Here is a 56,920-nt window from a genome sequence, read left to right as displayed (position 1 = left end):
CGCCGCGCGCGAATTTGCGCCGCTTTTCGTGTATCCTTTGCCTGTTTTCCACAACGAGTTTTCGCCATGAAAGAGCAAGAAAAAGCCGAGATTAAACGTCTGAGCGATCAGCTGGACGCCCTGAATCGTAAAGAGCCGCAGCTGCTGGAAGCGGGCGACGCCGAGAAGCTGGGCGCGCTGCTGAAAGAAAAAGAGAAACTGGTTACCGAGATTGAACGTCTGCGCGACAAGCGTGACGACAAGCTGAGCAAAGAAGCGCAAAAGCTGATGGATCTGCCGTTCAGCCGCGAGATCACCAAAAAAGAGCAGGCTGATATGGGCACGCTGAAGAAAAGCGTGCGCGGTCTGGTGGTCGTGCATCCGATGACCGCGCTGGGCCGCGAAATGGGCCTGAAGGTCATGACCGGCTTCGCGAAGAAGCCGTTCTGAGTTCGGGATCAGGCGGCCGCCTGATCCTCTCCGCGCTGGCCGATGGCAGCTGACACCTGCTGCGCCAGCGCATCCAGCAGTTCATAACGTCGCCGATACTCGGCGCGCTTCTTACTGGCGATCTCCTCCAGCGCCTTACGCGGCAGGCTGAGCGGCAGCTGATAGAGTCCGTCTTTGCACGCTTCGCCGCCCAGCGATGTCCAGAACTCGCTGTAGCTGGCGAAAAAGTAATCACTTTTGCTGTGACGATAGCGCAGGCTGCGGAACACATGCGTGGTATCGCCGACGGCGATAATCTTCTCCGCCGCGCAGCGCTGCGCCAGCATACAGACCACCTCCATAACAAGGCGTTTGGGAAACAACCCGTGCGCCGCTTTCGTCGCCTCGCGGATCACGTCGTTGGAGACATGTTTGCGCGGCCCCTGCAGGCCACCGATCAGCAGAGTACGCAGCCCCGCTTCCTTGATCAGCGAAAACGAGAGCGAAGCGATAGCCTCATTCTGATAGCGCAGCACCAGCGTAATTTCCCCTTCGCGATCGAAACGCCCTGGGCAGGAGAAGAGCTCGAACGTCTCGCCGTTTTTCCCGCTCAGCGTCGCCAGTAAATTATCGCCGGGGCTTTGCAGCAGCTGGCGCAGCCGGCCGTTTTGCAATGCGGCGACCAGCTGATAGTGATCAAGGATCGCCTGAGCGCGCGCCGCCACGCTCAACCCCGCGCGCAAATAGGGGCGATGCGGCTTCGCGGGTAACAGCCCCTGCACGCTCATCACCTGATGCAAATCGGGCAGGTGCGACAGCTGGTGTAAATAACGCAGCGTCGTCACGGGAAACGCCACCGTTCGCAGCGCGAACTTCAGGCGGAATTGTTTACTCAACCACAGTTTATTCGGGATATATTTTCCGCTGATTAACTGAAAAAACAGCGAAGCCGACGACTCGGCGGTCGGCGCAGGCGTAGTTATAATGGACATGATGTAACATTCTCTGGTGGAATGTTATTTAGCCTACCCGCGTGAAATTCAACGGAAGGTTAATGTCCTGAAAGGTTAAAAGCCTACTGTGCGCATGTTTAGCTGCGGTTTACTTAGCGCTGTTTCAGCCAGAAAAAAACCGGCGAATCGCTTCGCCGGTTTTGGCTTTTTTAACGGGTGAACTTATTTTGCAGAGGCGAAACGCGCTGCTGCTTCGTCCCAGTTCACCACGTTCCAGAACGCCTTGATGTAGTCAGGACGTTTGTTCTGATACTTCAGGTAGTAAGCGTGCTCCCAGACGTCCAGGCCCAGAATCGGGTAGCCTGATGCGCCGGAGATCGCTTCGCCCATCAGCGGGTTGTCCTGGTTAGCGGTAGAGACCACGGCCAGTTTGTCGCCTTTTTTCACCAGCCACGCCCAGCCTGAACCAAAGCGGGTAGCGGCGGCTTTCTCAAACTCTTCCTGGAATTTTTCAACGCTGCCGAAATCTTTTTCGATAGCCGCTTTCAGGTCGCCCTGCAGCGTGGTGCCGGTTTTCAGGCCTTTCCAGAACAGGCTGTGGTTAGCGTGGCCGCCAGCGTTGTTGCGCAGCACGGTTTTTTTGTCTGCCGGAACCTGATCCAGTTTGGTGATCAGCTCGTCAACCGGCAGGTCAGCGAATTCGGTTCCTTCCAGCGCTGCGTTAGCGTTGTTAACGTAGGTCTGGTGGTGTTTGGTGTGATGGATTTCCATCGTCTGCTTGTCGAAGTGCGGTTCCAGTGCGTCGTAGGCGTAAGGCAGGGATGGCAGTGAATAACTCATGTTCTTCCTCTCCATTTCATATTTGAGCGGCGCCGCCTGATGGCGTGCCGCGTAAGCAGTCGAACCATTATAGTTAAATTCATGATCCGGAAAAGGGTAATCAATGCCCCATTAAACATAAGGAATTTACAAATTCCTTATAAGCAAACCGTTGTTTTTACAGTCTGCCGCCGCTGAATGCCCTTTAACGCAGGCGCTGCGGATGGGTATAGACCGTGGCGCGTCCCGGCTTGCTAAAGCCAACCAGGGTAAGGTTGCAGCGCTCCGCCACCTCGACCGCCAGACGCGTCGCCGCCGAAACGGCGAACAGGATCTCGACGCCGCACATCGCGGATTTCTGCACCATCTCATAGCTGGCGCGGCTGGAGACCAGCACCGCGCCGTCGCCCCACGCCGCGCCGCTGCGGTAGCCGAGCAGCTTATCCAGCGCGACGTGGCGCCCCACATCCTCGCAGCCGCCTGCCAGCTCGCCGTCTGGACGCAGCCAGGCCGCCGCATGGGTGCAGCCGGTTTGCTGGCCGACCGGCTGAACGCTCTTCAGCTGGCTCAGGCCGCGATCCAGCTGCGCCAGATCGAAGGTCTGCGTAAAAGGCAGCGGCTGCACCGGCTTGCCGATCTGATCCAGCTGCTCGACGCCGCATACGCCGCAGCCGGTGCGTCCCGCCAGCGCGCGACGCTGTTCTTTCAGCGCCATAAAACGTCGGCTGGAGAGTTCGATCTGCACCTCAATGCCGTTACAACCCGGCACCACGTCCAGACCAAAAATATCGCCCGGCGCGTCGATAATGCCTTCCGACAGGGAAAAGCCGATGGCGAACGCCTCCAGATCTTTCGGCGTGGTCATCATCACCACGTGGGAGATGCCGTTATAGGCGAGGGCGACCGGCACTTCATCCGCCAGCCAGTCGGGCTGCGCCACGGTCAGATCGGCACGCTGCCACACCGGCATTTCGCTGGCGCCGGTTTGAGTTGTTAAATTTTCGCCGGGGGTTTGCGGGATAACGTTCAAGGAGTACGACCTGTTATTAACAAGAAATTAAATTTTCTGCGGCCGCGCAGGCGGCCAGCAGTGCGCTTAAGTTTGCCCTGTTGTCACCGGCAGCGCAAAAAAACCGCTATACAAATTATGCGGTGAAAAGATAGCCAATAGCGCTGTGGTGCGCCTCTGCGAGGTAAATGAGAATGATTTTCCACTGCGCTTTAACATCGATTTTAATAAAGGAATGCTATTTTTACCGGCCCCTGAAAAAAGGCGCGCTCCGCTGCCCGCACTCTAAACAAATTTAAACAGAATTTAAAAAAAGCATTACTAAAGACTAACTTATTGACCTTCATCAAATAAGACGCAGACAGGCTTGTTATTTTGCATAGCTTCGCAATGGAGCCAATAAAGAAGAAAGATAAATGCAAATTACCAGACGGAGTTTTTTCAAAATCTGCGCTGGCGGAATGGCGGGAACCAGCGCGGCGCTGCTGGGCTTCGCCCCGGAATCCGCGTTAGCTGGCGTCAGGGAATATAAGCTCGTACGCGCCAGAGAGACGCGCAATAACTGCACCTACTGTTCCGTCGGCTGCGGCATGCTGATCTACAGCCTCGGCGACGGCGCCAAAAACGCCAGCGCCGCTATCTACCATATCGAAGGCGATCCCGATCATCCCGTCAGCCGCGGCTCGCTCTGCCCGAAAGGCGCGGGCGTGCTCGACTATATTCACAGCGACCAGCGGCTGAAATATCCGGAGTATCGCGCGCCGGGCAGCGACAAGTGGCAGCGCATCAGCTGGCAGGAGGCCTTTGAGCGCATCGCCCGACTGATGAAGCAGGATCGCGATGCCCACTTCCAGCAAACCAACGCCGCCGGCGTCACGGTCAACCGCTGGCCTACCACCGCCATGTTCTGTTCGTCGGCCGCCAGCAATGAAACCGGCCTGCTCGACCATAAATTCGCGCGCGCGCTCGGCATCGTCGCGCTGGAGAACCAGGCACGGCTGTGCCACGGCCCGACGGTCGCCGCGCTGGCGCCCAGCTTCGGCCGCGGCGCGATGACCAACAACTGGAACGACATCAAAAACGCCAACGTGGTGCTGATCATGGGCGGCAACCCGGCGGAAGCGCATCCGGTCGGCTTTAAGTGGGTGATCGAGGCGAAGACGCGCAACAACGCGCAGGTCATCGTCGTGGATCCGCGCTTCAACCGCTCGGCGTCGGTGGCGGATCTCTATGCGCCGGTGCGCGCGGGCAGCGACGTGGTGTTTCTGATGGGCGTCATCAACTATCTGCTGCAGCACAATCAGATTCAGCAGCCGTACGTGCGCGCTTTCACCAACGCCGCGCTGATCGTCAGCGAGGGCTATGGCTTCGAAGAGGGAGTGTTCAGCGGCTACGACGCGGAGACGCGCCAGTACGACCGCGCCAGCTGGCGCTATGAGCTGGATGAAAACGGCCATGCGCGCCGCGACGACAGCTTTAGCCATCCGCGCTGCGTGCTGAATCTGCTCAAGGCGCATGCCAGCCGCTACACCCCGGAGATGGTGACGCGCCTGTGCGGCACGCCCCATGAGACCTTTCTCGCTATCTGCCGCCAGCTGGCGACCACCAGCGCGCCCAACCGTACCGCCACCATCCTCTACGCGCTGGGCTGGACGCACCACACCAACGGCTCGCAGATTATCCGCACCGCGGCGATGATCCAGCTGCTGCTGGGCAATATCGGCATGCCGGGCGGCGGTATCAACGCGCTGCGCGGCCACTCCAACGTGCAGGGCTATACCGATCTTGGCCTGCTGTCGCAAAGTTTGCCGGGCTATCTGCCGCTGCCGTCGGAAAAGATGGCGACGCTGGCGGACTACCTGCAAAAAGCGACGCCTGCCGCGTCGCTGCCGGGCCAGGTCAACTACTGGCAAAACACCGATAAGTTCTTTATCAGCCTGATGAAGAGTTTTTACGGCGACGCTGCCACGGCGGACAACCAGTGGGGCTACGACTGGCTGCCCAAGTGGGATAAAAGCTACGACTGCATGGCGCAGGCGGAGATGATGGAGCAGGGCGAAATAAACGGCGCGCTTATTCAGGGCTTTAACCTGCTTGCCGCCTTCCCCGACAAAAACAAAGCCTGTCGCGCGCTTTCACGCCTGAAGTATATGGTGGTGATCGATCCGCTCAGCACCGAAACCGCCAGCTTCTGGCAGCCTCACGGCGAATTCAACGACGTCGATCCCGCGCAGATCGCAACGGAGGTATTCCGTCTGCCCTCTTCCTGCTTCGCCGAAGAGGACGGCTCGGTCGCCAACTCGTCGCGCTGGCTGCAGTGGCACTGGGCGGCGGCCGAGCCGCCGGGCGAGGCGCTGCACGACGGAAAAATCCTCGGCAATCTCTTTTTGCGTCTGCGCGAACTCTACCGTCAGGAAGGCGGCGTCGCGCCGGAGCCGCTGATGGCGATGCGCTGGGACTACAGCAATCCCGCCGATCCGTCGCCGGAAGAGGTGGCGCAGGAGAGCAACGGCCGCGCGCTGCAGGACGTTTACGACGCCAGCGGCAAGCTGCTGCTGAAAAAAGGCCAGCAGCTTAACGCCTTCGCCGAACTGCGCAATGATGGCAGCACCGCTAGCGGCTGCTGGATCTATACGGGCAGCTGGACGCCGCAGGGCAACCAGATGGCGCGCCGCGACAACGCCGATCCCTCCGGGCTGGGCGCAGTTTCCGGCTGGGCCTGGGCGTGGCCGGCCAACCGCCGCATTCTCTATAACCGCGCTTCCGCCGACGAACAGGGCAAAGCCTGGGACCCGAACCGTCGCCTGATCGAGTGGGACGGCCAGCGCTGGCAGGGCATCGACGTGCCGGACTATCCGCTGACGCTGGCGCCGCAGCAGCAGGCGGGCCCTTTTATCATGCAGCCGGACGGCCTGGGGCATCTCTTCGCGCTCGACAAAATGGCAGACGGCCCGTTCCCCGAGCACTACGAGCCGATGGAGAGCCCGCTGGCGGCCAACCCGCTGCATCCGCAGCAGAGCCACAGCCCGGTGGCGCGCCTCTTTGCGCGCGACGCCGCCCAGCTGGGCGAAGCGGCCGAGTATCCCTGCGTCGCCACCACCTACTCCATTACCGAGCTGTTCCGCCACTGGACGAAACACGCTCTGCTAAACGCCATCGCGCAGCCGGAGCAGTTTGTGGAGATTGGCGCGGAGCTGGCGGCGGAGAAAGGCATCAAGGCGGGCGACAGCGTTAAAGTCTCTTCCCGCCGCGGCTATATCAAAGCCAAAGCGGTGGTGACGCGGCGCCTGCAGCGCCTGCACATTGACGGCAAGCCGGTCGATACCGTCGGCATTCCTTGCCACTGGGGCTTCGAAGGCGCGACGCGCAAAGGCTTCCTCGCCAACACGCTGACGCCGTCAGTAGGCGACGCTAATTCGCAAACGCCGGAGTACAAAGGGTTTTTAGTGAAAGTGGAAAAGGCGTAACGGAGAACGAACATGGCTTACCCCACACAGGACATTATTCGTCGCTCCGCGACCAGCTCGCTCACGCCCGCGCCGCAGGCGCGCGATCACCGGCAGCAGGTCGCCAAGCTGATCGACGTTACCACCTGTATCGGCTGTAAAGGCTGTCAGGTCGCCTGCTCGGAGTGGAACGATATTCGCGCCGAGGTTGGACACAATATTGGCGTTTACGACAATCCGACCGATCTCGACGCCAAAGCCTGGACGGTGATGCGCTTCTCGGAGGTTGAGGAGAATGGCAGACTGGAATGGCTAATCCGAAAGGATGGCTGTATGCACTGCGCCGATCCCGGCTGTTTGAAAGCCTGCCCGTCGGCGGGCGCCATCGTGCAGTACGCCAACGGTATTGTCGACTTTCAGTCTGACCACTGCATCGGCTGCGGCTACTGCATCGCGGGATGCCCGTTCAACGTGCCGCGCATCAGCCAGGAGGACAACCGCGCCTATAAGTGCACGCTCTGCGTCGATCGGGTCAATGTCGGACAAGAACCTGCCTGCGTCAAAACCTGTCCGACCGGCGCGATTCACTTCGGCAGCAAAGAGGAGATGCAGCAGCTGGCGGCGGAGCGCGTCGCCGATCTTAAATCGCGCGGCTTCGAAAACGCCGGCCTGTACGATCCGGCAGGCGTTGGCGGCACCCATGTGATGTATGTGCTGCATCACGCCAATAAGCCGCAGCTCTACCACGGGCTGCCGGAAAACCCCGGCATCAGCCCAACCGTGACGTTCTGGAAAGGCGTCTGGAAACCGCTGGCGGCGATAGGCTTCGCCGCCACCTTCGCCGCATCGGTGTTCCACTATGTCGGCGTGGGCCCGAACCGGGTCGACGAGGAGCAGCATAAGGAGGAGGAAGAATGAAAAAAAGCGAGCGCATCATACGCTACCGCGCGGCGGAGCGTATCAATCACTGGATTGTCGCCATCTGTTTCGTGCTGCTGGCGCTGAGCGGGCTGGGCTTTCTGTTCCCCTCGTTCAACTGGCTGATGAATGTGTTGGGCACGCCGCAGCTGGCGCGCATCCTGCATCCCTTTATCGGCGTCACCATGTTCGCTGCCTTTCTGCTGATGTTTTTCCGCTACTGGCATCATAATCTGGTGAATAAAGAGGACCTACTGTGGGCGCGTAATATCAACAAAATTGCCCTTAATGAAGAGGTCGGCGATACGGGCCGCTATAATTTTGGCCAGAAGTGTGTGTTCTGGGCTGCTATCATCAGCTTAGTGCTGCTTCTGCTCAGCGGCGTGGTGATCTGGCGTCCCTGGTTCGCCGGCGCCTTCAGCATTCCGCTGATCCGCGCGGCGCTGCTGGTGCATTCTCTCTCCGCCGTGGGCCTGATCGTGGTGATTATGGTGCACATTTATGCGGCGCTATGGGTCAAAGGCACCATTACGGCGATGGTCGAAGGTTGGGTCAGCCCCGCATGGGCGGAAAAACACCATCCTCGCTGGTATCGCGAGCAGCGTAACCGCTCAACACAACAGGAAAAACGCCCCTGATGAGTATTCGCATCATCCCGCAAGACCAGCTGGAGAAGAGCGAAAAACACACGGCGGATACCATTCCGCCGTTACTTTTTCCACGGCTGAAGAACCTCTATAGCCGCCGCGCCGCGCGGCTGCGCGAGCTGGCGGCTAAAAATCCGCTGGGCGACTATCTGCGTTTCGCCGCCAAGATCGCCCAGGCGCAAGAGATCGTTCTGTACGACCATCCGCTGCACCGCGATCTTTACGATCGTCTGGTGCAGAGCGCCGCCGAGGGCAAACCGCCGCTTGATATTCACAGCCTGCCGCGCGACGCACACTGGCAGCGTCTGCTGCACTCGCTGATCGCCGAGCTGAAACCGGAAATGACCGGCCAGGCGCTGGCGGTGCTGGAAAACCTGGAAAAAACCGCCGCGGGCGAACTGGAAACTCTGGCCAGCGCGCTGCTGGCAGGCGAGTTCGCGCTGGTCAGCAGCGACAAAGCGCCCTTTATCTGGGCGGCGCTGTCGGTTTACTGGGCGCAGATGGCGGCGCTGATCCCCGGCAAAGCGCGCGCCGAATATGGCGAGCAGCGCCAGTTCTGCCCGGTGTGCGCCAGCATGCCGGTAGCGAGCGTGGTGCATCTCGGCACGCAGCAGGGCCTGCGCTATCTGCACTGCAACCTGTGCGAAAGCGAATGGTATGTGGCGCGCAGCAAGTGCAGCAACTGCGAGCAGACACGCGATCTCCACTACTGGTCGCTGGACAGCGAGCAGGCGGCGGTCAAAGCGGAGAGCTGCGGCGACTGCGGCACCTATCTGAAGATGCTCTATCAGGAAAAGGATCCGGCGCTAGAGCCTGTGGCGGACGATCTCGCCTCGCTGGTGCTGGACGCGCGCATGGAGCAGGAAGGCTTCTCACGCAGCAGCCTGAACCCTTTTCTTTTCCCGGATGAGAGCTGACTCAATCCTTTAACAGCGGAGGAGTGCGATGAAACTGATCGGCAGCTATACCAGCCCTTTTGTACGGAAAATATCTGTCATCCTGCTGGAAAAAGGCATCGTGTTCGAATTTGTTAACGATGCGCCCTACAGTCCTGACAGCCACGTCGCGCTCCACAATCCGCTGGGCAAAGTGCCGACGCTGATTGACGATAGCCAGCAGGCCTGGTTCGACTCCTCGATTATCGCGCAGTACCTGGAACTGCGCGGCGACGCGCCCGCGCTGCTGCCGGAGGACGCCTGGCTGGCGCTGCATATTCGGCAGACCGAGCGGCTGGCGGACGGCGTCAGCGACTGCGCCAGTATCATCGTGCGCGAGAAGCTGCGCGCGCCGGAGCAGCAGTCCGCCGAAGTGCTGACGCGTAACCGGGAAAAGATCCTGCGCAGCCTGGATAAGCTGGAAGCGATTGCGGCGGAAGGTCGTTTGCTGAATAACGGCACGCTGAATCTTGCCGATATCGCCGTGGGCTGCACTATCGGCTATATCAACTTTCGTCATGTGGTGCCGAACTGGTGCGTGGATCGCCCGGCGCTGGTGAAGCTGGCGGAGCAGCTGTTTCAGCGCGAGAGCTTTGCGCGCACCGCGCCGCCGGCTGCGTAACGCGTATCGCAAATAGCCATGCTTAGCGCTTAGATTATAAAGCGCGCTCTGAGCGCTGTAGCATGACGGCAAGCGATCCGAGGGAAACAATATTGATTGTGCGCTTTTAGAGAAAGGAAAATGAGATGCACAGCGAAAAACGCTGTTACTTCTTTTAGCTGACAGCGCCTCAACACATAAATATTTCCGGACCTTTATCGGAAATCATATTAATAATGCGCAACACGGCCTGATTCGGTTTACTTTCTCCCCGCTCCCATTTTGACACGCTTTCAACAGACATGCCGGTCGTGCGCGCCAGAACTGACTGAGAAAGCTTCCAGCGCAGGCGGACTGCCTTAATTTCTTCGCCCGTCATCGGACGAACCTCAGGAATATCCGCAGCTTTAATGCGAGCTTCAATCGTTTTGAGGGTTTCGTCTTTCACAACGCCGTGCTTGTTATAACGTTTCGCCATAGCATAGATATTTTTCAAATCATCACTCATCGCAATTAACCTCAAATAGTTCTTTCTCTTCAAGAAGCGCTTTTATTCTGCTCTCATCCATTTCTATAAAATCCGAAGCGATGCTGCAAAAAATGTCTATTTCAGCGTCTTCAATTTCCTTACCTTTCTTTTTAGTAAGCGAGCTTTTCGCGTAAAGGTAAAAAAAGTACAGATGCTCACCGTCATTAAAGAAAATGATTGAGCGTGCGCCATCTCTCTCACTAACTTTCGGCAGGGCCATTCGCCTTTTATAGGTAAATTTCCCCAACTGACTTCCTTTTAGCCCGCTAAAAACCTTTCGGGCGGTTTTACAAAGAATTTTATCAGTAATTCCCAACCGCCTGCGCTCTGCGTCGAACTCAGGCGTTAAATAAACGCCCATATATCCCTCTACATCCTTGTAACCCGTAACGGATACTATAGTCTTCCTTACGGGTTTGATCAATCAGGCTGCCATGCTTCTCTGAAAACAAAAAGGCCGACAATCATGTCGGCCTTTACGTTTATTACTGGCTTAAACCTGGTTACAGGCTTACTGCAGCAGCGAAATATCCGCAACCTGCAGGAACAGCTCGCGCAGCTTCGCCAGCAGCGTCAGGCGGTTGACGCGCACTTCAGCGTCGTCGGCGTTGACCATCACCTTGTCGAAGAAGTTATCGACCGCCTCGCGCAGCTGCGCCAGTTCGATCAGCGCATCCTGATAGCGGCCCTCTGCGAAGTAGGGCTGCAGTTTATCGCCGAGCGCGGTCACGAAGGTCGCCAGCTGGATCTCTTCGTTCTCTTTCAGCAGCGACGCCTGCACGCTGTCGTTCAGCGTTTCGGTCGATTTCGCCAGAATGTTGGAGACGCGCTTGTTCGCCGCTGCCAGCGCCGCCGCTTCGTCGAGCGTGCGGAAGTGCGATACCGCCTTCATACGCGCGTCGAAATCAGCCGGACGGGTCGGACGACGCGCCAGCACCGCCTGCAGCGTATCGACGCTGTGGCCCTCTTCCTGATACCAGCTGCGGAAGCGACCCAGCATAAAGTCGATAACGTCATCGACCACTTTGCCGTTGCTCAGCTTGCTGCCATACAGGCGCACCGCTTCTTCCGTCAGGGTCTGCAGATCGAGCGGCAGGTTCTTCTCAACGATGATGCGCAGCACGCCCAGCGCGGCACGGCGCAGCGCAAACGGATCTTTGTCGCCCTTCGGATGCTGACCGATGCCGAAGATGCCCGCAAGGGTATCCATCTTGTCGGCGATCGCCAGCGCGCAGGCCACCGGGTTAGAAGGCAGATCGTCGCCGGCGTAGCGCGGCTGATACTGCTCGTTAAGCGCGACCGCCACATCTTCGGCTTCGCCATCGTGACGCGCATAGTGCATGCCCATCACGCCCTGGGTGTCGGTAAACTCAAACACCATATTGGTCATCAGGTCGCACTTGGAGAGCAGGCCGGCGCGCGTCGCGTGATTCACGTCTGCGCCAATCTGCGCGGCGATCCAGCCCGCCAGCGCCTGAATGCGATCGGTTTTGTCGCGCAGCGTGCCGAGCTCTTTCTGGAACAGCACGGTTTCAAGGCGCGGCAGATGATCTTCCAGCCGTTTTTTGCGGTCGGTATTAAAGAAGAATTCAGCATCCGCCAGACGCGGACGCACCACCTTTTCGTTACCGGCGATAATCTGCTGCGGATCGCTCGAGGCGATATTGGTGACGAAGATAAAGTTCGGCAGCAGCTTGCCCGCGTCGTCATAGACCGGGAAATATTTCTGATCGCCCTTCATGGTGTAGACCAGCGCTTCCGCCGGCACCTTGAGGAATTTCTCTTCGAAGGTCGCCGTCAGCACCACCGGCCACTCCACCAGCGAGGTGACCTCTTCCAGCAGGCTGTCGCTCAGGTCGGCGTTGCCGCCCAGCTGGCGCGCCGCCGCTTCGGCATCGGCTTTAATCTGCGCCTTGCGCACGGCGTAGTCGGCGATAACTTTACCGCGCGTTTCCAGAATCTCTGGATACTGGTCGGCATGGTCGATGGTGAATTCAGGCTCGCCCATAAAACGGTGACCGCGAATCGTGCGACCTGACTCAATGCCGAGGATGGTCGCCGGGAGCAGCTCGTCGCCCAGCAGCAGCGTCACGGTGTGCACCGGACGGACAAACTGCACGTCGCTCGCGCCCCAGCGCATCAGTTTCGGGATCGGCAGCTTGCCGAGCGCGGTGGCGATCATGCCGGGCAGCAGCGACTGGGAAGATTCGCCTTTCACCTGCGCGCGGTAAACCAGCCATTCGCCTTTGTCGGTGCTCAGGCGCTCGGCCTGATCGACGGTGATGCCATTGCCGCGCGCCCAGCCTTCCGCCGCTTTGGTCGGTTTGCCGTCGGCGTCAAAGGCGGCGGAGACCGCCGGGCCGCGTTTTTCAACTTCGCGATCGGGCTGCGCGGCGCTCAGGCTCGCTACTTTCAGCGCCAGACGGCGCGGCGCGGCGTACCAGCGCACTTCGCCGTGCGCCAGGCCGGCGCTATCCAGCTCGGCGGTAACCTGCGCAGCAAAGGCTTCGGCCAGGCTGCGCAATGCTTTCGGCGGCAGCTCTTCGGTGCCGATTTCCACCAGAAACGTTTTTTCAGTCATGGCTGCCTCTTACTTGTTGTTATTGCACATCGGGAAGCCCAGTGCCTCGCGGGAGGCGTAGTAGGCTTCAGCCACGGCTTTGGTCAGGGTGCGGATGCGCAGAATATAGCGCTGGCGCTCGGTCACGGAGATCGCCTTACGCGCGTCCAGCAGGTTAAAGCTGTGCGCGGCTTTCAGGATGCGCTCATAGGCCGGCAGCGGCAGCGGTTTTTCCAGCGCCAGCAGCTGCTGCGCCTCTTTCTCGTACTGCTCGAAGCAGGTAAAGAGGAAGTCGACGTCGGCGTATTCGAAGTTGTAGGTAGACTGCTCGACTTCGTTCTGATGGAACACGTCGCCATAGGTAGTTTTACCCAGCGGACCGTCGCTCCAGACCAGATCGTAAACGCTGTCGACGCTCTGGATATACATCGCCAGGCGCTCAAGGCCGTAGGTGATCTCGCCGGTCACCGGCTTGCACTCCAGGCCGCCCACCTGCTGGAAGTAGGTGAACTGCGTCACTTCCATGCCGTTGAGCCACACTTCCCAGCCGAGGCCCCACGCGCCAAGCGTCGGGTTTTCCCAGTTATCTTCCACGAAGCGGATATCATGCACGGTGGGATCGATGCCCAACTCTTTCAGCGATCCGAGATACAGCTCCTGAATGTTGTCCGGCGACGGCTTGATGATCACCTGGAACTGGTAGTAGTGCTGTAGGCGGTTCGGGTTTTCGCCGTAGCGCCCGTCGGTCGGACGGCGCGACGGTTGCACGTAGGCTGCGGCAATCGGCTCTGGTCCGAGTGCGCGCAGGCAGGTCATAGGGTGTGAAGTGCCAGCGCCCACTTCCATGTCCAGCGGCTGAACGATGGTGCAGCCCTGACGCGCCCAGTAATCCTGCAATGTCAGGATCAGGCCCTGAAAGGTTTTGGTATCAAACTTTTGCATGATGATTTCGCACGCGATTCGGGTAGATGAAAAAAGAGTGCGCCAGTATACCCTTTGACCGCGCGATGTGCAGCCGGAAATCCTGCCGGGCGCGGGCGTGCCAGACGGCTCCGAATCCTGCCGCGAAAAGTTGTCGCACGCATCGCGACTGTCTACCCTTCTTCGCACTATCGTGATGCGCAAGAGGACCCGATGTCGCACAAGATTTGCTGGATCGACAATTTACGCGCGGTCGCCTGTTTGATGGTGATCGTGATCCATACCACCACCTGGTACATTACCGGCCCGATGGCGGTGACCGGCCACTGGTGGGATATCGCCAACCTGCTTAATTCCGCGTCGCGCGTCTGCGTGCCGCTCTTTTTTATGATCTCCGGCTACCTGTTCTTCGGCGAACGCAGCGCGCAGCCGCGCCATCTGCTGCGGCTGGTGCTCTGTCTGCTGTTTTACAGCGCGGTGGCGCTGGCCTATATCACCTGGCTGACGCCCATCAGCGAAGGGCGCTCGCTGCTGAAGATGCTGCAAAAGCCGGTGTTTTATCATCTGTGGTTTTTCTTCGCGCTGATCGGCATCTATCTGCTGTCGCCGCTGATTCAGGTGAAAGCGGTGCAGGCGCGCTATGTGGCGCTGCTGGTCATTGTGCTTGCGGTGCTGGCGAACCCGAACACGGTGGATCAGGCGGTGGGGCCGTTTCACTGGCTGCCGGTGAATCTCTACGTCAGCGGCGACAGTATCTACTATCTGCTCTATGCCCTGCTGGGGCGCGCCATCGGCACCATGGAGACAGCAAAGCGCGGCGTGACGCCGCTGGCGGCGGGGCTGTTCGCCGCCTGCGTTATCGGCATTACCTTCGGCACGAAACAGGCGCTGATTGCTAACGGCGCCTTTAACGACCGCTGGTATCTTTACTGTGGCCCGCTGGTGTTTATCGCCGCCATCAGCCTGCTGGTGCTGTTCAAGAACGCCCTGAACGCCCGCACACTGCCGGTGCTCGGCACGCTTTCACGCTACTCGCTGCCGATCTACGGCTTTCACGCGCTCTTTATTCACTTCCTGCGTACCCGCCACTATGACGATATGTCGCGACCGTTGCTCGATTTGCCCTGGGTGTTCGGCGTCACGCTGGTGGGCAGCCTGCTACTGGCGATGGGCCTGCAGCGCCTCGACAGGCGTCACTGGGTAAGCTGATCGCGCCAGCGATCGCGGGCGCGCCGCAGCTGGCGCGCCGAAGAAAACCCCGCCGCCAGCGCCGCTTTTTCCGCGCCTTCGCCCTGCTGCTGGCGCTGGCGCGCGATGCCCAGCCGCAGCTGCTCGTGGTAGTCGCGCACGCTGATGCCCAGATGCTGACGAAACAGCCGCGCCAGATGGCGGCCGCTGACGTGGACGCGCGCGGCGAGATCCTCCAGCGACCAGCTGTGCTCGGGATGGGCGATCATGGCGTCCTGCGCGCGGTGTATCGCCGGATGCAGATGATTGCGGTAGCGCAGCCAGGGCGACAGCTGCGGATCGTCGCCGGAGCGGCGGAACCACACCACCATTTCGCGCGCCACTTCCAGCGCCGTCTGCGCGCCGCACAGCCGGTTAATCAGGTGCAGCGAGAGATCGATTCCGGCGGTAATGCCTGCGCTGGTCCAGATATTGTCGTCGTCGACGAAGACGCGGTTTTCCTTTACCAGCGCGGCGGGCGCCGCGGCTTTCAGCCTTGAGAGCACCTCGTGATGGGTCGTGCACTGCACGCCGTCGAGCAACCCGGCCTGCGCCGCCAGCAGCGCGCCGGAACAGACGCAGATCAAGGAGAGCTGCCGCGCGCGCAGCAGCGGCTGCTGACGCTGCAGCCAGCGTCGCGCCACTTCCGCCTGCGGCGTGGCGAACCAGATGGCGGAGTCGCAGACGCCCGGCACCACCAGCAGGCAGTCGGGCGGCAGGCTTTCCGGCAGCGGCTCAATATTGGCGATGGTCATCTGCGTGGAGCTTACAACCGATTCCTGCGGGCCGATATAGCGCAGCGCGAAGCGATCTCCCGCCAGCCGCAGCGTTTCCGCCGGTCCGGTCAGGTCGAGCGCCATCACGCCAGGCAAGGTAAGAAACAGGACGGTTTGCGGCATCGCGCCACTCCTTGTGATCAAACGCGCGCCAGGCACGCTTCCACGCTCACCACCTCGGCAAAGCGGTTAACCAGTACGGTTTCGGTACGGTGAATCAGTTCGGCGCTGCTGAGGGTGACGCCGTTGTGCGTCATCGGGAAGGTCAGCGTCGCCTCAGAGACAAACAGTACCTTAAAACCGAGATCGGACGCCACGCGCGCGGTGGTTTCGCAGCACTGCTCGGTGCGGATGCCGCTAATAATCAGGGTATCGATTGAGCGTTCCTGCAGCCAGGGCAGCAGCCCCGATTCGGTCAGCGCGTTATGCACGTGTTTCTGCACGCTGAACGTCGCCTCGTGCTGCAAAAAGTCCATTCGCTTTACCCAGCCGGACGCCAGCGAGAAGGGGCCCTGCGGCGCGACGTGAAATACGTCCACCACCGGCATCCCTTTCGCCTGACAGCCTTCGATCAGCGCGCTGATATTGCGCTGAAACGCCGGAACATCGGCTTCCTGCCAGAAGTCGCGGTGCAAAAAAGAGTGCTGAACGTCTATTACCAACAGCGCTGCCTGTGCCATTTTCGGCCTCCTGAGAAATGAATTCAGGCCCATCATGACGGGCCTGACGCGCAGGAAGAAGGCCAAATCGGGACAAGATGGCGACAGTGCGGGACAAGCCTACCGCATCAGCGGCGCCAGCTGCGCGTAGAGGCGGGCAAAGGTGTCGCGCAGCGGCTGATAGCGCTGATGGCGCGCCGCATCGGGCTGATGGCGCTGCACCCGCGTCAGCGCGGGCAGCGTGGTCTGCGGGTCGAGCGCCAGCTGCGCCAGACGCGCCGCGCCCAGCGCCGGACCGACCTCGCCGCCCTGACAGTAATCAAGCGTCTGGCCGCTGATATCCGCCAGCATCTGCCGCCACAGCGCGCTGCGCGCGCCGCCGCCGATCAGCATAATGCTGGAGGGCGCGACGCCGCACTCGTGCACCGCGTCCATGCCCTGCGCCAGCGCGTAGCCGACGCCCTCCAGCACCGCGCGCGCCAGCTCCGGCCGACCGTGCTGGTGCGTCAGGCCGAAAAAGACGCCTGTCGCCTGCGGGTTGTTGTGCGGCGTGCGTTCGCCGGAGAGATAGGGCAGAAACCACAGCGGCGCCGCGTTTTCATCGGCGCGTTCCGCTTCCGCCAGCAGCTGCGGCACGTCGGCGCAGCCGGTCAGCGCCGCCGCCCAGTCGAGACAGGCGGCGGCGCTGAGAATAACCGACATCAGATGCCAGCGCTGCGGCAGCGCATGGCAGAAGCTGTGCACCGCGCGCTGCGGATTGCTGAGGTAGCCGTCGCTGACCACGAAATAGACGCCGGAGGTGCCGAGCGACAGCATGCCCTGCCCCGGCTCGGTCATGCCGACGCCCACTGCGCCCGCGGCGTTGTCGCCGCCGCCCGCCACCAGCGGCACCGGCGGCATGCCCCAGCGCGCCGCGATCTCGCCGCTCAGCGAACCGGTAACGCCATTGCCTTCGAACAGCCGCGGCATCTGGTCGCGCGTCAGGCCGCAGGCGTCGAGCATCAGGTCGCTCCAGTCGCGGCGCGCCACGTCGAGCCACATCGTGCCTGCCGCATCGGACATATCGCTGGCGAAGTCGCCGCTCAGCCGCCAGCGCAGGTAGTCTTTCGGCAGCAGCACCTTCGCCACCCGCTGAAAAATATCGGGCTCATGCTGCCGCACCCACAGTAGTTTGGGCGCGGTAAAGCCGGGCATCATCAGGTTGCCGGTGATCTGGCGCGACGCGGGCACGCGCTGCTCCAGCTCGCGGCACTGTTCGCCGCTGCGCCCGTCGTTCCATAAAATGGCCGGACGCAGCACGCGATGCTCGCTGTCCAGCAGCGTCGCGCCGTGCATCTGACCGCTCAGGCCGATGGCCTTCACCTCGCCGAGCGCATGCTGCTGCGCCAGCGCCTGCATCGCCTGGTCGGTCGCCAGCCACCAGCTTTCGGGATCCTGCTCGCTCCAGAGCGCGTGCGGACGCGACACCTGCAGCGGCGCGCTGCTGACCGCCGCCACCTCGCCCTGCGCATTCAGCAGCGCCACCTTGACCCCGGACGTGCCTAAATCGATCCCGATATACATGCCTTACTCCCGGTTGTTTCAGAAATCATAAAGATAGTGGTTCACCAGGTTTTCCAGCTGTTCCTGGCGGCCGCTGTGATGCTGCGGATTGAACTGCTGCTGCTGAGCATGCGCCGCCAGCGAGGCAAGGGAAAACTCCCCTTTCAGGATTTGCTGGCCGAACTCGCCATTCCAGCCGCTGTAGCGCTGCGCCACGCGCTTATCGAGTTCACCCGCTTCCACCATGCGCGCCGCCGCTTTCAGCGCCAGCGCCATGGTATCCATCGCGCCGATATGGCCGTAAAAGAGGTCATATTTGTCAGTGCTCTGGCGACGCACTTTAGCGTCAAAGTTCAGGCCGCCGGTGGTGAAGCCGCCCGCTTTAATAATCTCGTAGAGCACCAGCGCGTTCTCTTCGACGCTGATCGGGAACTGGTCGGTATCCCAGCCGCACTGGACGTCGCCGCGGTTGGCGTCCACCGAACCGAAAATGCCCAGCGCAATAGCGGTGGCGATCTCATGATGAAACGAGTGACCCGCCAGCGTGGCGTGGTTCGCCTCGACGTTAACCTTGATCTCTTTCTCCAGCCCGAACTGCTTCAGGAAGCCGTACACCGTCGCCACGTCATAATCATACTGATGTTTGGTCGGCTCCTGAGGCTTCGGCTCGATCAGCAGCATGCCCTGAAAGCCGATTTTATGCTTATGCTCCACCACCATCTGCATAAAGCGGCCAATCTGCTCGCGCTCCTGACGCAGATCGGTATTCAGCAGGGTTTCATAGCCTTCGCGGCCGCCCCACAGCACGTAATTTTCGCCGCCCAGCGTCTGCGTCGCCTGCATGGCGCTGCACACCTGGCTCGCCGCCCAGGCGAAGATTTCCGGATCGGGGCTGGTCGCCGCGCCGGCGCCGTAGCGCGGATGGGTAAAGCAGTTGGCAGTGCCCCACAGCAGCTTCACGCCGCTTTCCTGCTGTTTTTCCAGCAGCTTGTCGGTCATCACCGCAAAATTTTCCTGATAGCTGCGCAGCGAGTCCCCTTCCGGCGCGACGTCGACGTCGTGAAAGCAGTAGTAAGGCACGTTCAGCTTGTGAAAAAACTCAAACGCCACGTCCGCTTTCAGCTTCGCCAGCTGCAGCGCATCGCCGCTCTTTTGCCACGGGCGGTCGAAGGCGCCGACGCCGAACATATCCGCGCCGTTCCAGCAGAAGGTATGCCAGTAGCAGGCGGCGAAACGCAGATGTTCAGCCATGGTTTTACCGAGGATGACCTCGTCAGGATTGTAATGGCGGAAAGCCAGTGGATTAGTGCTCTTTACCCCTTCAAAACGAACGCGTTCGATCTGGTCGAAATAGGCGTGCATGTTTCGCTCCTCAGCGTGAAAACCCGGACAGTCGGCCGTGAGCCTTTATATTGCTTGCGCCTTTTCCGCCGGCTCAATTACGATATTTCACACCACACTTGAGATAATTAATATTTGTGCGCCCGTTCGCAAATTAATAATCAAGCCGCGCGCATTCGCCCTCCACTGCTCTTAAAAGCGATAAATCTCGATCCCGCTCATAAAAACAGAAATAAACCAAAAAACGTAATCGCCGGATAAAAATCAGTAATTGATGTTGCCGGAAAGCCAGGTCAACAATTCAACCGCCTGGACTCATGCGATAACGACAACAGCCTCAACCTACAGACAGGATGAACATCATGAAAATGAAACTTACGCTGTTAGCCGCCTGCGCCGCGCTGGCGCTCTTCAGCCACGTCGGCGCAGCGAAAGAAGTGAAGATCGGCATGGCGATTGACGACCTCCGCCTTGAGCGCTGGCAAAAAGATCGCGACATCTTCGTTAAGTAGGCGGAATCGCAGGGCGCGAAAGTGTTCGTGCAGTCGGCCAACGGCAATGAAGAGACGCAAATGTCGCAAATAGAAAATATGATCAACCGCGGCGTCGACGTGCTGGTGATCATTCCCTATAACGGCCAGGTATTAAGCAACGTCGTCGCCGAGGCGAAACGCGAAGGCATTAAAGTGCTGGCCTATGACCGTATGATAAATAACGCGGATATCGATTTTTATATTTCGTTTGATAATGAAAAAGTCGGCGAACTTCAGGCGGAAAGTATTGTTAAGCAGGTGCCGAAGGGAAACTATTTTCTGATGGGCGGATCGCCGGTGGATAATAACGCGCATCTGTTTCGCGCCGGTCAGATGAAGGTGTTAAAACCCTATATCGACAACGGCAGCATTAAAGTCGTCGGCGACCAGTGGGTTGACGCCTGGCTGCCGGAAAACGCGCTGAAGATCATGGAAAACGCCCTGACCGCCAACAGCAATCACATCGACGCCGTCGTCGCCTCCAACGACGCCACCGCAGGCGGCGCGATCCAGGCGCTCAGCGCGCAGGGGCTGGCGGGCAAAGTCGCCATCTCCGGCCAGGACGCCGATCTCGCCGCCATCAAGCGCATCATCAACGGCACGCAAACCATGACGGTGTATAAGCCCATTACCCAGCTTGCGACCGAAGCCGCCAACATCGCCATCGAACTCGGCAACGACAAAACACCCGCCAGCAACGGCAAGCTGAATAACGGTCTGAAAGAGGTGCCTTCGCGCCTGCTGACGCCGATCCCGGTCAATAAAGAAAACATCGACAGCACCGTGGTGAAAGACGGTTTCCATAAAAAGAGCGAGCTCTGAGCGCGCGCGGCCGCGAAGAGGAGAGATCGATGCTGCTGGAAATGAACAATATCACCAAGCGTTTCGGCGCGGTGAAGGCGCTGGATAACGTCAGCCTGCGGCTGGACAGCGGCGAAGTGATGTCGCTGTGCGGCGAAAACGGCTCGGGCAAATCCACGCTGATGAAGATTCTGTGCGGGCTCTATCCGCACGGCGAATTCGACGGTGAGATTTATTTCGCCGGAGACAAAATTCAGGCGCAGACCATCCGCGATACCGAACGCAGAGGCATTGTGATTATCCATCAGGAGCTGGCGCTGGTGCGGCAGCTGACGGTCATGGAGAACATCTTTCTCGGCGCGGAGCTGGGCCGCTTCGGCATCGTCGACGACGAAACCATGACGCTGCGCTGCCAGCAGCTGCTGGCGCGGGTCAGGCTCGACGTCTCGCCCAACGCCCGGGTCGGCGATCTGGGCCTGGGGCAGCAGCAGCTGGTCGAGATCGCCCGCGCGCTGAATAAGCAGGTGCGGCTGCTGATCCTTGATGAGCCGACCTCCTCGCTGACCGAACGTGAAACCGAAGTGCTGCTGAGCATTATCAATAACCTGCGTGACCACGGCATCGCCTGCATCTACATTTCCCACAAGCTCAACGAGGTGAAAGCGATCTCCGACACCATCTGTGTTATTCGCGACGGCAAGCCCATCGCCACCCGTCCAGCCGCCGGACTCAGCGAGGATGACATCATTACCATGATGGTGGGCCGCGAGCTGACCGCGCTCTATCCGCATCAGCGGCACGCCATCGGCGACACGGTGCTGCGCGTCGAGCACCTTACCGCCTGGCATCCGGTTAACCGGCAGGTGCGCCGCGTCAACGACGTTTCCTTCACCCTGAAGCGCGGCGAGATCCTCGGCATCGCCGGGCTGGTCGGCGCCGGCCGCACCGAAACGGTCCAGTGCCTGTTCGGCGTCTGGCCGGGACGCTGGCAGGGCGATATCTGGATTAACGATAAGAAGGTTCAGGTTCGCGACTGTCAGCAGGCGATAGCCCAGGGCATCGCCATGGTGCCGGAGGACCGCAAAAAAGATGGCATCGTGCCGCTGATGGGCGTCGGCAAAAATATTACCCTCGCGGCGCTGGATCAGTTCAGCCGCCGCTTCGCGCCGCTGGACGAGACGCGCGAGCAGCACGTCATTAATGACGCTATCGCGCGGCTGCGGGTCAAAACCTCGTCGCCGGAACTGCCCATCGGCCGACTGAGCGGCGGCAACCAGCAGAAGGCGATTATCGCCAAATGTTTACTGCTGAACCCGCAGATCCTGATCCTCGACGAGCCGACGCGCGGCATCGACGTCGGCGCGCGTCAGGAGATCTATCAGCTGATCAACAGCCTGGTGCAGCAGGGGATCGCCGTGATCGTTATCTCGTCCGAACTCCCTGAAGTGCTGGGCCTGAGCGATCGCGTGCTGGTGATGCACGAAGGACGGATCAAAGCCGATCTGATAAACAATAACCTGACTCAGGAGCAAGTGATGGAAGCGGCCCTGCGGAGTGAACATTATGCTTAAAACCGAAAGTCGTCAGGGCGCGCTGCCAGGCGCGCCGTCGCCAGGCAAATTCTCGCTGCCCAACCTGCAGGTGCTGGTGATGCTGGGCGCCATTCTGGCGATCGCCCTGTTCTTTACCTGGACCACCGACGGCGCCTGGCTCAGCCCGCGCAACGTCTCGAACCTGCTGCGGCAAACCGCGATCACCGGCATTCTGGCGGTCGGCATGGTGTTCGTCATTATTTCGGCGGAGATCGATCTATCGGTAGGCTCGATGATGGGCCTGCTGGGCGGCGCGGCGGCGATTTTCGACGTCTGGCTCGGCTGGCCGCTGCCGCTGACGATAGCGGTGACGCTGTTGATGGGGCTGCTGCTGGGCACCTGGAACGGCTGGTGGGTGGCCTACCGCAAAGTGCCGTCGTTTATCGTTACGCTGGCTGGCATGCTGGCGTTCCGCGGCATTCTGGTGGGGATCACCAACGGCACCACGGTCGCGCCGACCACGCCGGCCATGTCGCAGATCGGGCAGAGCTATCTTTCGGACGGCGTCGGCTTCGGTTTCGGCATCGCCGGTCTGGCGCTGTTTATGCTGTGGCAGTGGCGGCTGCGGCTGCGCCGTCAGCAGCTCGGACTGACGCAGTCTGCCGCCGGCGGCACCGTGGCGCGTCAGGCGCTTACCGCAGTGCTGGTGCTGGGCGCGATCTGGCTATTGAATGACTACCGCGGCGTGCCAACGCCGGTGCTGCTGCTGGCGTTGCTGCTGCTGGGCGGCATGTTTATGGCGACGCGCACCGCCTTTGGCCGCCGCATCTACGCCATCGGCGGCAACCTGGACGCCGCGCGGCTGTCGGGCATTAACGTGGCGCGCACCAAGCTGGCGGTATTCGCCATCAACGGCGTGATGGTGGCGATCGCCGGGCTGATCCTCAGCTCGCGCCTCGGCGCCGGCTCGCCGTCGGCGGGCAATATCGCTGAGCTGGACGCCATCGCCGCCTGCGTCATCGGCGGCACCAGCCTGGCGGGCGGCGTGGGGTCGGTCGCGGGCGCGGTCATGGGCGCTTTTATTATGGCCTCGCTGGATAACGGCATGAGCATGATGGACGTGCCCACCTTCTGGCAGTACATCGTCAAAGGGGCGATTCTGCTGCTGGCGGTGTGGATGGATACCGCCACGCGTCGCCGGGTCTAATCGCGTCGGGGATCACAACCTGGCGCAAACAATTTCTGCTGTTCATCCGGCCGTGCTATGCATTGCGCTGGGATTCAGGAGAGCGCGCCACTATGCATGAAAAACGCTATCGCATTACGTTGCTGTTCAATGCCAATAAGGTCTACGACCGTCAGGTGGTAGAGGGTGTCGGCGAGTATTTACAGGCGTCGCAAACCGACTGGGATATTTTTATCGAGGAGGATTTCCGCTGCCGCATCGACAATATCCGCGAATGGCTGGGTGATGGCGTGATCGCCGACTATGACGATAGCTCGATCGAGCAGCTGCTGGCGAACGTCGAGGTGCCGATTGTCGGCGTCGGCGGCTCTTACCATCGCCAGCAGGATTATCCGCCGGTGCACTATATCGCCACCGACAACGCGGCGCTGGTGGAGAGCGCCTTTCTTCATCTCAAAGAGAAGGGTATCAACCGCTTCGCCTTTTATGGGCTGCCCGCCTCCAGCGGCAAGCGCTGGGCGCAGGAGCGCGAACACGCCTTTCGTCAGCTGGTGCAGCGCGAGCGCTATCAGGGCGTGGTCTATCAGGGCATGAATACCGCGCCGGAAAACTGGCAGCATGCGCAGAACCGGCTGGCCGACTGGCTGCAAACCCTGCCGCAGCAGACCGGCATTATCGCGGTCACCGACGCCCGCGCGCGTCATCTGCTGCAGGCGTGCGAATATCTCAAAATTCCGGTGCCGGAAAAGCTGAGCGTGATCGGCATCGACAACGAAGAGCTGACGCGCTATCTGTCGCGCGTCGCGCTCTCGTCGGTAGCGCAAGGCACGCGGCAGATGGGCTATCAGGCTGCCAAACTGCTGCATCGCCTGCTGGACAAACAGCCGCTGCCGCTGCAGCGCATTCTGGTGCCGCCGATGAAAGTGATTGCCCGACGTTCGACCGATTTCCGCTCGCTGCGCGATCCGGCCGTGATTCAGGCCATGCACTATATTCGCTTCAACGCCTGTAAAGGCATCAAAGTAGAACAGGTGCTGGATGCGATCGGCCTGTCGCGCTCTAATCTTGAGAAACGCTTTCGCGATGAAACCGGCGATACGATTCACGCCATGATCCACCGCGAGAAACTGGAAAAAGCGCGCGAGCTGCTGGCCTCTTCCTCGCTGAACATTAATGAGATTTCCCAGATGTGCGGCTATCCTTCGCTGCAATATTTTTATTCGGTATTTAAGAAAAGCTATGCCAGCACGCCAAAAGAGTACCGACAGCATCACGGCGAAAGCCTGATGTAAAATGGCGGCGGCGTGATAAAGCCGCTCTCTTCATCCCTGACGTTGTTCATACTGCTCAACCACCGCCAGCGACAGCCCTACCGCCGGATCGAGACGCGTCTGTAAAAAATGCAGCGTGGTGTTCTGGAAGGTAAAAGCTGGCGTACTGGACGCGATCCGTTTGCGCACCGTGTCGCAAAACATCGGGTGCACATTCCAGGGCGCGTCGATAATAATCGTGGTCGGATTGAGCAGCAGGATAATCTGGCTCATCGCCTTAGCGAGAAAACCACCCGCCTGCTGCATCACCTCATCCACCACCTTCGGCGCCTCGTCGCGCGTCTGCCAGCTTAAGCCGGGACGGCGCTGGGCCAGCTGCTGCTCTATCGCCGGTTTGCTGAGCAGCGCTTCGGCGCATCCCTGGCGTCCGCAGCGACAGCGCGGGCCATCCGGCTGCACGCTGAGATGCCCTGCTTCGCCCGCGGTCCAACTGTTGCCGGTCACTACTTCGCCCTGCTGCACCAGCGCGCCGCCCATGCCTTCGGCAATCCGCAGGTAGAAGTGGCTGCCCGCCGCTCTCAGCCCAAGCTGCTGTACCGCCAGCAGCGCCGAGGCCTTGACGTTATTCATCACGCGCAGCGGTACATCCACCTTTTGTTTGATCGGCGTCAGCAGATCGACATCCTGCCAGCCCAGATGGGTTGAAAGATGCATCCAGCCGCGTTCGGGATCGACGATGCCGGGAAACCCCAGCCCGATGCCCAGCAGCTGCGGATGCTTCTCCGCCAGTTCGCCGCACAGGGTTGCTACCTCATCCAGCAGCTTTTTCGGGTTAGCGGTATCGACGCGGCGCGTCTGCTCCACCATCACCTGCGAAAAGTAGTCGCAGACGCGCCAGTAAATCGCGTTGCGCTCCACCATCACGCCCGCGCTTTTCAACTGTTCCGGGCGCAGGGCGATCTCAATCTTCGGGCGTCCGGCGGCGCCTGCGCTAATCGTCCCCAGCTCCTGAAGCAGCGACCTTTCCAGCAGTTCGTCGACGATCAGCGACACCGTATTTTTGCTGAGCGACAAGATGTGGGCTAAATCCTGACGCGACGTTACGCGCAACCGACGAAGCTGCGTCATCACGCGCTTCTGGTTGTTAAGTCTGAGTAGTGCAGGGCCTTTACCCATATTCATTACAGCGCTCATCTGACGGGCAACATATCTTTCAGTGTAACAGCGCCGGGACGCCTCTTATCTGGCACTTTTGCGCGCTGTTTCACACAAGTCACAGCAGAGGGCGGCGCAAAGGAAAGACGTAAAAAAACCGGGTCGCGCCCGGTTTCTTGCAGGGAAGAGAAAATTAATATTCGTCGCCGCGCACGCGGCTGCGGTAGCTTTCCCAGTCGAAGCGCACCCACATGCTGTTACCGAGACGCATGCGGTCCATCACGCGCTCGCCCAGCAGGGTATTCATACCGGCGGGATCGAGGTTAGAGAGCATCCCGGTCGGACGCTTCGAAGAGGAGCGACGATCGACGATCTGGTTGATAATCACCTTTTCGTAGCGCGACTCGCTCTGCATACCGATCTCGTCAATCACCAGCAGATCGACGCTGCTGAGATCCTGCAGCAGTCGCTCTTCAGTGATGTCGCTACCGCCGCTAAAGGTGCCTTTCATGCTCGACATCAGATCCGCAACGGTGACGATCAGCACACTTTTGCCGCGCAGGATCAGATCGTTGCCGATAGCCGCCGCCAGATGGTTTTTGCCGGTGCCGGGACGGCCGGAAAAGACGAAGCTGGCGATGCTGCCCTCAAAATCGTCCGCATACTGGCGTGCCATCGCCAGTGCTCTGCGCTGACCTTCATTCTCGACGCGATAGTTATCGAACGAGCAGTTCATATGCAGCTCGCGAATGCCGGAGCGTCCCATTACGCGCTGCATTTTCATGGCGCGGTTTTCACGCACGATGGACTCCGAACGCAGGCGGCCCTGCTCCTGGTTCCAGGCCAGCAGCTCTTCACCGCTGGTGAACTTCGGCTGGACGTTGGCGGGCATCATTTTTTTCAGACGGCTGAACAGATCGGTCGGCGTTTTCATTACTCACCTCGAAACCCATCGGGAATGTTGTAATCAGTATTGCTGATTTGCGTAATATCGCGTTTGGGCTGGCCGCCGCTGGCGGCGCGATTCATCTGTACGCTGCGCGCCAGCTTTTGCTGCCACTGCACATGGTGGAACAGACGGCCTTCCGCCTGCCAGTAGGCGACGAAAGCGGCCAGCTCGGCAGGCGTTACCGGCTCGCTCAGGGCCACGCCCCAGATAGCGGCCTGACGCTGAAAATCGGCGTCGGGCTGCCAGCCGGCATACATCGCGAACTTGCCCGCCGGCGTCGGCAGAGAAGCTGGCAGGTCGTCATATAAGCTGTCGTCCAGCGTTACGTCGCTGGGATGCGCCGCCGCCGCCTCCAGCGCCAGCAGATGCGCCAGCCGCTCGGGCGTCACGGCGTAAAACGCCGGCGCGTAATTATCCAGCACCGCCAGCGTGCCGTTTTCCGCCTGCTGCAGCGCCTGATGCGGATCCTGGCGGAAGGCGTCCAGACCAATAAGCGTAGAAGTAAGAATTTTGACTGACATGATGAAACCTGACGTTGACCTGCACGCTGCGCCGGCAGAGCGCCGGCGCACAAGTCTTTATTGTACCTTTTTTAGCGTCCTGGATCGCCAAAAAAGGCGTCGGTCAGGAGGACCAGGAAGCGGACTCTGCGGAAAGAGCGGTCTGAACCGGTTCGGCGGCTTCTGCCCTGACGCGCACCGGGCGGGTTTGCCACAGGTAGCGCGTCGAGGCGAGCCAGCAGATGCTGTAGCCCAGCAGCTCGGTGCCCTCCTCGGCGATGTTTTTCACTACGCGGTTGTAGCCGTCCAGCATCAGGTGCTGCCACAGCTGATGCATGCCGAACAGGCGGGAGAACACCAGCACGATCAGCATGCCGCTGACGGTCATCAGCCAGCAGCGATCCGTCACGAAGGCGACCAGCCCGTCCAGCGTGCTGCGCGGCGACCGCAGCGCCATCGCCAGACTGGCCGCAGCGGTCGCCAGCGCGAACCACACCCAGCTGCCGTGCTCGACGACGTCGAATACGAAGTCGAGCTCGCGGATCAGCATGCAGCTGTAGAAGCCGCCGATCAGGATCAGCGCGCCGCGCTGATCGGGACGCCGATGCGCCGACCAGAAGAACATCGCCGCGACGGAGGCGAGCATCACTTCCTGCAGCGTCTCCGTAATCGACGTTTCATGCATGGCGTCGTTCATCCAGTTTACGTCGATATAGATGCTCGACATCATCAGCACAAGAAACAGTGTTGCAAATAAAAAAGCCGCGCATTCACGGCCGAGGATTGAAATTTGTTCGCGCATATTATTACCACTATTATGATTAGCGCGCTTATTATATGGCGTTACTCACCCGCCCTTTCTCATTTTATGCCCCATGTTAAAAACTGGCGCTAACGCCGAGGCTGTAAATAAACTGCTCGCCGCTGTTTAGCGCATCGTTTTGCGAAAATGCCGCGAATGCCGCAACGTTGTGATTCAGGGGAATATGCGCACCGACGCTGACGTCGACCCAGCCCGCTTCGCGCGCGGCTGGATCGTCCGGTGAACGATCGCGCGACTCACCGGTCAGGCTATCGCCGGGCTGATAGCTATAGCTAAGCTGCGCGTAAGGCGCGATCCCGCCCAGCCGGGTATCGACCCGCCAGCCTAAGCTCGCGACGCCGTCGCGGCTGAAATCGCATTGCGGACAGCTGAGCGGCGCGGTCGCGGGCGCATACTGCGCCACCGGCCCGGTCGTCAGCGATGCGCCCAGCGGCAGCTCCCAGCCGGCGCTGTAGCGCGTGCCGGTCGGCACCGGCTCGGCGCGCAGCGTGAAGGGGGACGGGGACGAATTGAGCGCCGCGTCCAGAAAGTTCATCTGCGCGTCGCTGCCGACGATCAGATGATTTCGGGAAATCTTTTCCGCAAGAATAGTGTCGTAATCGGGCCGATCGCGCAGGCGATCGTCCGGCGATGACAGGGTCTCGCCGCTCCAGGCAAACAGGGGCGTCGCAGAACAAAAAAGCAACGCACTACTCAGCCCCAGCGCCGTAAGGCGCTGGCTGGCACACTGACTTTTCTGCAACATGAAAAACTCCAGACGATGCTGAAGAGAACGATCGGCGCTATTTAAGAAACTGTTTTATCACGCCTGCTGTTTAACTATTAACCGACTAAACGTAAGATCAAGCGCCGTCACAAAATTTTCTCTTTATCAGGATAAAGAACATGCAACGATGCGGCTGGGTCACTCAGGACCCGCTTTACCTGGCCTACCACGATCGTGAGTGGGGCATTGCGCAAAACGAAAAGCAGGCGCTGTTTGAGATGCTCTGTCTGGAAGGTCAGCAGGCGGGGCTCTCCTGGATCACCGTACTGAAGAAGCGAGAGCATTATCGCCATGCCTTTCACGGCTTCGACCCTCAGGCGGTGAGCTTAATGGATGAAGAAGATCTGACGCGCCTGCTGCAAGACAGCGGACTGATACGCCATCGCGGCAAACTCGCCGCCATTATCGGCAACGCGCGCGCTTATCTTGCGATGGAAGCGAAAGGCGAAGATTTCGCGCGCTTCGTATGGAATTTTGTCGATAACCAGCCGGTTGTGCATCGCTTTGCCCACTATAAAGAGGCGCCGACCACCTCACAACAGGCTATCGCGCTGTCGAAGGCCTTAAAGCAGCGTGGTTTTAAATTCGTCGGCCCGACAATTTGCCACTCCTTTATGCAGGCCTGCGGGCTGATTAGCGATCATCAGACAGACTGTTTTTGCCATCCTGACAACCTTTTACGCGCAAACCAGACAAAATAAGAGTTTCCCTCACCCCTTCTCTCTTTTTAAGCGGCATAATCTCGCCGCTTTAAAGACGTAATGTCTTTGTTTGATTTAGGGAATGAGCATGTATAAAAAATCGTTTTCGCTTTGCCTGTTACTGAGCGGCAGTCTGGTACTGTCGGGTTGTACCGTTAATCCATACACCAATGAATCCCAGGCCGGCAAATCCGGCATCGGCGCAGGCCTTGGCGCACTAATGGGCGCCGGGGTCGGCGTTCTCTCCTCATCGAAGAAAGATCGCGGCAAAGGCGCGCTGATTGGCGCGGCATCCGGCGCGGCGCTTGGCGGCGGCATCGGCTACTACATGGATGTGCAGGAAGCCAAGCTGCGCGAAAAAATGCGCGGCACCGGCGTCAGCGTGACGCGTCAGGGCGACAACATCGTGCTGAATATGCCGAATAACGTCACCTTCGACTCCAGCAGCAGTAGCCTGAAAGCGGCGGGCGCCAATACGCTGACCGGCGTGGCTATGGTGCTGAAAGAGTATCCGAAAACCGCGGTAAACGTCGTGGGCTACACCGACAGCACCGGCTCGCGCGCGCTGAATATGCGTCTGTCGCAGCAGCGCGCCGAGAGCGTCGCCGGCGCGCTGATTACCCAGGGCGTCGCGGCGGATCGTCTGCGCACCCAGGGTCTGGGCCCGGACAATCCGGTTGCCACCAACAGCACCGAAGCAGGCAAGGCGCAAAACCGCCGCGTAGAAATTACGCTTAGCCCGATCGGCTGATGCGAAAACGCCCCGAAACGGGGCGTTTTTCGCCAAAATGCGATTTTTTTGGCATTTTTACGCGCTTTTTTCGACAAAACAGGGCGGATGACATGCAACCTGTAGTGCCAAAACAGACTTTATGTTAGCGTGAAAAAAACGTGTTCAGCGAGTCGTCCAGCATGTCACTAAAAGCCATTGCCAGCGAATTAGGGTTGTCCGTTACCACGGTTAGCCGGGCGTTAAACGGCTATGAGGATGTGGCGGAGGAGACCCGTAAACGCGTGGAAGCAGAAGCGCAGCGTCGCGGCTATCGCCCCAACGCCGCCGCGCGCCGTCTGAAAACCGGCCGCGCCAATGCGGTAGGTTTAGTTTTCCCCGTCAGCACCTCGCCCATCAGCGACTGCCGCTTCAGCGAGATGCTGCTGACGCTCGATCAGCGCCTGGCGCAGAGAGAGATCGACCTGATGCTGCTGGTGGATAAGCCCCATGACGGGCCGCGTCCCCTGACGCGTCTGCTGCGCAGCCGAGTGCTGGATGCGCTCATCGTCACCCATACCCTGCCGCAGGATGAACGCCTGCTGAGCCTGCAGCAAAAAAACTTTCGCTTTATCACGCTCGGCCGCAGTGATCTGCCGCAGCCCTATGCCTGGCTCGACGTCGATCACCACCATGGCTCGCGCCTGGCGGTAGAAGCCTGTCTACAGCAGGGAGTGACGCGCATCGCCTGGTTGGGCAGCGACGAAGGCACCACTTTTGTACGCGACCGCCGTCAGGGTTTCCTCGACGCGATGGGCGCCGTCACGCCGGTCGATATCGTCGCCGTGCCGCCGTCGCGTCGCGTCGGCTATCAGCAAACCGCCGCCTGGCTGGCGCAGGATGCGTCACTGCAGGCGATTATCGCCGACAGCAGCGCGCTGGCGGAGGGCGCGGCGCTGGCGATGCAGCAGGCGAACCGGCTGCACGGCAGCAAGGCGATTCGCCTCTATGCCTGGGAAGGCTTGCCGCGCGAAGCGATCGTCGAGGCGCCGGCGATCGCTATCCGTCAGGCCTCGGATAGCGAAACCGGCGATCAGCTTGCCGATCTGGTGGTGCAGATGCTTGACGGCGCGCCGCTGGAAGCGCTTCAGCTGTTGCGCCAGCCCTGGCTGGAGGGCGCGCCGTGCTGATCGCGTTTTTTGCGACAGACCGCGCCTGTGCTAGTCTCTGCCTGTTTCTCTTTTTGCAGGTACCGACATGAAGAACAGACCGCCTCGCGCCACCATTAGCGATGTTGCTCGCAGCGCGCGAACCGGTAAAACCAGCGTGTCTCGCTATCTCAACGGCGAGCAGCATCTTCTTTCCGCCGATCTAAAAGCCCGCATCGAACAGGCGATCGCCGAGCTCGACTATCGCCCCAGCCAGATGGCGCGCGGGCTGAAGCGCGGCCGCACGCGGCTGATCGGACTGATTATCGCAGACATCACCAATCCCTATTCCGTCGACGTGATGTGCGGCATCGAAGCCGCCTGCCGCGAGCGCGGCTTTACGCTGCTGATGTGCAACACCAACAATGAAGTGGATCTGGAGCAGCACTATCTGCAGCTGCTGAGCAGCTATCAGGTAGAAGGGGTAGTGGTGAATGCCGTTGGCATGCGCGAAGAGGCGCTGAGCCGCCTGCAGCAGTCGCTGCTGCCGATGGTGCTGATCGACCGAAAAATTCCCGATTTCGCCTGCGATGTCGTTGGCCTGAACAACGCCGAAGCCACGGAGATCGCCACGCAGCATCTGCTTGATAACGGCTATGAGGCGCTGCTGTTTTTGAGCGAGCCGCTGGGCAGCGTTAACACGCGCCGCGAACGCCTGCAGGCGTTCCGTCAGCGGCTCGCCGCCTGGCCGCAGATTGCGCATGAGAACGCCGAGGTGCCGCTGCATCAGCCTGCGGCGCTGGATGCGCTGCTGCTGGACTATACGCAGCGTCAGCGCGGAAAACGCGCGGCGGTGATGGTGGCGAACGGCGCCATGACGCTGCAGGTTGCGCGCGCGATGCAGCGTGTCGGCCTGCGCTGGGGCGAAAATATCGGCCTGCTCGGCTTCGACGAGCTGGAGTGGGCCGCGCTGGCTGGCGTCGGCATCACCACGCTGCGACAGCCCACCTGGCAAATCGGCTATGCGGCGCTGGAGCGGCTGATCGCCCGCATCGACGGCAGCGCCGGGCCCGCCGCCGAACAGGTTTTCTCCGGCGAGCTGGTGGTGCGCGGCTCTAGTCGGCCCCTCGCCTGATCCCCGCTTGTTTTCCCTCTCTCGTGCTCGCTTCGTGAGCACGATCATAGTTTCAGCCTCTGCCTCTTTGCTTTGGAACCGGTTCCAATTAACGTTTTCCCTGTAACTTTTGCTTAACGCGCATTCCAGGGGTAACGATGAACGCTGAAATTATTGTGGTGACCGCCGCCTACGGACAGCAACAGGTCGCCGCGCTGGGCGGTCAGCAGGCACTGCTGCCGCTGATCCAGCAGGCCGGCGCCGACGGCGTCGAAATCCGCCGCGAACTCTTCGACAATGCGACGCTCGCCAGTCTGCCCGCGCTGGCCCAGGCCATTCAGCAACATCAGCTGCGCGCCAGCTACTCGGTACCCGACACGCTGTTTTGTGACGACGGCGCGTTAAATCCCCAGCTGGAGAACTACCTTAAAGAAGCCCAGCAGCTGAACGCGCAGCGCCTCAAGCTGGCGCTGGGCGGATTTAACGGCGAGCTGCACGGCGCGGCTTTGCGCGCGCTTGCCGAGCGCTACCCGGTAGAGCTGGCGGTGGAAAACGATCAAACCGATAACGGCAAGCTCGCGCCTTCGCTGCGTTTTTTCCAGGCGGCGGAGCAGGCGAACCTGCCGGTGACGATGACATTCGATATGGGCAACTGGCTCTGGACGCAGGAGAACGCGCAGGCGGCGGCGACGCAGCTTGGGCGCTTCGTGCGTTATATTCACGTCAAGGCGGCTGAACCGCACGGCGACAGCTATCGCGCGGTGGCGCTGGACGAGGCGAAAGCGGACTGGCGCGACCTGCTGCGCCAGCTGCCGGATAATGCGCCGCGCGGTATCGAATTCCCGCTGGAAGGCGAGGATCTGCTGGCGGTAACCCGCCGCTACGTGTCGCTGCTGCGCACTCTGTAAGGAGAGAAGATGACTACTCTGCATAACGGCGCGCTGGACGTCGTCACCATCGGCGAAGCGATGGCGATGTTCGTGGCGCGTGAAACCGGCGATCTTGCCGCCGCTGAAACTTTTATCAAGCGCGCGGCGGGCGCGGAGCTTAACGTCGCCATCGGCCTGGCGCGTCTCGGTCTGAAGGTCGGCTGGGTCAGCCGCGTCGGCGACGATAGCTTCGGCCGCTTTATCTGCCAGGTGCTGGAGAGCGAAGGCGTCGATCGCCGCCAGGTGACGAAAGATGCGCGCTACCCCACCGGTTTTCAGCTGAAATCCAAAGTCGACGACGGCTCCGATCCGCTGGTGGAATATTTTCGTAAAGGCTCCGCCGCCAGCCATCTTTCCGTCGAGGATTTCAACAGCGATTACTTCGGCGCCGCGCGCCATCTGCATCTGAGCGGCGTCGCGGCCGCGCTCTCCGCCAGCTCGCTGGCGCTGCTGAAGCACAGCGCGAAAGAGATGCGCGCGCGCGGCAAAACCATCTCTTTCGATCCTAATTTGCGGCCGGTGCTGTGGCGCAGCGAAGAGGAGATGCGCCAGCAGCTCAACCACCTGGCGGAGTACGCTGACTGGGTGCTGCCGGGCGAAAAAGAGGGCTATATCCTGACCGGCTACCGCCAGCCGGAAGCAATCGCCGATTTCTACCTCGATAAAGGGGTGAAAGCGGTGGTGATTAAAACCGGCTGCGACGGCGCCTGGTATAAAACCGCCCAAGGCGAGCAGGGCCAGGTCGAGGCGATCCGCGTTGAGAACGTGGTGGACACCGTCGGCGCGGGCGACGGTTTCGCCGTCGGCGTGATCAGCGCGCTACTGGAAGGTAAAACGCTGCCGCAGGCGATTAAGCGCGGCAACAGAATCGGTTCGCTGGCGATTCAGGTGATCGGCGACAGCGAAGGGCTGCCAACACGCAGCGAGTTAGGCGATTTCTAGCCTGCATCCGAACCGCAATATCAGAGGAGAACCGCATGAAAACGCAGACAATCGCGCCGAAACGCTGGTGGTATATCATGCCCATCGTGTTTATCACCTACAGTCTGGCCTATCTGGATCGCGCAAACTTTAGCTTCGCCTCTGCCGCCGGCATCAACGACGACCTGGGCATCACCAAGGGCATGTCCTCGCTGCTGGGCGCGCTCTTCTTTCTCGGCTACTTCTTTTTCCAGATCCCCGGCGCGGTCTACGCTGAACGCCGCAGCGTGAAAAAACTGATTTTCTGGTGTCTGATTTTATGGGGCGTCTGCGCGTCCCTGACTGGCATAGTCAGCAATATTCCGATGCTGGCGGCGATCCGCTTTGCGCTCGGCGTGGTGGAAGCAGCGGTGATGCCGGCGATGCTGATCTATATCAGCAACTGGTTCACCAAGTCGGAACGCTCGCGCGCCAATACCTTTCTGATCCTCGGCAACCCGGTGACGGTGCTCTGGATGTCAGTGGTGTCGGGCTATCTGATCGACTCTTTTGGCTGGCGCGAGATGTTTATCATCGAAGGGTTTCCGGCGGTGATTTGGGCGATCGCCTGGTGGTTTATGGTGCAGGACAAGCCAGAGCAGTCGCGCTGGATGAGCGCCGAAGAGAAAGCCGCACTGGCTGCCCAGCTGAAAAAAGAGCAGGAGAACATCAAAGCCGTACGCAACTACAGCGAGGCGTTCCGCAACCGCAACGTTATTCTGCTCTGCATGCAATATTTCGCCTGGAGCATCGGCGTGTACGGCTTCGTGCTGTGGCTGCCGTCAATTCTGCGTAACGGCACGCAGATGGGCATGGTGGAAGCGGGCTGGCTGTCGGCGGTGCCCTATCTGGTGGCGACCATCGCAATGATCGTGGTCTCCTGGGCGTCGGACAAGATGCAGAATCGCAAGCTCTTTGTCTGGCCGCTGCTGCTGATCGGCGCGCTGGCCTTCCTGGGGTCATATCTGGTCGGCTCCGACAATTTCTGGCTCTCCTATGGTCTGCTGGTGATTGCGGGCGGCGCGATGTATGCGCCTTATGGTCCCTTCTTCGCCATCATTCCGGAAATGCTGCCGCGCAACGTTTCAGGCGGTGCGATGGCGCTGATCAACAGCATGGGCGCGCTGGGATCGTTCGTCGGTTCCTGGATTGTCGGCTATCTTAATGGAGCGACGGGCAGTCCGGCGGCCTCCTATATCTTTATGGGTGCAGCGCTGCTGGTCTCGGTGTGGCTGACGTTGATCGTCAAGCCCGCCGAAAACAAAACGCCGCCGCTGCACGGCGCGAAACACGCCTGAAAGCGTAAGCGCTGACCCTCTTCTCCGGGCGACCTGCGTGTCGCCCGTCACACGTTTTACAGGGAGCGAACGATGAAACCATCCGTGATTCTGTATAAAAGCCTGCCGGACGATCTGCGCGCCCGGCTCGACGCCCATTTCAGCGTAACCGAAATCAAAGATCTGTCGTCGGAAAGCCAGCAGCAGCACGCTGACGCGCTGGCGCAGGCCGAAGGGCTGATCGGCTCCGGCGGCAAGGTCGACGGCGAACTGCTGGCGAAAATGCCGAAGCTGCGCGCCTGTTCGACCGTATCGGTAGGTTACGACAACTTCGACGTCGAGGCGCTCAACCAGCGCCATGTGCTGCTGATGCATACGCCGACGGTGCTGACCGAAACGGTGGCCGACACCATGATGGCGCTGGTACTGAGCAGCGCGCGCCGCGTGACCGAGTTGGACGCGTGGGTGAAAGCGGGCCAGTGGAACAAAAGCATCGGGCCGGACAAATTCGGCATCGACGTGCACCATAAGACGCTCGGCATTCTCGGCATGGGCCGCATCGGCATGGCGCTGGCGCAGCGCGCGCACCTCGGCTTCGGCATGAAGGTGCTCTACAACGCGCGCCGCGAACATGAAGAGGCGCAGTCGCGCTTTAGCGCGCAGCGCTGCGATCTGGAAACACTGCTGAAAGAGAGCGACTTTGTCTGCATCAGCCTGCCGCTGACCGAGCAGACGCACCATATGATTAGCGCGGCGCAGCTGAAGCTGATGAAGCCGAGCGCCATCCTGATCAACGCCGGACGCGGTCCGGTGGTGGACGAAGAGGCGCTGATCGCCGCGCTGAAAGAGGGCACCATCCATGCGGCGGGCCTGGATGTGTTCGAGCAGGAGCCGCTGACCGCATCGCCGCTCTTCTCGCTGCCTAACGTGGTGGCGCTGCCGCACATCGGATCCGCCACGCACGAGACGCGCTACGGCATGGCGCAGGACGCGGTGGAGAACCTGATCGCCGCGCTGACCGGCAAGGTGGAAAAGAACTGCGTTAATCCAGACATTCTCAAGTAATCCGCCCTTCCCATTGCGCCTGCCGCTGGCGGGCGTTATCGTTGATTCCCCATTCGTCACATGTTTTTAACGTCTATATATGTCTTTTTCTCAGTTCGGCGACAAATTTACTCAGCACACCGGCATTTCACGTCTGATGGAAGATATGGGCGCAGGACTGCGCACGCCCGGCACCATTATGCTCGGCGGCGGCAATCCGGCGCAGATCCCGGCAATGAATGACTATTTTCAACAGCTGCTGCAGCAGATGCATGACGAGGGCAAGCTGAGCGAAGCGCTCTGCAACTATGACGGCCCGCGCGGCAAGGCCACGCTGCTGAACGCGCTGGCGACGCTGCTCAGCAGCGAGCTGGGCTGGCCGGTGACCGCAAAAAATATCGCCCTGACCAACGGCAGCCAGAGCGCTTTTTTCTATCTGTTTAACCTGTTCGCGGGTCGCCGCGCCGACGGCAGTAAAAAGCACGTGCTCTTTCCGCTGGCGCCAGAATACCTGGGCTATGCCGATGCCGGACTGGACGAAGGGCTGTTCGTTTCCGCTAAGCCTAATATCGAGCTGCTGCCGGAAGGCCAGTTTAAGTATCACGTCGATTTCGAACATCTGCCGATGCATGACGACATCGGCCTGATCTGCGTGTCGCGCCCTACCAACCCGACCGGCAACGTGGTGACTGACGACGAACTGATGCAGCTCGACGCGCTGGCGCAGCAGCACGACGTGCCGCTGCTGATCGACAACGCCTACGGCGTGCCTTTCCCCGGCATTATTTTCAGCGACGCGCGTCCGCTGTGGAATCCCAATATTATTCTCTGCATGAGCCTGTCGAAGCTCGGCCTGCCCGGCGCGCGCTGCGGCATTATCGTCGCCGACGAAAAGATTATCGGCGCCATCAGCAATATGAACGGCATTATTAGCCTGGCGCCCGGCAGCATCGGTCCGGCGATCGCCGCCGAGATGATCCAGCGCGGCGATCTGCTGCGGCTGTCGGAAACGGTGATTAAACCTTTCTATCAGGCCAAAGTGACTGAAACCATCGCCATTCTTCGCCGCTATTTGTCGGAGGAGCGCTGCCTGATACATAAGCCGGAAGGCGCGATTTTCCTCTGGCTATGGTTCCGCGATCTGCCGATCAGCACCGAGGCGCTCTACCAGCGGCTTAAGGCGCGCGGCGTTCTGATGGTACCGGGCCACTTTTTCTTCCCTGGCCTGGAGCAGGCGTGGCCGCACACGCACCAGTGCATGCGCATGAACTATGTGCCGGACGCCGAGAACATTGAGCGCGCGGTGCAGATTCTGGCGGAAGAGGTTGAGAAGGCGTTCGCGGAACAGCTTTGATTCGCGGTTTTAGAAGCGCGCCGGTTTGACCGGCGCTCACTCCTCTTTCGCCTCCAGCAGCGACTCCCGACACCACTGCGCCAGCTGACGGATTGCCTGCTCGACCTCTTCATTCCAGCCGAAGCCGGCGTTAAGCCGAAAACAGTGGTCGTAGCGATCGTCGGTGGCGAAAATATGGCCCGGCGCGATGCCGATGCCGGCGTTGCGCGCTTTGAGAAACAGCGCGCGCACGTTGAGCGCCCGGTGCGGCATCTCGACCCACAGCACATAACCGCCTTCCGGATCCGAGACGCGCGTGCCCGCCGGAAACTCGCGCAGCAGCGACTGACGCATCTGCTGAATCTGTCCGGCCAGCTCGCGCCGCAGCTTACGCAGATGGGCGTCATAGCCGCCGCTGCGCAGCAGCTCGGCGATCGCCGCCTGCGACAGCGTCGAGGTGCCCATGGTCGAGGTGTATTTCAGCGACGCGATCTTGCGCATGTAGTTGACGCTGTGCACCCAGCCAATGCGGATGCCGGGCGCAACGGTTTTAGAAAAGCCGCTGCACAGAATGGCGTTGGGACTAAAGGCGCGCATTGGAAAAGGCCGCCGCTCGCCGAACGCGGTATCGCCGAAAATATCGTCTTCGACGATCACCACGTCATTCTCATCGGCCTGACGGGCAATATAGGCCTTCTGTTCGTTGGGGATCGATTTGCCGAGGGGATTGTTGACGTTGCCGATGGTGAGAAAGGCCTGGACTGCCCTGCGGCGGAACAGCGCGGTGAGCTTTTCGACGTCGACATAGCCTTCCGGCCCGGCGTCGACCTCAATCACGCGCAGGTTGAGATTATACAGCATCTGCAGCAGCACGAAGTAGCAGGGCGATTCCACCGCGACCACGTCGCCGGGCCTGAGCGTGGCGCGCAGCGACAGCGACACCGCCTCGATACAGCCGTTGGTGATGAGAATATCGTCGGCGCTGATAGTGCAGCCATACTCCACCGCCCGACGTGCGATTTCATGCTTCAGCGGCAGATAGCCGGTGCCTTTAACGGTGTTGCCCAACAGCGCCGGTTTGCTGTATCCCATCTGACGCATCAGCAGCCCGATCTTTTTCACCGGATAGAGCGAGCTGTCGCCGTTCGCCAGGTCAAGACGAACGCGACACTCCGAGCCGAGGATCGCCAGGTGCATCTCCGTCTGTTCATCCAGCGGCGCCACCAGCCGCGGCTGCGCCAGCGGCGTCGGCCCCGCCTCTTTATTCGCCAGACGCGGCGCGACGAAAAAGCCCGATTTCGGCTTCGCCACCGCAAAGCGCTCATCCTCCAGCGTGCGCAGCGTTTTCAGCGCGGTGGTCAGGCTGACGCTGTACTGCGTCGCCAGCGTGCGCACCGAGGGCAACCGGCTGTCGGGCAGCAGCGATCCGCTGCGGATAGCCTGCTTAATCTGTTCGGCTATCTGGCGGTAACGACTGCTCTGACTCTCCTGCTCGTCCGTTTCACCGGGCATCTGTTCCACCCCATATCGTACTGATCTGTGCGTATTCAAGAGAGTACATTCAAAGTACTTTAGGCTGCATCTCTTAATTATTTATGACGCGCGGCCGCTCCGCTTTCTGCGTCCGGCGCCCTGTCGTCTGCCTTCGTTCCGGCATTCATTGCTACACCGCTTAATGGCCTGTTTTTCATGGAATCAGTAGGTTCCATGCATTTAAACGAATTTATCAGCCAAAGGAAAACGCGAAAAATGAATAATCTGTCCGCCATGATGAGAGAAATCGAAGGCTATCTGACGCCGGCAATCATCGATTCCGCTAAACGGTGCTCTCATCGTCTGCTTGCCGCGCTGCCGGATAGCGAGCAACTGTCGCGCAACCGCGTTCTGCTCGCCTACGGCGGCGGCAAAGACAGCAGCTATATGGTGGCCTATGTGCGTTACATTCAGGGGGTAATCTGGCGGCAGCGCGGCGACACCTTTCTGCTGCGCATCAGCACCAACCGCCACGCCGCCATGAGCGACAGCGTGATGGAGAATATCGACCGCGTTTACCGCGCGCTGGCTATTCACCATGACGCCTTCGTAGAAAGCCTGATTGTCGACGGCCAGCAGATCCGCCCTTTCGAACGTCATCTTCCCCTGCCCGAGTCGGTGCGCCAGCAAAACCGCAGCGACGTGCTGATGAACGGCCACCGCTTTCGCGCCGACGCGCGCTCGACCTTCTGCAACGCCTGCAACCTCAGCATGGTTAACTCGTTCGGCCTGGCGGCGCACTATAACGGCGGCGTGGACATGATTATCACCGGCGATTCGCCGCAGGAGCAGACCGCCTATGTCGCCTGGGCGCGGCATCTTTCGCGCCTGTTCGACGCGCCGACGGCGGAGAAAGATCGAGGCTTTCGCGGCTTTTTGCAGACGCTCGACGGCGTGGCGCATCGCTACTCGGCCGCTATCCACGGCGAGGCGGCGGTCACGCCCGCACGCCGCATCATGCATCAGCTGACGCGCGATCCGCTGTTCTTCAATATTTATCAGGACACCGCCTACGAAGCCGGCGCGCACTGGGCGCTGCTCAACGACTTTATGCGTTTCCGCTTCGATCCGCTGATGTTCAGCTTTTCCGAATCGGACTGCGGCAACCCGACGCTGATGGCGCACATTCGCGGCCTGCGCGCGGAAACCCTGCTGCAGCGCAGCTACGTAGAAGGCATCCGCGAATATGTCCGCTTTGCGCTGGGGCTGATGAAGCAAAAAGATTTTCCGCCTCAGCTGATCGCCGAGATGGCGGCGCGCTATCAGGACGAAGCCGCTATCGAACAGCAGCGCCAGCGCGCGGCGCGCTTCGCCGCCGAGGCGTTCGGCCTCGACGAAACCCAGCTGATTTGCATGATCTATTCGCCCTTTATCGCCCAGGGCAGCCAGCTGCACAGCTGGCTGACGCAGCAGCGGATCGGGCTGGATGAAGCGGCGATTCGACAGCTGCTCGCCGGCGAGCGCGACGACGCGGCGCTGGCGCAGCAGCTCGGTCAGCTTTCCGGGCTGGATATCGATCAGCTGCGCCACTGCTGGCAAAGCCGTCAGGTGAGTTCGCTGCTGGAGGGCAAAAGCGCCGATCCGCTGTCGCGCGTGCTGCGCTTCGATCCGCATAAGGCGGTGATTCAGGTAAACCACGGCGTCCTGCAGGATACCGTGACCGAAGTGATCTCCGGGCGCTGATCCCGGTAAGGCGAAGCGATGAGAAAAATTTTTCTGCAAATAGGCGCAACGCGCGACGGCCAGAACCCCTACTGCGAGGTGGCGAAGCGCGACGGCTACTTTACCGTACTGGCGGAGATGAGCGATTTCGTCGACTACCAGTCGCTCAGCCTGACGCTGCCGTTTGACCTGATCGTTCGCCTGGATCGGCCGGAAAATCCCTGGGAAGTGCTGCAAGCCTGCCTGCACGCCGGGCTGCTGGAGCATCCGCGCGTGGTGCTGGCCGGGTTTGAAGCCTACAACGCCAGCGCCGGCCGGGTGCGGGAAATACTGGCTGGACCCGATGCGCCGCGCACCTTTATCCCGCTGGATAAGTATGCCCAGCGGATGGCGCTGAAAAAAGCCTGGCCACGTTTTCCACAGCCGGAGTTTCGTTTTTTCGCCTCGCCGCTCAGCATTCTCGACGCCCATCAGGCGCTGATCTATCCCTGCGTGATCAAGCCGGTGGACAGCGGCGGCGGCCTGGGCATATGGCTGGTGGAGGCGCCCGAACGGCTGGCGGGCGTGGTGCAAATGCTGGAAGAGACCGTGAACTACGGCGGCCGCAGCTTTAGCGGGTTTATCGTCGAAAGCTGGCTGGACGGCGACGAATATTCGCTGCAGGGCGTGGTGCATGAGGGTCATCCGCACGCCCTGACCTGCTGCCAGAAGGTGATCGAACAACATCGCGACGCCCAGGGCGGCGTCAGTTTTTACGAATCCGGCCACGTCGCCGTCGCCGCCGAGACGCTGCCGCCCGCGTTCGCCAGCCTGATGAAGTTCTGCTGCGAAACCTTCGGCTACCGGCTCGGCGCCTTTCATATCGATTTTATCGTGGTGGATGGCGTGCCGCACTTTCTTGAAATGGGCTTTCGCCTTTCCGGCATGGGCGTGGCCAGCCTGGTCGAAGAGGCGACCGGCATCGACTGGGTAGCCGTCGCGTTTCGGCTTGAAGCCGGCGGCGAAATGCCTGCGCTGCGCTTCGCCGCGCCGTCGCGCGCCGTCGGCCAGCTACGTCTGCGCCAGCCAGCCCAGCTGCGCCAGGCGGAAAGCTGGATTGCCGAACATCGTCAGGGGGCGCTGCTGCCGCCGCTGACCTTTGCCGGCTTACAGGTGTCGCGGCGCTCGTCGCTTTATGCCGATCTGACGCGCCATGCGGGCATACTCGGCACGCTGCGCCTGTCGGCTGGCGGTCGCGACGACATTCTGGCCGTTTTTAACAGCGTGGTGCGCACCGCATCTCGCCTCTCAGAAGGAAATTTATTGTGTGCAGAATGATTCTGGCGCAGGGCGAATTCGACGCGGCGCAGGTGCTGGAGGCGGCGCGCGCCATGAGCTGCGGGGAAACCGCCTGCCATGACGGCCCGATAAAAGAACATCCGAACGGCTGGGGATGTTTGTGGCTGGAGGCGGGCGAGATCCGCACGCTGCGCGGCAGTGGTCCCTTTGCCGACGCGCTGCCCGATATCGATGTCGAACGCATCAAAGGTCGCTTTCTGGCGGTGCATGTACGCCACGCCACGCTGAGTAAAAACCAGGGGCTGGAGTTCGCCCATCCGCTGCTGCGCGACAGTGCAGGCACGCGCTGGTACATGATGCATAACGGTTTTATGCCGAAGGTCTACGCCCGTCTCGGCATGGCGGCCTCTCGCTTCGACTCGGCGGAGTACCTGGAATATCTGGTGGATCGCGTCACGCCAGCCGACTTCACGCGCGACTACCTGCGCGACAAGCTGGCGCAGGTCGAGCCGGGCGGCAGCGCGGGCAACGCGATTTTTGTCACGCGCGACCGGGCATGGGCCTGGCAGTGGCACCCGCAGGATACGCCCTATCCGCACTACTTTACGCTGCACGTTTTGCAGCAGGAGCGCTGCACGTACATTTCGTCTGAACCTGTTCCAACCCTGGGCGACGCCGCCAGCTGGCGACGCATGGCTAACCATGAACTACGCGAAATTCCTTTGGGGGAGTAAACATCATGGCCATTTTTAATCAGATACGCGTGATCAATCCCAACATGTATGTAGAGCGCACCTGGCTGGACGATATCGTCACGGCGCGCGTACCGCTGCTGGTGCTGCGCAACTTCCTCACCGATGAAGATCGCCAGGAGGTGGTGACCGATTTGCAGCGCTGCCGCGAGCAGATCCGCGTGTCGCACTATCCCAACGGCGCGCTCACCACGCTCGGGCCCTACCTGGCGAAACATACCGCCGCGCCGGAAAACTACTTTACCGAATGGCGCGACATCGCGTCATCGCTGCCGCCGTCGCTCGCGGCGCTGCGCCTGCAGATCTATGAGTGGGTGCGCCACGCGCTAAAGCTGGAGAGCCTGCAAACCGCCCATGAGCCAGGGCTGGGCGACTACGCCGGTTCCATCGTGCGTTTTCATGCCGATGGGGTCGCCAATCCGCTGCACAACGACAATATCGTCCGCGACGCGGCCGGAACCGGCCTGGCGGTGACGCAGATCCTGCATCAGCTGAGCTGCGTGGTCTGCCTGCAGGAGTGCAACGCGGGCGGCGGGCTGCGCATTTTCAACAAAAAATGGTCGCCCGACGATGAGCGTTTCAAAACGCCAGGCGAGCTCGGCTACCAGAGCGGCGTGGTGATGCAGAGCGAAACCTGCGAGTTCGCGCCGCGCAGCGGCGATATCTACCTGTTTAATCCCGCCTTTTACCACGAGATCGATCGGGTCGAAGGCGATACCCGCATCACGATGGGCTTCTTTTTTGGCCTGACCGACAAAAAAATGAAACACGCGATTGCGTGGAGCTGACGCCCTGCGCGCAGCCTTGCAAGACGAGGAGAAGAGATGACGACATTTGCAAAGATTACCGAACTGCTGGATCGGCACGACGCGGACTATCGCGTGGTAGAACACGAGGCCATCGGCCAGACCGACGCCATCAGCGCGCTGCGCGGCAATGCGCTTAACCAGGCGGCGAAGGCGATGGTGCTGGAGGTGGCGATGCCGGACGGCGCCGAATCGCGCTTTCTGCTGGCGATCGTGCCGGGCGACTGCAAAATCAATTTTAAAAGCGCCGCGCGCGCCATCGGCGGCAAAAAGTCGAGCTTCGCCGCGCCCGAGATGGCGCAGTCGCTGACCGAGTGCGTGATGGGCGCGGTGCCGCCGTTTAGTTTTGATGACCGGCTGGCGCTGCGCGTCGATGCGCGCCTGCGCGACGTCGGCACGCTGTGGTTCAACGCCGGCGCGCTGGAAAAATCGATCGCTCTTAACGCAGAGGACTATCGCCGTATCGTAGGCGAAGCCTGTTATGCCGATATCGCCACGCCCGTGGCGGTTAGCGCCTGACGGCAGAGGAAAGGTTATGTCAGTCAAAGATATGTTGCTGGCGCTCTGCGTCGTGGTGGCGTGGGGCGTTAATTTCGTGGTGATCAAGCTCGGCTTGCAGGGCATGCCGCCCTTCTTGCTGGCGGGACTGCGCTTTTCCCTGGTGGCGTTTCCGGCGATCTTTTTTGTCTCTCGCCCCGCTATTCCGCTGCGCTGGCTGGTGGTCTACGGCATGACCATCAGCTTTGGCCAGTTCGCCTTTCTGTTTCTCGCCATCAAGCTTGGCATGCCCGCCGGGCTCGCCTCGCTGGTGCTGCAGGCGCAGGCCTTTTTCACGCTGCTGCTGGGCGCGCTGCTGCTGGCGGAAAAGCTGCGCTGGAACCATATCGCCGGCGTGCTGATCGCCACGCTGGGGATGTTTATGCTGGCGACGGCGGGCATGGAGGGCCAGTCGGCCGCAGGCATTACGCTGACGACCATGATGCTGACGCTGGCGGCGGCGCTGTCGTGGGGGCTGGGCAATATCACCAACAAGATCATTCTGCGCAATCGCAAGGTGCCGGTGATGTCGCTGGTGGTGTGGAGCGCGCTGGTGCCGGTGCTGCCCTTCTTCGCCTGTTCCTGGCTGTTTGAAGGAGAAGAGGCGATTGTTTTCAGCCTGACGCACATCTCGCTACAAACGGTGCTGGCGCTGATCTATCTCGCCTTTATCGCCACCATCGTCGGCTACGCCATCTGGGGCAACCTGCTTAGCCGCTATGAAACCTGGCGCATCGCGCCGCTGTCGCTGCTGGTGCCGGTGATCGGCATTCTCAGCGCCGCGCTGGTGCTGGGGGAGCGCCTCTCGTCGCAGCAGATGCTGGGCGCGGCGGTGATTATCTTCGGCCTGCTGGTGAATGTCTTCGGCGGCCTGGTGAGCCAGCGCCTGGCGATGCGCACGCATCCTTAACGGTGCGGCGTGCGGCTCAGACATAAAAAAACGCCGCGAAGGCGGCGTTTTTTTCTCGTTGATTCTGATTAGTTCAGAATTTCAATCCGGCGCGGTTTCGCCTCTTCAGGGACGATGCGTTCCAGATCGATGCTCAACAGGCCATTTTCCAGTCGCGCGTCACGTACCACAATGTGGTCGGCCAGCTGGAATTTGCGCTCGAAGTTGCGTTCGGCAATACCCTGGTAGAGATATTTGCGTTCGGTCTGCTCTTCAGGATGCGCGCCACGCACGATCAGGACGTTATCGTGAGCGGTAATATCCAGTTCGTTCTGGGCAAAGCCCGCCACCGCGATGGTGATGCGATAGTGGTTTTCGCTGACCAGTTCGACGTTATACGGAGGATAGCCGCCATTGCTCTGGTTCTGGTTGGACTCCAGCAGGTTAAACAGGCGATCGAAACCGATAGCAGAGCGATAAAGTGGAGCAAGATCAAAATTACGCATGGAATGACTCCTGATATTCAGCAAGTTTTGGCAACCTTCCACCATGGACAGGTTGTGCGGCGCCCCGATGTCCGAGCGCGTCCGTAGCTTAAAAATGGGTATGCTCAGACCGGTTTCAAGAGGCGAAACGCAATTTTTTTCGCCAATCAGCTGAAGTGGCATACACTCAGGAGACCTTTCGTCTGACATAGCGCACCTCGCCGTAGAGTGAGGACGTAAGCGGACAAGCTAACTCAGCCGGGGCGGTCGCCACAGTTGAAGGGATGATGAAGATGAAATTATTGAAGGCATTTCCTCTGGCAGGCGCGCTGGCCTGCTGCACCTTTACGCTTGCAGGATGTTCCAGCGTTATGTCGCATACCGGCCCGAATCAGGGCTACTATCCGGGCACGCGCGCCAGCGCCGATATCCTGGTGGACGATAACAGCAGCTGGGCGCTTAAGCCGCTGGCGCTGATCGATCTGCCCTTTTCCGCCGTACTGGATACGCTGCTGCTGCCGTGGGACTACGCGCGCAGCGACGACGACAAATCAATCGACTCCCCGCGTGAGCGCATTCTTCAGAGCGAAAAGCTGAACCACACGCAGGAGAATCTGGCGCAGGCCGCGCCTTATCCTTTAGCTACGCCGACACAGTAAAGAGCTGCCGCCAGCCGTCGACCTCTCGCATAAAGGCGATCAGCCGCCCGTCCGGCGACCAGACGACCGCGTCGCCGCTCGGCGGCTGTTCGCTGCGTTCGGTGAGCGGCTGACAGACGCCGCTCTCGATATCGCAGCGCATCACCTGATTGTCGCTGATAAAGGCGACGGCCGTGCCCTGCGGATGCCAGCTAAACGCCGACTGCACCGAATGCGCCAGCCGCGTGACCTGACGCACCGCGCCGCCGTTGGGCGACACCGTCCAGAGCTGCACCACATCCTGCTCGTCCGCCATTAAAAAGGCGATGTCGCTGCCGTCTGGCGCGCTGCGCAGCCAGTGGCGCGGCTGCTGGGCAAGCCCGCGCGTCGTAAAGGTCAGCCGGCGCTGTCGCACGCCGGCAGGCGGCGCAGGCAGGCTGCTCTCCGTCCCCTCCAGCGGTTCCTCGCCCGGCATGGCGTACGCCTCCAGCGCCTCCGGCAGATCGACAACAAAAACTTCCGGCTGCTTTTCGCCAGCGGCGGAGATCGTGTCGCCGATAAAGGCGATAGCCCAGCGCTGCCAGCTGCCGTCCGGCTTCTGGTAGCCGCGCGCGCCGATCCAGCCCTCTTCATACGCGCGGTTAATCTCGTCGCTGCCCGGACGCGGCGCTGCGGTGGTGCGGCTGACCAACACGCAAAAGTGGCTGCCGCTGTATTCGCGCGGATGCTGTTGGATCGGCGCGACCGCGCGCAGCGGCAGCGCGATACCGACGTTGCGCAGATCCTCTTTCGGGTCTCTTTCGTGCATCACATGATCGTTATAGGTGAAGCTGACGCGTGTGCCGTCCGGACTGTAGAGATGCACATGCGAGCCGCCGCGCAGCGCGCCGGGCGTAAAGGGCGGGGTGATGTCGCAGGCGTCGAGGTTTTGCGCGCGGCCGTTTTGCACGATGACGCCGCGCCGGTGATGAAAATCGTAGTGCCAGCTCTCGTCAGGCTGTTCCGGGCCGTGAATGCAGAGATAGCGCGGCGGCAAATCCGGACTGACGGTTACGACGCCCACATGCGCGCCGTCGGTCGCGCGATAGAGCACCTCGACCTCGCCGGTCTGCACATTGACGCGCTCAATGGTGTCGCTGGTAAAAGAGGCGCCCGACGGACGCACGTCGAAGGCCAGCCACTGGCTGTCGGCGGTCCAGACGTTGCTGTTGGTCAGCTGGTGATGCCGCGGGTTAAAGGTGATCTGTTTTTCGCGCATAGGGCAACCTGACTAAAAATGTTGCCCCACACGCTACGCCAAAAGCGTTAAAGATGCAGCTTCGATTTCGGCTGCGGCGCGGCAACGCCCTCGATCGCCCGTTTACGTCCAACTAACAGCCCGAGCGCGCCGCCAAGGATGAGCGCACCTGCCACGATCAGCAGGCCGTCGTTATAGCTGTTGGTCGCGTCTTTGATGCGTCCCATGACCGGCGGAAAAGCCAGCCCGGCGATATTCGCCACCGCATTAATCAGCGCCACCGACGCGGCGCCCGCTACGCCGGAGACCGTTTCGGTGGTCACCGCCCAGAATACCGGCGTGATGGCCCAGTTCAGGCCGACCATCAGCACCAGCAGCAGATAAGCCATCCACTGTTGCGGCGCCGCCAGCGCCGCCAGCAGCAGCAGGCCCGCTGCCATCAGCGGCAAGCCGAGATGGCGCGCCCGCTCGCCGGTGCGATCGGAATGGCGGCCATTAAGGTACATAAAAATGCAGGCGAAGAGAAAAGGCACCGCCGACAGCAGGCTAACCGTCAGGTTGCTGCGCTCCGCCGCAACCGCTTTAACGATCATCGGCAGAAACAGCGTAATGCCGATGGTACCGAAAGCCTGCAACAGCCACAGCAGGCTGAGCATCCAGACGCGCCGGCTTTTTAGCGCCACGCGCCAGTTATGATCGCGTATCGCCGAGTGCTGCTCGTCGCGCGCCAGCGTCTGTTGCAGGTAGCTGCGCTGTTCCGCCGTTAGCCAGCGCGCATTAGCTGGCGCGTCGTCGAGATAGAACCAGGTGACGATGCCCAGCGCGAATGCCGGAATGCCTTCCAGCAGGAAGAGCCAGCGCCAGCCTTCGACGCCCAGCATGCCGTGCAGATTCAGCAGGCTGCCGGAGAGCGGCAGGCCGATCACCGACGCCAGCGCCGCGCCGATATAAAACAGCGACATGGCGCGCGCGCGGTCGCTGCGCGGATACCAGCAGCTCAGGTAGAAAATAATGCCGGGCGTAAAGCCCGCCTCCGCCGCGCCGAGCAAAAAGCGCATTACGTAGAGCTGCGTCGGCGTCTGCACCAGGCTCATGCCCGCGGCGATAATGCCCCAGCTCACCATGATGCGCGCGATCCAGCGCCGCGCGCCGACGCGCGTCAACAGCACGTTGCTCGGCACTTCGAAGATGATGTAGGTGACATAGAAAATACCGGCGGCAATGCCGTACATTTCGGCGGTCATCGCCAGATCGGCGTTCATTTGCAGCGCGGCGACCGAGATATTGGCGCGGTCGATATAGGCAATGAGATAAAGCACCATGATAAAAGGCATGATGCGCAGGTTCATTTTCTTAATGGTGCTGAGGTGAAGAGAGTTGTTCATCGCAAGATCCTCAGTTCGGATAGCGTAGCAGCAATTAACCGTTTGATTCTAAAGTGTTAAATTGTTATGCCGCAGCCTGTGGCGACAGGGCATCGCCTGTACAGCTGCGTTCGATCATCAGCGCTGCGACGCTGCGCGACCGACCTTTACTAGCGAATTGATTTCAACTGATAAGAGTGAGGCTGATTGTAGTACTCATAAATAAATTTGTACTACAATGGAGATCACAAAACAGACAATGCGAGCCAGCTGGCCCGCCTTGAAAGTAAAAAGTGTGAGGCTGGACGGCGGAATGCCATCCAGAAGGGAGTTAAAGCACCAGCTCTTCGATAGCGTGCGCGACACCATCTTCCATATTGGTTTTGGTGACGAACTGCGCTATCTGCTTAACGGAGTCGATAGCGTTGCCCATCGCGACGCCCGTGCCGGCGTACTCGATCATCGCCAGGTCGTTCTCCTGATCGCCAATCGCCATCACCTCGTCGCGCGCCAGACCCAGCTTCTCCGCCAGCATTTTAACGCCCTGCCCTTTGTTGACGCGGCGATCGAGGATCTCCAGGTAATAAGGCGCGCTCTTGAGAATGGTGTAGTTCTGCTGCGCTTTGGCGGGCAGACGCTGAATCGCACTATCCAGCAGATCGGGTTTGTCGATCATCATCAGCTTGGGAAAACGCGTGGCGCGGTCCATCTCTTCCACGGCGCGATAGCGCACTGGAATGCCGGTCAGGCTCGCCTCATGAATGGTGTATTCGCTGAGATCTTTGTTCGGCGTATAGAGCGAGGATTTGTCGAACGCCTGGAAATGGACGCCCAGCTCGCGCGACAGTTGTTCAATGTAGAGATAGTCGTCAAAACCCAGCGTGATTTCCGCCACGCACTCGCCATCTTTCGCCTGCTGCACCAGCGCGCCGTTGTAGCTGATGCAGTACTGACCGTCGTCGACCAGGCCGAGCTCCATCAGGTAGCGCTGGATCCCTACGTATGGACGACCGGTCGCCAGCACCACGGCAACGCCTTTTTTATGCGCGCGATCGATAGCCGATTTAACGCCAGCGGTGATCTCGTGCTGCGGGTTAAGCAGCGTGCCGTCCATATCAATTGCAACCAGTTTAATCGCCATAGCTTCCTCGTTGAGTCAGGGTTTGGCTTAAATGCTAGCGCGATTCAGCTCACTATGACCAGTTTCGCGGCATTTCAGGCATAAAAAAACCCTTCCGGATGGGAAGGGTTTGCAAGCTGGAGCCGGCGTGGGTGACTGGAACCGATCGCAAAGTCGCTGTTCGTCATCCCTGACCGCTCGGCCCGCGCAAATACGCGCCTCTTCCTGAGGCGCGCCCGTAAACGGGCCAACGCGCTGCGTTGTTCAAAAACGCTCCCGGCGTTTTTGTCCTTGTCGCAGGACGCTTTGCTCTTCGGTTCCAGTCACCCACGCTTTAGCTTTAGTCGTCGTCTGTTGGCTTAAATATCGATATTCGCCGCTTTCAGGGCGTTCTCTTCGATAAAGGCGCGGCGCGGCTCAACCGCATCGCCCATCAGCGTGGTGAAGAGCTGATCGGCGGCGATAGCGTCCTTGATGGTGACGCGCAGCATGCGACGGCTGTCCGGATCCATCGTGGTTTCCCACAGCTGCTCGGCGTTCATCTCGCCCAGACCTTTGTAACGCTGTACCGACAGACCGCGACGCGACTCTTTCACCAGCCATTCGATGGCCTGCTCAAAGCTGTCGACCGGCTGACGGCGCTCGCCGCGCTCGATGTAGGCGTCTTCCTCAATCAGGCCGCGCAGCTTCTCGCCCAGCGCGTTGATTTTACGGTACTCCGGTCCCTGAACGAACTCGGCGTCCAGCGTATAATCGGTGTCGACGCCGTGCGTGCGCACGCGCAGAACCGGTTCGAAGATGTTCTGCTCGCGGTTTTCGCGTACCTGAGCGACATAGCTGCTACCGTGCGTTTCGCGCTCGGCCAGGAAAGCCACCAGCGCGTCCAGCCAGGCCTGAACCTCAGCCTCGTTGCTCAGATCGCTCAGCGTTGGGTGATAAACCAGCGCGCGCAGCAGCGCAACCGGATAGCGGCGTTCCATACGCTTGATCATCTTCTGCGTGCTGTTGAACTCCGCGACCAGATTTTCCAGCGGCTCGCCGCCCAGCGCCGGCGCGCTGGCGTTGGTGTGCAGCGTCGCGCCGTCCAGGGCGATGGCGATCTGATACTGATCCATCGCTTCATCGTCTTTGATGTACTGCTCCTGCTTGCCTTTCTTCACCTTGTAGAGCGGCGGCTGCGCGATATAGACGTGGCCGCGCTCGATGATTTCCGGCATCTGACGATAGAAGAAGGTCAACAGCAGCGTACGGATGTGCGAGCCGTCGACGTCCGCATCGGTCATGATGATGATGCTGTGATAGCGCAGCTTGTCCGGGTTGTATTCGTCACGGCCGATGCCGCAGCCCAGCGCGGTGATCAGCGTCGCCACTTCCTGCGAAGAGAGCATCTTGTCGAAACGCGCTTTCTCTACGTTAAGGATTTTACCCTTCAGCGGCAGAATCGCCTGGTTCTTACGGTTACGACCCTGTTTGGCCGAACCGCCTGCGGAGTCACCCTCCACCAGGTAGATTTCAGAGAGCGCCGGATCGCGCTCCTGGCAATCCGCCAGCTTGCCCGGCAGACCCGCCAGGTCGAGCGCGCCCTTACGACGCGTCATTTCGCGAGCGCGACGGGCCGCTTCACGGGCGCGGGCGGCGTCAATGATCTTGCCGACGACAATTTTGGCGTCGCTCGGGTTTTCCAGCAGGTACTCGCTCAGCAGTTCGTTCATCTGCTGTTCCACCGCCGATTTCACCTCGGACGAGACCAGCTTGTCTTTGGTCTGCGAAGAGAACTTCGGATCCGGCACTTTAACCGATACAACGGCGACCAGGCCTTCGCGGGCGTCGTCGCCGGTGGCGCTGACTTTCGCTTTCTTGCTGTAGCCCTCTTTGTCCATATAGGCGTTCAGGGTACGCGTCATCGCCGCGCGGAAGCCCGCGAGGTGCGTACCGCCGTCGCGCTGCGGAATGTTGTTGGTGAAGCAGTAGATGTTCTCCTGGAAGCCGTCATTCCACTGCAGCGCCACTTCCACGCCAATGCCGTCTTTCTCGGTGGAGAAATAGAACACATTCGGATGGATAGGGGTTTTGTTCTTATTCAGGTATTCGACAAACGCCTTAATGCCGCCTTCGTAGTGGAAGTGATCGGCTTTGCCGTCACGCTTGTCTTCCAGACGAATTGATACGCCGGAGTTCAGGAACGAGAGTTCGCGCAGGCGCTTCGCCAGAATGTCGTATTCGAATTCAACGACGTTGGTGAAGGTTTCGTGGCTCGGCCAGAAACGCACGCGGGTGCCGGTCAGATCGGTTTCGCCGGTGACGTTCAGCGGTGCCTCAGGCACGCCGTGCACGTAAGTTTGCTGGTGCACTTTGCCTTCGCGACGAATGGTCAGCTCCAGCTTCTGCGACAGGGCGTTCACGACCGAGACGCCCACGCCGTGCAGACCGCCCGACACTTTATAGGAGTTGTCGTCGAACTTACCGCCTGCGTGCAGCACGGTCATGATCACTTCGGCAGCGGAAACGCCCTCTTCTTCGTGAATGCCGGTGGGAATGCCACGGCCATCATCCTGAACGGAAACGGAATTATCGGCATGAATGGTCACGACGATATCACTACAGTGACCGGCGAGCGCTTCGTCGATTGCGTTATCCACGACCTCGAATACCATGTGGTGCAGACCGGTGCCGTCATCCGTATCGCCGATATACATACCCGGACGTTTGCGTACCGCATCCAGCCCTTTCAGAACTTTGATACTTGAGGAGTCATAAGAATTCGACATCAACGTTTCTCGCTCATTTAATCTTCAGGTTGAACCGCTATTTTACCCTGTTCCACGCGGAACATCTTGCCCTTTTCGTCACTCATATCGATGACATGATCGGTGGCGATAGCGCTGACAAACACCTGAGCCTGCGTGGCTTTCAGTCGTTGCGCCAGCAGGCGCCGACGGCTGTCGTCCAGCTCGGAGGCGAAGTCATCAATCAGGTAAAGACAGCGGCGTCCGCTCTGGCGCGTCAGGAACTCGCCCTGCGCCAGACGCAATGCACACATCAATAGTTTTAACTGGCCGCGCGACAGCAGATCTTCGACCGGCGTGCCGTCGGCGCGAATGCGGAAATCCGCTTTATGCGGGCCGCTGGCGGTGTAGGTCAGCGCGCGGTCGCGCTCGAAATTGCGCTCCAGCAGATCGCCGTAGGCGCTCTCTTTATCCCAGCCGCGCTGGAAAGAGAAATTCAGCGCGAACTCCGGCAAAAACTGCCCGCAGGTGGCGACGATCTCCGCCGAAATGGCTTCGCTGTATTCCGCGCGCCACTGGCTGATCTGTTCCGCCAGCGGCACCAGCTCCTGATCCCAGGCGCGGATTTGGCTGTAGCGCGTGACCTGGCGCAGCGCGGCGTTGCGCTGCTTCAGCAGGCGCCGCAAATTGCTCCAGGCGTTGAAGAAACCGGGCGTGTTGTGAAAACAGCCCCAGTCGACATAGGCTCTACGGTATTTGGGGCCGCCGTTGAGCAAAGTAAACCCCTCGGGGGTAATTAACTGCATCGGCAGCAGCTGCGCCAGCTCTGCGACTTTATGGCCGTCGCTGCCGTCGATACGCACCTTGCTGTCGCCCGCGCGGTTTTTGGTCAGACCGACCGAAATCTCCCGCTCGCTGCCCTCAATGCGGCCGTGCAGCACAAAGGCGGCTTCGTCGTGGCGGATCACGCGCCCCGCCTGCAGGCTGCGAAACGCGCGGCCATGACCAAGCGTGTAGATCGCCTCCAGCACGCTGGTTTTGCCGCTGCCGTTCGCGCCGACCAGGAAATTAAATCCCGGCGCCAGCGCCAGATCGGCCTGCTCGATATTACGAAAGTCTTTGATAAGGAGGCGGGTTAAAGCCATGAATCAGTCCAGCGTGAAGGCATTTAAGAAGTGTCGCTATTAGGCGATCCAGACCGTAAACGGCGACGCCGACAGCCTCACCATCACCAGGCCGTCGGCGTCGCCGCTAATTTGCGTCCGGCCAGCGCGCAGGTCCTGGGAGCATACTGAAGTATGCGACCAGGGACGAGCACTGCCCGGACGTAAAGTAGCAAGTAAGCCAGGCCGATATATTCTACAAGCGCATGGGCATCACGACGTAGGCGGCTGCCGGGCTGGCGAGATCTTCTATCTGCACGCTCGACACCGAATCGGTCAGCAGCAGACGCACATTCTCGCACTTCAGCGCGTTCAGCACGTCCAGCACGTAGCTAACGTTAAAGCCGATCTCCAGCTCGCTGCCGCCATAGGTCACGTCCAGCATCTCTTCCGCCTCTTCTTGTTCAGGGTTGTTAGCGGTGATTTTCAGCTGATTCTCGGTGATATAGAGGCGAACGCCGCGGAATTTCTCATTCGAGAGAATAGCGGCGCGCGCGAAGGCCTGCTTGAGAATATCGCAGCCCGCTTCCAGCGATTTGTCCGGATTTTTCGGCAGGACGCGGCGATAGTCGGGGAAGCGACCGTCCACCAGCTTCGACGTAAAGATAAAGTCGCCGACGTGCGCGCGGATATTGCTGCTGCCGATCTGCAGCTGCAGCGGCGTTTCGCCGCCGTCCAGCAGACGCACCAGCTCAATGACCCCTTTACGCGGCACGATCACCGAATGGTTCGGCAGCGCCTGACCAATCGGCATCGAGCAGACCGCCAGACGGTGGCCGTCGGTGGCGACGGTGCGCAGCTCTTCGCCTTCGGTCTCAAACAGCATGCCGTTGAGGTAGTAGCGCACGTCCTGATGGGCCATCGAGAACTGCGTCGCCTCGATCAGACGCTTCAGCGTCGCCTGCGGCAGCGTAAACTCCACTTCGCTCTGCCAGTCGTCCAGATTAGGAAAGTCGCTGGCCGGCAGGGTCGAGAGCGAAAAGCGGCTGCGCCCGGAGCGCACCAGCATGCGTTCGCCTTCCAGCGTGACGTTAATCTCCGCGCCTTCGGGCAGTCCGCGACAGATGTCGAGGAATTTACGCGCCGGGACGGTGGTGGCGCCCGGCTCGTGCGGCTGGGTCAGCGCGACGCGCGCCACCATCTCCATTTCCAGATCGGTGCCGGTCAGCAACAGCGTGCCGTCGTTGACCTGCATCAGCAGATTTCCCAGGATCGGCAGCGTCGGGCGCCCGCCTAACGGGCCGCTGACTTGCTGCAGCGGCTTTAGCAACTGCTCACGTTCAACAATAAATTTCATAGCGTCAGGAGGATAAAGTTCGGATGAGATTAGAGAAATCTTCTTTTATGTCGTGGCTCTCTTCGCGCAGCTGCTCGATTTTACGGCAGGCGTGAAGCACCGTGGTATGGTCGCGGCCGCCGAACGCGTCGCCGATCTCCGGCAGACTATGGTTCGTTAACTCTTTCGCCATCGCCATCGCCATCTGGCGTGGGCGCGCGACCGAGCGCGAACGGCGCTTGGACAGCAGATCCGCGACCTTAATTTTGTAATACTCGGCCACCGTCTTCTGAATATTGTCGATGGTGACCAGCTTTTCCTGCAGCGCCAGCAGATCGCGCAGCGCTTCGCGCACAAAATCGATAGTGATGGCGCGGCCGGTAAAGTTAGCGTTGGCGATCACGCGGTTCAGCGCCCCTTCCAGCTCACGCACGTTGGAGCGCAGGCGTTTGGCGATAAAAAAGGCGACCTCGCCCGGCAGACGAATATCGTTCTCATCCGCTTTTTTCATCAGAATCGCCACGCGCGTTTCCAGCTCCGGCGGCTCGATGGCGACCGTCAGGCCCCAGCCGAAGCGCGACTTCAGCCGATCTTCCACGCCGTTGATCTCTTTAGGATAACGGTCTGAGGTCAAAATGATCTGCTGATTGCCTTCCAGCAGCGCGTTGAAGGTGTGGAAAAACTCCTCCTGTGAGCGCTCTTTATTGGCGAAGAACTGAATGTCATCGATAAGCAGCGCGTCGACGGAGCGGTAGTAGCGCTTGAACTCTTCAATGGCGTTGTTTTGCAGCGCCTTCACCATATCCTGCACAAAGCGCTCGGAGTGCATATAGACCACTTTGGCATTCGGCTTGCGCGCGATGATGCCGTTGCCGACCGCGTGCAGCAGGTGGGTTTTGCCCAGGCCGGTGCCGCCATAAAGGAAGAGCGGGTTATAGGCGCCGCCGGGATTGTCCGCCACCTGACGCGCCGCCGCGCGTGCCAGCTGGTTGGATTTACCCTCTACGAAGTTATCGAAGTTGTGGCGGTTATTCACATTGGAGCGGTAGGTCACATCGGCCGGCGCCGGGACGTTGTCCCAGCTTGGGCGCAGGATCTGCGCCGGCGCGGGACGGCTCTCGACCGGGGCGGGCGCGCTGACGCTCGCCATCGCCGGCTGGCTCATTGCCGCAGGCTGCTGCTGCACGGAACGCGTCCCGACTTCGAAACGCAGCAAAGGCACGTCTACGCCGCAGAATTCGTTCAGCAGCCCGTTGATGTTATTGATGTATTTATCTCGTACCCAGTCGAGCACAAACCGATTTGGTGCATACAAGGCCAGCGTATTGTCGTTTAACTCCGCCTGCAGCGGTCGAATCCACATGCTGAATTCGGTGGCAGGAAGCTCATCCTGCAAACGGGCAAGACACTGTTGCCAGAGCGTAAGTGACAC

General features: G+C 60.4%; 51 protein-coding genes and 1 pseudogene. 27 read left to right on the top strand and 25 right to left on the bottom strand.

Going from position 1 to position 56,920, the window contains the following annotated elements:
* Window positions 1-66: 66 nt before the first annotated feature.
* On the top strand, window positions 67-429 hold the full coding sequence (locus tag PVE98_RS00260; protein ID WP_048784883.1) for a YibL family ribosome-associated protein: 363 nt from the start codon (window positions 67-69) through the stop codon (window positions 427-429).
* An 8-nt stretch (window positions 430-437) separates the two neighbouring features.
* Here the strand turns inward: PVE98_RS00260 and PVE98_RS00255 are convergent, their stop codons facing one another.
* The 3 genes from PVE98_RS00255 to fdhD form a co-directional block, all read right to left on the bottom strand.
* Window positions 438-1,400 carry a VirK/YbjX family protein gene (locus PVE98_RS00255; protein WP_096072255.1) on the bottom strand — a complete coding sequence of 321 codons (963 nt, stop codon included), beginning with the start codon at window positions 1,398-1,400 and terminating at the stop codon, window positions 438-440.
* A 183-nt stretch (window positions 1,401-1,583) separates the two neighbouring features.
* Window positions 1,584-2,201 (bottom strand): superoxide dismutase [Mn], encoded by a 618-nt coding sequence (gene sodA / locus PVE98_RS00250; RefSeq protein WP_033755547.1) that lies wholly within the window; start codon window positions 2,199-2,201, stop codon window positions 1,584-1,586.
* Window positions 2,202-2,385: 184 nt separating this feature from the next.
* A complete protein-coding gene (gene fdhD / locus PVE98_RS00245) occupies window positions 2,386-3,150 on the bottom strand; it encodes a formate dehydrogenase accessory sulfurtransferase FdhD (protein ID WP_222707492.1) in 765 nt (254 codons plus the stop codon).
* 455 nt (window positions 3,151-3,605) lie between these two features.
* Between fdhD and fdnG the strand changes: the two genes are divergently transcribed.
* From fdnG to PVE98_RS00220, 5 genes are read left to right on the top strand one after another with little or no spacing between them, the layout of a single operon-like run.
* A complete protein-coding gene (gene fdnG, locus PVE98_RS00240) occupies window positions 3,606-6,656 on the top strand; it encodes a formate dehydrogenase-N subunit alpha (protein ID WP_096072257.1) in 3,051 nt (1,016 codons plus the stop codon).
* Between the two features lie 12 nt (window positions 6,657-6,668).
* Complete coding sequence (gene fdxH, locus PVE98_RS00235; RefSeq protein WP_033793003.1) at window positions 6,669-7,553, top strand: formate dehydrogenase subunit beta; 885 nt, start codon at window positions 6,669-6,671, stop codon at window positions 7,551-7,553.
* Window positions 7,550-8,191 (top strand): formate dehydrogenase cytochrome b556 subunit, encoded by a 642-nt coding sequence (gene fdoI, locus PVE98_RS00230; protein ID WP_096072258.1) that lies wholly within the window; start codon window positions 7,550-7,552, stop codon window positions 8,189-8,191. Before fdxH ends, fdoI begins: the two co-directional genes overlap by 4 nt.
* On the top strand, window positions 8,191-9,117 hold the full coding sequence (gene fdhE, locus PVE98_RS00225) for a formate dehydrogenase accessory protein FdhE (protein ID WP_033755540.1): 927 nt from the start codon (window positions 8,191-8,193) through the stop codon (window positions 9,115-9,117). Before fdoI ends, fdhE begins: the two co-directional genes overlap by 1 nt.
* A 28-nt stretch (window positions 9,118-9,145) precedes the next feature.
* Window positions 9,146-9,757 (top strand): glutathione S-transferase, encoded by a 612-nt coding sequence (locus PVE98_RS00220; RefSeq protein ID WP_096072259.1) that lies wholly within the window; start codon window positions 9,146-9,148, stop codon window positions 9,755-9,757.
* 169 nt (window positions 9,758-9,926) lie between these two features.
* Here PVE98_RS00220 and PVE98_RS00215 read toward each other — a convergent pair whose 3' ends face one another.
* From PVE98_RS00215 to glyQ, 4 genes are all read right to left on the bottom strand, one after another.
* Window positions 9,927-10,244 (bottom strand): DNA-binding transcriptional regulator, encoded by a 318-nt coding sequence (locus tag PVE98_RS00215; RefSeq protein WP_048781293.1) that lies wholly within the window; start codon window positions 10,242-10,244, stop codon window positions 9,927-9,929.
* On the bottom strand, window positions 10,237-10,626 hold the full coding sequence (locus PVE98_RS00210; RefSeq protein WP_096072260.1) for a type II toxin-antitoxin system RelE/ParE family toxin: 390 nt from the start codon (window positions 10,624-10,626) through the stop codon (window positions 10,237-10,239). The genes PVE98_RS00215 and PVE98_RS00210 overlap by 8 nt, the downstream gene beginning before the upstream one ends.
* Window positions 10,627-10,776: 150 nt before the next feature.
* Window positions 10,777-12,846: a glycine--tRNA ligase subunit beta gene (glyS, locus tag PVE98_RS00205; RefSeq protein WP_033755530.1), complete on the bottom strand. Its 2,070-nt coding sequence runs from the start codon at window positions 12,844-12,846 to the stop codon at window positions 10,777-10,779.
* 9 nt (window positions 12,847-12,855) lie between these two features.
* Complete coding sequence (glyQ, locus tag PVE98_RS00200) at window positions 12,856-13,767, bottom strand: glycine--tRNA ligase subunit alpha (protein ID WP_033755527.1); 912 nt, start codon at window positions 13,765-13,767, stop codon at window positions 12,856-12,858.
* 192 nt (window positions 13,768-13,959) lie between these two features.
* On the opposite strand from glyQ, the gene PVE98_RS00195 reads away from it, so the two are divergent.
* Window positions 13,960-14,955: an acyltransferase gene (locus PVE98_RS00195; protein WP_096072261.1), complete on the top strand. Its 996-nt coding sequence runs from the start codon at window positions 13,960-13,962 to the stop codon at window positions 14,953-14,955.
* On the opposite strand, the gene PVE98_RS00190 is transcribed toward PVE98_RS00195, so the two are convergent.
* The 4 genes from PVE98_RS00190 to xylA form a co-directional block, all read right to left on the bottom strand.
* Window positions 14,940-15,872 (bottom strand): GlxA family transcriptional regulator, encoded by a 933-nt coding sequence (locus PVE98_RS00190; RefSeq protein ID WP_096072262.1) that lies wholly within the window; start codon window positions 15,870-15,872, stop codon window positions 14,940-14,942. The two genes, PVE98_RS00195 and PVE98_RS00190, sit on opposite strands and share 16 nt — an antisense overlap.
* Window positions 15,873-15,889: 17 nt before the next feature.
* Entirely contained in the window at window positions 15,890-16,429 is a 540-nt protein-coding gene (locus PVE98_RS00185) for an isochorismatase family protein (RefSeq protein WP_033755522.1), read from the bottom strand.
* A gap of 99 nt (window positions 16,430-16,528) precedes the next feature.
* Window positions 16,529-17,971 (bottom strand): xylulokinase, encoded by a 1,443-nt coding sequence (xylB, locus tag PVE98_RS00180; RefSeq protein WP_096072263.1) that lies wholly within the window; start codon window positions 17,969-17,971, stop codon window positions 16,529-16,531.
* An 18-nt stretch (window positions 17,972-17,989) separates the two neighbouring features.
* Window positions 17,990-19,312 (bottom strand): xylose isomerase, encoded by a 1,323-nt coding sequence (gene xylA, locus PVE98_RS00175; RefSeq protein WP_033755517.1) that lies wholly within the window; start codon window positions 19,310-19,312, stop codon window positions 17,990-17,992.
* A gap of 341 nt (window positions 19,313-19,653) precedes the next feature.
* Between xylA and xylF the strand changes: the two are divergent.
* From xylF to xylR, 4 genes and pseudogenes are all read left to right on the top strand, one after another.
* Window positions 19,654-20,646, top strand: a pseudogene (gene xylF, locus PVE98_RS00170) (D-xylose ABC transporter substrate-binding protein).
* Between the two features lie 29 nt (window positions 20,647-20,675).
* Window positions 20,676-22,196 carry a xylose ABC transporter ATP-binding protein gene (locus tag PVE98_RS00165; RefSeq protein WP_313619359.1) on the top strand — a complete coding sequence of 507 codons (1,521 nt, stop codon included), beginning with the start codon at window positions 20,676-20,678 and terminating at the stop codon, window positions 22,194-22,196.
* The gene (gene xylH / locus PVE98_RS00160; RefSeq protein WP_096072266.1) at window positions 22,189-23,364 is read left to right on the top strand and encodes a xylose ABC transporter permease XylH; all 1,176 of its coding nucleotides are present in this window, start codon (window positions 22,189-22,191) and stop codon (window positions 23,362-23,364) included. Before PVE98_RS00165 ends, xylH begins: the two co-directional genes overlap by 8 nt.
* A gap of 92 nt (window positions 23,365-23,456) precedes the next feature.
* Complete coding sequence (gene xylR, locus PVE98_RS00155) at window positions 23,457-24,635, top strand: D-xylose utilization transcriptional activator XylR (RefSeq protein ID WP_033793021.1); 1,179 nt, start codon at window positions 23,457-23,459, stop codon at window positions 24,633-24,635.
* 30 nt (window positions 24,636-24,665) lie between these two features.
* Here the strand turns inward: xylR and PVE98_RS00150 are convergent, their stop codons facing one another.
* The 5 genes from PVE98_RS00150 to PVE98_RS00130 all read right to left on the bottom strand — a co-directional run bounded on the left by PVE98_RS00150 (window position 24,666) and on the right by PVE98_RS00130 (window position 28,786).
* On the bottom strand, window positions 24,666-25,742 hold the full coding sequence (locus PVE98_RS00150; protein ID WP_227741465.1) for an ROK family protein: 1,077 nt from the start codon (window positions 25,740-25,742) through the stop codon (window positions 24,666-24,668).
* Between the two features lie 220 nt (window positions 25,743-25,962).
* Window positions 25,963-26,703, bottom strand: coding sequence for a DNA replication protein DnaC (gene dnaC, locus PVE98_RS00145; RefSeq protein WP_033755501.1), 741 nt, complete (start codon window positions 26,701-26,703; stop codon window positions 25,963-25,965).
* Window positions 26,703-27,239 carry a primosomal protein DnaT gene (dnaT, locus tag PVE98_RS00140; RefSeq protein ID WP_033755499.1) on the bottom strand — a complete coding sequence of 179 codons (537 nt, stop codon included), beginning with the start codon at window positions 27,237-27,239 and terminating at the stop codon, window positions 26,703-26,705. The genes dnaC and dnaT overlap by 1 nt, the downstream gene beginning before the upstream one ends.
* 103 nt (window positions 27,240-27,342) lie before the next feature.
* Window positions 27,343-28,020: a hypothetical protein gene (locus PVE98_RS00135; protein WP_033755498.1), complete on the bottom strand. Its 678-nt coding sequence runs from the start codon at window positions 28,018-28,020 to the stop codon at window positions 27,343-27,345.
* A 76-nt stretch (window positions 28,021-28,096) separates the two neighbouring features.
* Window positions 28,097-28,786: a hypothetical protein gene (locus PVE98_RS00130; RefSeq protein ID WP_033755496.1), complete on the bottom strand. Its 690-nt coding sequence runs from the start codon at window positions 28,784-28,786 to the stop codon at window positions 28,097-28,099.
* 140 nt (window positions 28,787-28,926) lie between these two features.
* Here PVE98_RS00130 and PVE98_RS00125 point away from each other — a divergent pair, with 140 nt between their 5' ends.
* From PVE98_RS00125 to PVE98_RS00085, 9 genes are all read left to right on the top strand, one after another.
* A complete protein-coding gene (locus PVE98_RS00125; protein WP_096072268.1) occupies window positions 28,927-29,508 on the top strand; it encodes a DNA-3-methyladenine glycosylase I in 582 nt (193 codons plus the stop codon).
* A gap of 88 nt (window positions 29,509-29,596) precedes the next feature.
* The gene (locus PVE98_RS00120; RefSeq protein WP_033755493.1) at window positions 29,597-30,259 is read left to right on the top strand and encodes an OmpA family lipoprotein; all 663 of its coding nucleotides are present in this window, start codon (window positions 29,597-29,599) and stop codon (window positions 30,257-30,259) included.
* A gap of 161 nt (window positions 30,260-30,420) precedes the next feature.
* Entirely contained in the window at window positions 30,421-31,407 is a 987-nt protein-coding gene (locus PVE98_RS00115) for a LacI family DNA-binding transcriptional regulator (protein ID WP_096073852.1), read from the top strand.
* Between the two features lie 67 nt (window positions 31,408-31,474).
* On the top strand, window positions 31,475-32,500 hold the full coding sequence (locus PVE98_RS00110; RefSeq protein WP_096072269.1) for a LacI family DNA-binding transcriptional regulator: 1,026 nt from the start codon (window positions 31,475-31,477) through the stop codon (window positions 32,498-32,500).
* A gap of 137 nt (window positions 32,501-32,637) precedes the next feature.
* A complete protein-coding gene (locus PVE98_RS00105) occupies window positions 32,638-33,387 on the top strand; it encodes a sugar phosphate isomerase/epimerase (protein WP_096072270.1) in 750 nt (249 codons plus the stop codon).
* 9 nt (window positions 33,388-33,396) lie between these two features.
* On the top strand, window positions 33,397-34,350 hold the full coding sequence (locus tag PVE98_RS00100; RefSeq protein WP_084884289.1) for a sugar kinase: 954 nt from the start codon (window positions 33,397-33,399) through the stop codon (window positions 34,348-34,350).
* Window positions 34,351-34,385: 35 nt separating this feature from the next.
* The gene (locus tag PVE98_RS00095; protein WP_096072271.1) at window positions 34,386-35,666 is read left to right on the top strand and encodes an MFS transporter; all 1,281 of its coding nucleotides are present in this window, start codon (window positions 34,386-34,388) and stop codon (window positions 35,664-35,666) included.
* Between the two features lie 72 nt (window positions 35,667-35,738).
* Window positions 35,739-36,710, top strand: a complete 972-nt coding sequence (ghrB, locus tag PVE98_RS00090) for a glyoxylate/hydroxypyruvate reductase GhrB (RefSeq protein ID WP_096072272.1) — start codon at window positions 35,739-35,741, stop codon at window positions 36,708-36,710.
* A 79-nt stretch (window positions 36,711-36,789) separates the two neighbouring features.
* The gene (locus tag PVE98_RS00085; RefSeq protein ID WP_096072273.1) at window positions 36,790-38,043 is read left to right on the top strand and encodes a valine--pyruvate transaminase; all 1,254 of its coding nucleotides are present in this window, start codon (window positions 36,790-36,792) and stop codon (window positions 38,041-38,043) included.
* A 36-nt stretch (window positions 38,044-38,079) separates the two neighbouring features.
* Here PVE98_RS00085 and PVE98_RS00080 read toward each other — a convergent pair whose 3' ends face one another.
* Complete coding sequence (locus PVE98_RS00080) at window positions 38,080-39,534, bottom strand: PLP-dependent aminotransferase family protein (protein ID WP_096072274.1); 1,455 nt, start codon at window positions 39,532-39,534, stop codon at window positions 38,080-38,082.
* A 237-nt stretch (window positions 39,535-39,771) separates the two neighbouring features.
* On the opposite strand from PVE98_RS00080, the gene PVE98_RS00075 reads away from it, so the two are divergent.
* From PVE98_RS00075 to PVE98_RS00050, 6 genes are read left to right on the top strand one after another with little or no spacing between them, the layout of a single operon-like run.
* Complete coding sequence (locus tag PVE98_RS00075) at window positions 39,772-41,238, top strand: hypothetical protein (protein ID WP_096072275.1); 1,467 nt, start codon at window positions 39,772-39,774, stop codon at window positions 41,236-41,238.
* An 18-nt stretch (window positions 41,239-41,256) separates the two neighbouring features.
* The gene (locus PVE98_RS00070; protein WP_096072276.1) at window positions 41,257-42,534 is read left to right on the top strand and encodes an acetyl-CoA carboxylase biotin carboxylase subunit family protein; all 1,278 of its coding nucleotides are present in this window, start codon (window positions 41,257-41,259) and stop codon (window positions 42,532-42,534) included.
* Window positions 42,531-43,229, top strand: a complete 699-nt coding sequence (locus PVE98_RS00065) for a class II glutamine amidotransferase (protein WP_033755469.1) — start codon at window positions 42,531-42,533, stop codon at window positions 43,227-43,229. The genes PVE98_RS00070 and PVE98_RS00065 overlap by 4 nt, the downstream gene beginning before the upstream one ends.
* A gap of 5 nt (window positions 43,230-43,234) precedes the next feature.
* The gene (locus PVE98_RS00060; protein WP_033755466.1) at window positions 43,235-44,035 is read left to right on the top strand and encodes a hypothetical protein; all 801 of its coding nucleotides are present in this window, start codon (window positions 43,235-43,237) and stop codon (window positions 44,033-44,035) included.
* Window positions 44,036-44,071: 36 nt separating this feature from the next.
* Window positions 44,072-44,572: a YbaK/EbsC family protein gene (locus PVE98_RS00055; RefSeq protein WP_033755463.1), complete on the top strand. Its 501-nt coding sequence runs from the start codon at window positions 44,072-44,074 to the stop codon at window positions 44,570-44,572.
* Window positions 44,573-44,588: 16 nt separating this feature from the next.
* Entirely contained in the window at window positions 44,589-45,500 is a 912-nt protein-coding gene (locus tag PVE98_RS00050; RefSeq protein WP_033755461.1) for an EamA family transporter, read from the top strand.
* A 68-nt stretch (window positions 45,501-45,568) separates the two neighbouring features.
* On the opposite strand, the gene ibpA is transcribed toward PVE98_RS00050, so the two are convergent.
* A complete protein-coding gene (gene ibpA / locus PVE98_RS00045; RefSeq protein WP_033755460.1) occupies window positions 45,569-45,985 on the bottom strand; it encodes a small heat shock chaperone IbpA in 417 nt (138 codons plus the stop codon).
* A gap of 272 nt (window positions 45,986-46,257) precedes the next feature.
* Between ibpA and PVE98_RS00040 the strand changes: the two genes are divergently transcribed.
* Window positions 46,258-46,623, top strand: a complete 366-nt coding sequence (locus PVE98_RS00040; RefSeq protein WP_096072277.1) for a YceK/YidQ family lipoprotein — start codon at window positions 46,258-46,260, stop codon at window positions 46,621-46,623.
* Here the strand turns inward: PVE98_RS00040 and PVE98_RS00035 are convergent.
* The 7 genes from PVE98_RS00035 to dnaA form a co-directional block, all read right to left on the bottom strand.
* A complete protein-coding gene (locus PVE98_RS00035; RefSeq protein WP_096072278.1) occupies window positions 46,607-47,860 on the bottom strand; it encodes a DUF3748 domain-containing protein in 1,254 nt (417 codons plus the stop codon). The two genes, PVE98_RS00040 and PVE98_RS00035, sit on opposite strands and share 17 nt — an antisense overlap.
* 47 nt (window positions 47,861-47,907) lie before the next feature.
* Window positions 47,908-49,224, bottom strand: coding sequence for an MFS transporter (locus PVE98_RS00030; protein WP_033755454.1), 1,317 nt, complete (start codon window positions 49,222-49,224; stop codon window positions 47,908-47,910).
* A 310-nt stretch (window positions 49,225-49,534) separates the two neighbouring features.
* On the bottom strand, window positions 49,535-50,344 hold the full coding sequence (gene yidA, locus PVE98_RS00025; RefSeq protein WP_033755453.1) for a sugar-phosphatase: 810 nt from the start codon (window positions 50,342-50,344) through the stop codon (window positions 49,535-49,537).
* 338 nt (window positions 50,345-50,682) lie between these two features.
* A complete protein-coding gene (gyrB, locus tag PVE98_RS00020) occupies window positions 50,683-53,091 on the bottom strand; it encodes a DNA topoisomerase (ATP-hydrolyzing) subunit B (protein ID WP_033755452.1) in 2,409 nt (802 codons plus the stop codon).
* Window positions 53,092-53,108: 17 nt separating this feature from the next.
* The gene (recF, locus tag PVE98_RS00015; RefSeq protein WP_033793063.1) at window positions 53,109-54,194 is read right to left on the bottom strand and encodes a DNA replication/repair protein RecF; all 1,086 of its coding nucleotides are present in this window, start codon (window positions 54,192-54,194) and stop codon (window positions 53,109-53,111) included.
* 214 nt (window positions 54,195-54,408) lie between these two features.
* A complete protein-coding gene (dnaN, locus tag PVE98_RS00010; RefSeq protein ID WP_033755447.1) occupies window positions 54,409-55,509 on the bottom strand; it encodes a DNA polymerase III subunit beta in 1,101 nt (366 codons plus the stop codon).
* A gap of 4 nt (window positions 55,510-55,513) precedes the next feature.
* Window positions 55,514-56,920, bottom strand: a complete 1,407-nt coding sequence (gene dnaA, locus PVE98_RS00005) for a chromosomal replication initiator protein DnaA (RefSeq protein ID WP_033755444.1) — start codon at window positions 56,918-56,920, stop codon at window positions 55,514-55,516.

Origin of the sequence: Pantoea sp. GABEPS69 (assembly GCF_045780835.1) — a bacterium.
Lineage (GTDB): Bacteria > Pseudomonadota > Gammaproteobacteria > Enterobacterales > Enterobacteriaceae > Pantoea > Pantoea septica.
This window is presented reverse-complemented; position numbering and strand designations above follow the sequence as displayed.

Coding starts and splice junctions, on each gene's coding strand:
- PVE98_RS00260 (WP_048784883.1), top strand. CDS start 67: ATGAAAGAGCAAGAAAAAGCCGAGATTAAACGTCTGAGCGATCAGCTG.
- PVE98_RS00255 (WP_096072255.1), bottom strand. CDS start 1,400: ATGTCCATTATAACTACGCCTGCGCCGACCGCCGAGTCGTCGGCTTCG.
- sodA (WP_033755547.1), bottom strand. CDS start 2,201: ATGAGTTATTCACTGCCATCCCTGCCTTACGCCTACGACGCACTGGAA.
- fdhD (WP_222707492.1), bottom strand. CDS start 3,150: ATGCCGGTGTGGCAGCGTGCCGATCTGACCGTGGCGCAGCCCGACTGG.
- fdnG (WP_096072257.1), top strand. CDS start 3,606: ATGCAAATTACCAGACGGAGTTTTTTCAAAATCTGCGCTGGCGGAATG.
- fdxH (WP_033793003.1), top strand. CDS start 6,669: ATGGCTTACCCCACACAGGACATTATTCGTCGCTCCGCGACCAGCTCG.
- fdoI (WP_096072258.1), top strand. CDS start 7,550: ATGAAAAAAAGCGAGCGCATCATACGCTACCGCGCGGCGGAGCGTATC.
- fdhE (WP_033755540.1), top strand. CDS start 8,191: ATGAGTATTCGCATCATCCCGCAAGACCAGCTGGAGAAGAGCGAAAAA.
- PVE98_RS00220 (WP_096072259.1), top strand. CDS start 9,146: ATGAAACTGATCGGCAGCTATACCAGCCCTTTTGTACGGAAAATATCT.
- PVE98_RS00215 (WP_048781293.1), bottom strand. CDS start 10,244: ATGAGTGATGATTTGAAAAATATCTATGCTATGGCGAAACGTTATAAC.
- PVE98_RS00210 (WP_096072260.1), bottom strand. CDS start 10,626: ATGGGCGTTTATTTAACGCCTGAGTTCGACGCAGAGCGCAGGCGGTTG.
- glyS (WP_033755530.1), bottom strand. CDS start 12,846: ATGACTGAAAAAACGTTTCTGGTGGAAATCGGCACCGAAGAGCTGCCG.
- glyQ (WP_033755527.1), bottom strand. CDS start 13,767: ATGCAAAAGTTTGATACCAAAACCTTTCAGGGCCTGATCCTGACATTG.
- PVE98_RS00195 (WP_096072261.1), top strand. CDS start 13,960: ATGTCGCACAAGATTTGCTGGATCGACAATTTACGCGCGGTCGCCTGT.
- PVE98_RS00190 (WP_096072262.1), bottom strand. CDS start 15,872: ATGCCGCAAACCGTCCTGTTTCTTACCTTGCCTGGCGTGATGGCGCTC.
- PVE98_RS00185 (WP_033755522.1), bottom strand. CDS start 16,429: ATGGCACAGGCAGCGCTGTTGGTAATAGACGTTCAGCACTCTTTTTTG.
- xylB (WP_096072263.1), bottom strand. CDS start 17,971: ATGTATATCGGGATCGATTTAGGCACGTCCGGGGTCAAGGTGGCGCTG.
- xylA (WP_033755517.1), bottom strand. CDS start 19,312: ATGCACGCCTATTTCGACCAGATCGAACGCGTTCGTTTTGAAGGGGTA.
- PVE98_RS00165 (WP_313619359.1), top strand. CDS start 20,676: ATGCTGCTGGAAATGAACAATATCACCAAGCGTTTCGGCGCGGTGAAG.
- xylH (WP_096072266.1), top strand. CDS start 22,189: ATGCTTAAAACCGAAAGTCGTCAGGGCGCGCTGCCAGGCGCGCCGTCG.
- xylR (WP_033793021.1), top strand. CDS start 23,457: ATGCATGAAAAACGCTATCGCATTACGTTGCTGTTCAATGCCAATAAG.
- PVE98_RS00150 (WP_227741465.1), bottom strand. CDS start 25,742: ATGACGCAGCTTCGTCGGTTGCGCGTAACGTCGCGTCAGGATTTAGCC.
- dnaC (WP_033755501.1), bottom strand. CDS start 26,703: ATGAAAACGCCGACCGATCTGTTCAGCCGTCTGAAAAAAATGATGCCC.
- dnaT (WP_033755499.1), bottom strand. CDS start 27,239: ATGTCAGTCAAAATTCTTACTTCTACGCTTATTGGTCTGGACGCCTTC.
- PVE98_RS00135 (WP_033755498.1), bottom strand. CDS start 28,020: ATGCGCGAACAAATTTCAATCCTCGGCCGTGAATGCGCGGCTTTTTTA.
- PVE98_RS00130 (WP_033755496.1), bottom strand. CDS start 28,786: ATGTTGCAGAAAAGTCAGTGTGCCAGCCAGCGCCTTACGGCGCTGGGG.
- PVE98_RS00125 (WP_096072268.1), top strand. CDS start 28,927: ATGCAACGATGCGGCTGGGTCACTCAGGACCCGCTTTACCTGGCCTAC.
- PVE98_RS00120 (WP_033755493.1), top strand. CDS start 29,597: ATGTATAAAAAATCGTTTTCGCTTTGCCTGTTACTGAGCGGCAGTCTG.
- PVE98_RS00115 (WP_096073852.1), top strand. CDS start 30,421: ATGTCACTAAAAGCCATTGCCAGCGAATTAGGGTTGTCCGTTACCACG.
- PVE98_RS00110 (WP_096072269.1), top strand. CDS start 31,475: ATGAAGAACAGACCGCCTCGCGCCACCATTAGCGATGTTGCTCGCAGC.
- PVE98_RS00105 (WP_096072270.1), top strand. CDS start 32,638: ATGAACGCTGAAATTATTGTGGTGACCGCCGCCTACGGACAGCAACAG.
- PVE98_RS00100 (WP_084884289.1), top strand. CDS start 33,397: ATGACTACTCTGCATAACGGCGCGCTGGACGTCGTCACCATCGGCGAA.
- PVE98_RS00095 (WP_096072271.1), top strand. CDS start 34,386: ATGAAAACGCAGACAATCGCGCCGAAACGCTGGTGGTATATCATGCCC.
- ghrB (WP_096072272.1), top strand. CDS start 35,739: ATGAAACCATCCGTGATTCTGTATAAAAGCCTGCCGGACGATCTGCGC.
- PVE98_RS00085 (WP_096072273.1), top strand. CDS start 36,790: ATGTCTTTTTCTCAGTTCGGCGACAAATTTACTCAGCACACCGGCATT.
- PVE98_RS00080 (WP_096072274.1), bottom strand. CDS start 39,534: ATGCCCGGTGAAACGGACGAGCAGGAGAGTCAGAGCAGTCGTTACCGC.
- PVE98_RS00075 (WP_096072275.1), top strand. CDS start 39,772: ATGAATAATCTGTCCGCCATGATGAGAGAAATCGAAGGCTATCTGACG.
- PVE98_RS00070 (WP_096072276.1), top strand. CDS start 41,257: ATGAGAAAAATTTTTCTGCAAATAGGCGCAACGCGCGACGGCCAGAAC.
- PVE98_RS00065 (WP_033755469.1), top strand. CDS start 42,531: ATGATTCTGGCGCAGGGCGAATTCGACGCGGCGCAGGTGCTGGAGGCG.
- PVE98_RS00060 (WP_033755466.1), top strand. CDS start 43,235: ATGGCCATTTTTAATCAGATACGCGTGATCAATCCCAACATGTATGTA.
- PVE98_RS00055 (WP_033755463.1), top strand. CDS start 44,072: ATGACGACATTTGCAAAGATTACCGAACTGCTGGATCGGCACGACGCG.
- PVE98_RS00050 (WP_033755461.1), top strand. CDS start 44,589: ATGTCAGTCAAAGATATGTTGCTGGCGCTCTGCGTCGTGGTGGCGTGG.
- ibpA (WP_033755460.1), bottom strand. CDS start 45,985: ATGCGTAATTTTGATCTTGCTCCACTTTATCGCTCTGCTATCGGTTTC.
- PVE98_RS00040 (WP_096072277.1), top strand. CDS start 46,258: ATGAAATTATTGAAGGCATTTCCTCTGGCAGGCGCGCTGGCCTGCTGC.
- PVE98_RS00035 (WP_096072278.1), bottom strand. CDS start 47,860: ATGCGCGAAAAACAGATCACCTTTAACCCGCGGCATCACCAGCTGACC.
- PVE98_RS00030 (WP_033755454.1), bottom strand. CDS start 49,224: ATGAACAACTCTCTTCACCTCAGCACCATTAAGAAAATGAACCTGCGC.
- yidA (WP_033755453.1), bottom strand. CDS start 50,344: ATGGCGATTAAACTGGTTGCAATTGATATGGACGGCACGCTGCTTAAC.
- gyrB (WP_033755452.1), bottom strand. CDS start 53,091: ATGTCGAATTCTTATGACTCCTCAAGTATCAAAGTTCTGAAAGGGCTG.
- recF (WP_033793063.1), bottom strand. CDS start 54,194: ATGGCTTTAACCCGCCTCCTTATCAAAGACTTTCGTAATATCGAGCAG.
- dnaN (WP_033755447.1), bottom strand. CDS start 55,509: ATGAAATTTATTGTTGAACGTGAGCAGTTGCTAAAGCCGCTGCAGCAA.